The sequence below is a fragment of the Limnohabitans sp. genome, assembly GCF_040400975.1.
GTDB lineage: Bacteria > Pseudomonadota > Gammaproteobacteria > Burkholderiales > Burkholderiaceae_C > Limnohabitans_A.
This window is the reverse complement of record NZ_JBBAPF010000010.1, coordinates 56983-103090: the sequence shown is the minus strand read 5'-3', so window position 1 is coordinate 103090 and position 46108 is coordinate 56983. Positions and strand designations below refer to the sequence as shown.

Sequence of the window (46108 nt, the reverse complement as noted above, 5' to 3'; positions counted from 1 at the left end):
CCCCGATGGCCACTTCAAATTCCCCCACCCGTGGCCACCCCAAATTCCCCCAGGCAAGACGGCCGGATTATGACGGCTCTGGGCTAATGGCCAGGCGCGCTGCGGCCTCTTTGAGGCGGTAGCTCCTGCCCTCGAACTCGAGCATGGTGCAGCGGTGCATGAGCCGGTCGAGGATGGTGGTGGCCATGGTGGCATCGGCCAGGTATTTGCCCCAGTCCTGCACCACCCGGTTGGAGGTGATGACGATGGCACGGTGGCGCTTGTAGCGCTGATGGACGATGGCCTGCAAGACCTCGGCAGCTTCTGGGCTGATGCGCCGTGCCAGGAACAGGTCGTCGAGCACCAGCAAGTCGGGCTCGACCCAGCCCTTGAGCAGTTCGGCGCGCTCGGCGGCGCCAGCCAGCGCGTAGCGGGCAAACTGAGCATCGGCCTCCAGGTAGCGCACGTCATAGCCCTGGCAGACGCCCTGGTGGGCCAGAGCCTTGGCCACATGGCTCTTGCCGGTGCCTGGCTTGCCCACGATCAGCGCATTGGCGCCCTCGGCGATGAACTTGAGCGTGTGCAACTCAAAGCAGGCCGCTCTGGGCAGCTTGGGGTTAAAGCGCCAGTCCAGATCGGCCAGCGAGGCCTTCTCGTCCAGCCCGGAGCGCTTGTAGCGCCGCTCTATCAGGCGCGAGCGACGCCGGTCCAGCTCGTCTTGGACCATGGCCGCGAAGGTCTCCAGGAAGGGCTGCTGGGCGGCCTGGGCCTGCATGGCCCGGGTCGCCAGGGTCTGCGCCATGCCCGACAGGCGCAGCTCGCGCAAGGCGCGTTCCATCTCGGCCATGTTCATGACTGGCCTCCTTCGGCACTGGCCGTAGCTGCCGCAGCGGCCGTGGTGGCCAGATCAAACAGGTCGGCATACTCGTCGGCCTGGCGAATCAGGCTGTGCTGCTGGGTCAAGGCCGGCACATTGGGCGCAGCCGCTGAGGCGGGCGCACCCCCTTCTGGCGACCTTGCGGCCTGCATGGCGGTTGCTGCCTCCTCAAAGGCCCTCTTGGTCAACTCCTTGACATGCGTGTAGCTGTAGACCCCTTGCGCCAGCGCCTGGGCGCAGGCCGTCTCGACGCATTGGGCCGGGTAGTGCTTGGTCAAACCCACAATGCCCCAGAGCTTGCGCTGGCCGACCCGACCTTCGATGGCAAACATCAGCTTGCACAGGCGGCTGGCCTGCTCGCCGATGGCCTGGGCCTGGCGCAAGATATGGCGCGTCTCGCGCGAGGGGTTGAACACCCGCTCCTGCATGGGCAGCACCACCGTACCTGGCCGCTCGGCCTTGGCGTGGATGCGCAGCAAGGCGCCGCTGGCGAACTCACGAATCTCGATGCGGCTCGCGTAGATGCGCACCAGCACCTTCGAGCCAATGGCCGCCGGGCGGGCGGCGTAGCTGCTGTGCTCGATGCGCACGCAGCTGTCGTCGCAGACCGTGCGCTGCTCTTGCTTGAAGAACTGCATGCCCATCAGCGGCAGGGCCTTCAGATGAGGCCGTTCTTCCTCGAACATGGCCTGCACCTGGCGCCGCTCGGTGCCGTGAATGCGCTTGGCCGCCCAGTTGCGCTCCCAGTTGGCCAGGAATGTGTTCTGCGCTTCGATGGACTCAAAGCGCTTGCCCTTGAGCGCAGTGGCTTGGGTGTGGCCAATGGCGTTCTCCACCGTGCCCTTGCGGTTGGGGTCGCGCACCCGGGCCGGGTCGGCCACCACGCCGTAGTGCTTCAAGGTGGCGGCATACACCGGGTTGAGCTCAGGCTCGTAGAGGTCCGGTTTGAGCACGCCTTCCTTGAGGTTGTCCAAGACCACGTACTGGGGGCAGCCGCCAAAGTGGCGAAAGGCCCGCTCGTGCAACTCGGCCCAGACCTGCTGGCCGGACTTCCAGACCACGCAGCGAAAGCTTGCGCGCGAGTAGCGCAGCGTGGCCACAAACAGGCGCGGCTTACGGTACTTGTCGCTGCCGGGCACCAGGGTGGGCGCACCCTCGCCGTAGTCGACCTGCATCTCCTCGCCCGGCATGAAGCTGAGCCGGTCAAACTGCTCGGGCTCCTTGCGCCGCAGCTTGGCCACAAAGCGCTTGACCGAGTTGTACTGGCCGGCAAAGCCGTGTGTATCGACCAAGTCCTGGAAGATGGCCACGGCGTTGCGCTTGAGGCGCAACTGGGCTTCGATGAAGGCGCGGTGGGGTTCGCACAGGGAGGTGGCTGCCGCGGCGCCAACAGGCGTAGTAGCCGGTGGCCGGGGTGGGGGAGTTTGAGCGGCCACGGCCTCAGAGCCGGTGGCCACCCCGGGGGAATTTGCCGACCGGTCATCCCTGGCCAGCCAGCGGCGCTGGTAGCTCCTGACCGTCTTGCGGTCTATGCCGGTAATGCGGGCGATCTGGTGTTGGGTCGTGCCGCGCTCGAGCAGCGTGTACACCGTCGCTTGTTGGTTCGGTTTCAAGACATTCACTCCTTGGCCTTCCCTCGGGGAAGACCGGATCTCGTGTCCTGCCAACAGGTGCCGGCGGCGCCAGCGTTTACCCCCTGTCCCCGATCAACTCAGGTGGGGGAGTTTGACGTGGCCATAAGTGGGGGAGTTTGGGTGGCCATCGGGGGTTCCCAATGGCATCAACCACTCAGACAGGGGGCTGGAGGTGTCCAATTGGGCTTTGCCAAACAAAAAGCGTCCGGCATCATCCAAGGCGTCTCGAATGGGCCCCCAATTGGACTCTGGCGTTTGGGCTGCTTGCACCCCGCATTGGTAAACAGCATTGGCTTGGGCCGGTGGAATCCAAGACTCCACTGCACCTGCAGATGACGTGATGAGTCTGGTGTTCTTCGGCTCGCCCGTCATACCGCGCTGACTGTCTTTGAACCCCTCCTTGTAAAGCGCCTCCACATGCTTGGACAACACAATTTGGTATGGGCCTTGCAAATCAAAAATTGCCAAAGGGTCCATGCCCATTTCTGGTCGACCCGTCATGGCATCCCACAACTTTTTAGACGACAGCCCCAAAAAAGGCGGCAAAGGCGGTTGGACTGAATTTTGTTGCTGAATGGATGAAAGGGCTTGGCGAGTTTCTTTTTCAATGGCACTGACCCTATCAATCAAATAAATGATCAAAACCAAAATAACCAACAGGCCAATGGCCATCAATGCATTCAATATGGCATCCATAAAATCAGCGGCCAAGCGCGCTAGGATCTGAGGGCTCGTTGAGCGTTAGAGGCGCATTTTCGTCTGTCGCAGGCTGCATCTCTTGCTCCGCCAACTCATCCCTCAAGAAAGTCATCACCTGGATTGGCTCTTTCAACCGCAGGTCGTAGTAACTGATCTGATTGGCCAGCGCCTGCATGGCTTCAATGGCTTGGGGTGCCGTGATTTCCATTTTTTGATAACGGGTACCCAGTCCAAAAGCCTCAAGCACATACTCTTCAGGCATATAGGTATAAATATCGGCTTCGCCAGCGCGGATTTTTTGGAATTTTGAAGGCATTGGCATGTCGGGAGCAGGTTTTCCTTCCAACAATGCCAAATTGGCATGCTCTTGCCAAAGGGCGGTTTGCTCGGCGCCCGCAATGAAGGTTTTGTCCAAGTGCGCTCGACACAACATGCCCATTCGCATGCGCAAAATGCGTGCATCGTGCTTGTCGGACTTCAAACTTACGACTTTTTCATAAGCTGCTACAGCGCGCTTCATCTCATCTGCGGGACTGTTTTTGTTAAAAAAACCGAGCATATTGATTGATACTGTACAAATCTAATTGATTTGAAGATTTTGCCGTAATTTTTTAACAACCGCAGAAAGTATCTGACTTATCCGGGACTCACTGACCCCTAAAACCTCACCAATTTCCTTGAGGTTCAGCTCCTCAACATAATAAAGCGACATGACCAAGCGCTCACGCTCGGGCAATTCATCAATGGCCGCCACGACAGCCTCCATGAACTCCGCTTCTTCGACCATGACCTCTGGCTGCATGGCACTGTCTGCGGGCATGCTCATGACCTCATCGGTCACGACTTCCATGGAAAACGTCTCAAAACGCTTGGCTTGACCGCGTTCGCGGTGAAATTCTTCGATGTCCTTGCCCATGAACAAAGCCAGTTCGGCTTGGCTTGGGGCTCGGCCCAACTCAGCAGCCAAGACATGAACCGCCTCGTTTTCGCTTTTGTTGAACGCCACGGCAGATCGGGGCAAAAACGATTGCCGCCTGACCTCATCCAAAATCGCGCCACGGACCCTGCTCAGAGCAAAGTGCTCAAATTCAAAACCCTTGGTGGGGTCAAACGAGCGTGCCGCCTCAATCAGGCCGACCATGCCGACTTGAACCAATTCATCGAGCTCCATGAACGGTGGCAAACGGGCTTTGAGATGCACCGCCACCCGCTTGACCATGGCCATGTGGTCCAAAATCAGGGACTCATGGCGGTTTTCAGCCTGTTCGTAATGGGAAATGGTATGAGCCACAGTCACTTCCCTGGCTGATCAGCCCGTAACATGCGTTCAGAAAAAAACTGCATCCGCCCGGATGGTCCATCCGTGGAGGGCAAGTGGTCAATGGCTTCGGCCAAGCCCCGGAAATCACGTGAAGCTGCGCTGCCAGGCGCAAACTCCATCACGGAGGTGTATTTTCGGAGGGACTGCAAAACCATTTCATCGGCCTCGATCGATTGAAGAAATTTGACCGACACACCCAAAAACCGGTTACAGACGTCATTCAGGCGTCGATGCAACTGCCGCCCTTCCTGGACACCAGAGACCATGTTGGGTATCAAGTAAATCTCATCCAGTGATTGCTCGGTGGCCATCACCTTGATCAAACCATAGGCGTCGGCAATGGACGAAGGTTGGTTGCACACCACCACAAAACGGCGCTGGCATGCCGCCATGAATTCCAAAACAGCCGGCGCGATTCCAGCCGCCACGTCCACCACCAAATAATCAACCGGTTCTTCCAAGCTGTCAAAAGCACGGACCATGCTGGCTATTTGGAATGAATCCAAAGCGGCCATGTCGCGCAAACCTGAAGCCCCTGGAACCAAGCGAACACCTTGCTTGGTGGTCACAATGACCTCGTCTAAAGTCTTCTCACCGGTCAGAACGTGACTGATATTGAAGGGCGCGTGCGCGCCTAAAGCAATCTGCGCGTTGGCCATCCCCAAGTCACCATCCATCAACATGACCTTGTGACCTCGCATGCACAATGCCACGGCCAAATTGATGGCCACGGTGGTTTTTCCAGCACCGCCCTTGCCGCTGGCCACACCGATCACTTGAGGAAACTTCAGGTCCATGGGGTACTTATTATGCAGGGAGAGTTGAGTTGGATCGGTTTCTTTGTCGCACGGAAAGGCTCTTGCCCATCAAAGTAGGAATCTCAATCTCCTCGGAGACATTGGGTCTGATCGGCGGGGTCTTCAACTCAGGGGGGGGCGATGGGTTGGTTTTGCGGGAGGCCGAAACTGCTGTTTTTTTGGGCCTGACACTCCGTTTCGGGACATCAGCCAGAACCTGAACCTCAGTACGCGCTTGAACCGCGACATCTGCGCCCAACAAGTTGGCCATGGGCTTCAATGCCAATTGCACCAAGACCGCGGCATCGAAAGGCTGGGCCTGAACTGCAATCCGGCTGTCACCCGCCATCCATGAGACAGGCAAACTGTTCTCTGTCAAGCCTTTCACCAAAGCCCATGGATGCGCCGCCTCATCGACTTTGCTGAGCATCAAGGACGACCAGTCAGCGGTGGGATTTTGAAGAATTTTTTGCACGCTGGTCACTGTAGCATCAACAGGTAAAACCGCATGACGCAGAACCTGTGGACACTGCAGTTGCAAGATCTCTGCCTGCGCGATGAAGTCAGCCCCGCACGTGTCGATCCAGACTGTTCTGCCGTGCAGATCTTCCAGCAATGTGCCCAACATCGCAGCATCGGCCACACGGTAACAATCCACCCCCGATTGCGATGCCAACAACTGCATTTGAGCCCAAGCACCCGGGCGATGGTCAGCAAAACTCACCATCGCCTGTTTTTCTACACCTTCTTTTTGGGCTGCCGCTAGCGCCAAACGTCCCACCATGGATGTTTTACCCGCCCCAGAAGGGCCACACAAAGCGTGCGCAAGCCTGGGTTGCAAATCGCAAGCGGGTCGATACAAAGAGGTGGCCAACAAATGCTGCATCACGGCAAGTGCCTCGCCCATGCTGTCCAATGACTGAATACTGTCGGTCAAAAGCGCTCTCAAAGCGGCAGGAACACCCGCTTCGTTCATGGCTTGGAACAAGGGCTGAATGGCTGGCGAAAGCCTCAACCCATCTTGCCAAGGCTGCATTTGGCGCGACAAAGCGAATTCTTTGCGCAAAGACGCCATCTCTTGACGCAACATGTCCACGATCTCCAGGCTTCTTTGGCTCTCATGCACACGGCTCAAACTTTCTCCATCGGTCTCAGCTGATGAGCTTCGGGCCTTGGATGAACTCGGCCATTTTTCATGGCACTGTGTCTCCCCATCGTCCAAAACGTCCAGATCCTGACGCGTATTGACTTCGTCCAACATTTGCGAAAAAGGCACAAAAGGCTGATGCACCCTGGTCGGTGATGAGGCCCCAGCAGATGGCACAGGCGAATCGGCAGCAGGCGACACTCCAGGATCGACATCGGTGGCGACAATCAACTCGATTTGATTGTCCAAGCGTTGGCTCGAAATGATGAGGACGTCACTGCCGTACAACTGAATGGCTTTTTCGTTGGCCGAGCGGCTGTCACGAGCCAAAATGCGTTTGAGTTCCATGATCTATCAAGCCTTGGTCGCTGAGGGGTTGTTTCTGGGGTCGGCGTGCACGGTGTTGATCACCTTAACGGGCTGATCGTCCGGGATTTCGCTGTACGACAACACGGTCAAATCGGTGACCCGGTACCGAACGGCTTTGGACATCCAGGGTCGAATGGCCGGTGAGACCACCAACACGGCCGGGAGGCCTTGCTCCTCGGTCGTCCGAGTACTGTCGCGCAATGCGGCGAACAAGCTTTCGGCCAAAGCAGGTTCCAGCACCATGCCCGCCGAACCATTGTTCTGTTGCAGCACATTGTGCAAAAGCTGCTCCAACTGCGGGTCCAGCGTCAAAACCGACAAAGTATCGCGGCTCTCCAACAAACCCTGAACGATCATCCGACCCATCTTGGGGCGAATCAACTGAGCCAACTGGTCGGGGTCTTGGGTGCGACCGCTGACCTCGGTCAGGGCCTCCACCACACTGCGCATGTCACGAATCGGCACGGACTCTTGCAAAAGATTTTGAAGCGTTCGGGTCACCACACCCAAAGACAACTTGCCCGGCACCAACTCTTCCACCAATTTGGGGGATTTCACAGCCAACTTGTCCAGCAATTTTTGCGCTTCGTCGTGGCTGAGCAATTCGGATGCGTTTTCACGCAAAACTTTGTTCATGTGCGTGGCGATGGCCGTACTCGGGTCCACCACGGTGTAGCCCAATGCACGTGCCTGATCGCGCCAGGCCGGCTCAATCCATACAGCTTCCAAACCAAAAGCAGGCTCTTTGGTCGCCTGCCCCTCCAGCTTGCCGTAAACCTTACCGGGATTGATGGCCAGTTCGCGGCCCACTTTGACCTCACCCCGACCACGAACTACGCCGTTCAGGACAATATGATAGGCATCGGGCTCCAAATTCAGGGCATCTCGAATGCGCACAGGCTGCACCAAAAATCCCAACTCAGCAGACAGTTTTTTACGCACACCCTTGACGCGGGTCATCAATTGGCCGCCAGACTCCACGTTCACCAAAGGAATCAATCCATAACCAATTTCAAGGCCAATCAAATCAACCTGCTCCACATCGTCCCAATCGAGCTCTTTGGGAGCCTGGTTGAGCGCAACCGGCGGCGCATCAGCCCCCTGTTCCAGCAGCATTTGCTTGCGCATCACCATGAAACCCACGCCCGCAGTGGCGGCTGCCAAGGTCAAAAAGACCAAGTGAGGCATCCCAGGCACCAAACCCATGACCATCAAAATACCCGATGAGATGAACAAGGCAGGCACATTGGACAATTGGCTACTGGCCTGTTCGGTCATCGACTCGGAAGTCGTCACCCGCGTCACAATGATCGCTGTGGCCAAGGACATGAACAAAGCTGGAATTTGGGCCACCAGGCCGTCACCGATGGTCAACAAGACGTAAAGCCGGGTGGCTTCACCCACGGGCAGGTCATGCTGGCCGATTCCAATGGCCAAGCCACCCACAATGTTGATGATCAAAATCAACAAACCCGCCAAAGCATCACCGCTGACAAACTTGGAAGCACCATCCATTGAACCGAAGAAATCAGACTCCTGTGCCAATTCTTCCCTGCGTTTTTTAGCGGTTTCTTGGTCAATCACACCCGCGTTCAAGTCCGCATCGATCGACATTTGCTTGCCCGGCATCGCATCCAGGGTGAATCGGGCATTGACCTCTGACACACGACCGGCACCTTTGGTGACGACAAAAAAGTTGACAATCATCAAAATTACAAAAATGATGAAACCAACCACATAATTGCCGCCAATCACGAACTCACCAAACGCCGCAATCACCTTGCCGGCCGACTCTGGACCCTCATGACCGTTGACCAAAACCACCCGAGTCGAAGCCACGTTCAAAGCCAAACGCAGCATGGTGGCAAACAACAGCACAGAAGGGAAGGATGAAAATTCCAGTGGCTTGCGCGTGCCAATCGCCACCATGATGACGACCAAGCCAATCATGATGTTGAAGGTGAACAAAATGTCCAAGAGCAACGGTGGCAGGGGCACCACCAACATGGCCATGATCAAAAAGACCAAAGCCGGCAAGCCCAATCCCGCCAAATTAAAGCTGGAAAGGTTTTGCCGAATCGCTGACAGGGTCAATGTGTTCATGAAGGGGAGAAATCAAACAAGGCGATGGGGTGTGGGTTTTCCAACACCATGAAGCAAATCCCGTGCCACATCCATCAAGATGATCTTTCATTTTTTTGGATCCCCGCTGCAAAACTGGTGCGCAAATTGCTGTAACTCAGAAGAAGTTGATCGACGGCCATTTTTTGCCGCTGCTCTGCCACCGCCACCCAACCCAAAACACCCGCTGAAGCTTGAAGCCCATGAACCTGACACCCATTGACATTTCAACGCGCCCCACAAGCACCAGTGCTCTGGAAACCACGCCTACAGCCACAGAAAAAGCAGTCAAAAATACGGCGGCAGAGTTTGGCGCTGTCATGAACACTTTGCTGGCCGAACACAGCGGATCAGACCCATCGCCCGCCTTGTCCGAGGCCACCCAAGACCTATTGGCCCCCACGGAAGCTCTGACAGAAGAGGCACTGGCCGACATGCTGAACCTGACCCCGGGGCTGGTCACAGTCGGTGAGCCCCTGGTTTTGACGGCCGTTCACCTTGGACCGCACATGCAAGTCATCACCCCCCAAACCGCCGCACCTGAAGGTCAGAGCTTAGAGGTCTTTGCTCGCTCTCAGGGACTGGATGAAACGGCTTTACAGTGGTTGATGGGCAAGACAAGCGCGATCATCCCGAGCGGCACAGTCGCCACCCCCCCCCCAGGACCCACGTCAATCGGCCCCAAAGATCTGGCCAATCTTGGTTTGACCTGGCCCAACCCATCCGGTACTTTGTCACCCGCCGCAGTAACATCCGAGCTGAGCAAAACGCTCATGACCCCTGAACCGATCCGTCCTAATACGCCCGGTACGGTAAGCACCTCGGCCGCCCCCCTTGAAGGGGGCATGCAGAAAATCAACACGTTTTTGACCCAAGCATCCGAACCAGCCTCGGGACCACTGGAAATCACCGTCATGAAATTCCAACCCGCCACAGACCTGACGAAAAGCCCAGCCCCTTGGGCTGCAGCAAGCACCTCGGCATCAGAATGGCTGCAAGGCAACACCTTGGCCGCCCAGCTGATCAAACCTCATGTCAGCAGCAAATTGGAAACCACGCCAATCCACTTGGACTTGAGCGCTCTGATGACCGCCGACATGCAGGGCAGCTTGGAATCCATGGCCATGGACGGCTTCGCATCAGGTCAAGACTCCCCCTCACAGGGACAAGGCCACTTCAATGCCCAAGCAGACGCCAAACTTGTACAGCGCACCGAGGCAACATCCAATTCTTTGGCCATGACCGAGCAAGACAGCGCCCAAAGGCGTGAAAACATCAGCAACTTGGCTGAAAGAATGGGGCAAGCCGTCGGAGAGCGGATATTGTCAGAGCTCGAACGCGGGCAATGGCACCTCAAATTGTCCCTCAGGCCTGCCACTTTGGGATACATCGAGGTAGAAATGCGCATGCGCAGTGGCGAAATGGATGCCGTGTTCACCGCAGCACAAGCCTTGACACGCGAACTGCTGAACGAGGGCATGTCCAAACTCAAAGACACCCTGAATCAAATGGGCATGGATGTTGCTTCATTGAAGGTAGACGATGGGCAAAGCCGTCAACGTGGCGGAGAGTCGACACCTGAACGGCAAGCCCAACTCAAGGACAATGCACCCTCCGAATCGGCGGATGCGCCAGTGCCATCCAGCGTTACAGCCACCCAGAAAATGGGCGCCGATGGATGGGATGTGCTGGTCTAAGCAATATTTAAGAAGGAATCAACATGGCTGATGAAGAAATTGAAGTCGAAGGCAAAAAGAAATCTCCTCTCATCAAGATCATTGTGATTGCCTTGGTGGCCATCTTGTTGCTGGTCGGCACCGTGGTTGGCACTTTGTTTGTGACCGGTTTTTTTGACAAAAAAGACACCATTGCGGCCGAAGAAGCCCTGAAAAACCTGGAAAGCAGTGCGGCCAACAAGGCAGGCGCCAACCCTGCCGACGCAGCCCCTCAAAAAGTCGCCAAGGAATCCCCGGAATTGAAACGCTTTGAAAACAGCTACATGGAGCTGGAAAAGCCCTTGGTCTCTAACCTGACCAATACCCGCAAGGTGATTCAGCTGAATTTGGCCATCATGACCCACTACGACGAGCGGGTTTTCAAGAACGCAAAAAAACACGAGTTCGCACTGCGCTCGGTGGCCCTGGATGTCATGCGCCAGATGACCGAAGCCGACTTGGCCAAACCCGAATTTCGCAAAGATCTGGCGGCCAAAATTCGCGAAGAGATGAACGCTGTGCTTCAGAAGTACGAAGACTTCGGCGGCATTGAAGAAGTCTATTTCACCAGCTTTGTGGTTCAGTGAACACCTTGAAGTTATAGCAGTGCATTGACCATGTCCGATACCCAACCCCTGTTGTCTCCTGAAGAATTGGCCGCCTTGTCGGCGAGCCTCAGTGACGGCACACTGGACAGCCAACCCGGCTACAACCTGGACATCCAAGTTCGCAAACACGACTTGGCTGCCGAAGACAGCAGTTTGGGCGTGAACGTGGCCTCATTGGACATGATCAATGAGCGCTTCATCCGCATGTTCCGTTTGGGCATGCTGGAGGTGCTGCGCACCAGCCCCCGCATGAACCCCACCCGAACCCAAATGGTTCGCTTTGGGGACTATGTCAAAGAACTCAAAGCGCCCTTGTCGGTCAATATTGTGCGCATGAGCCCCTTCAGGGGTTACGCCATGGTGGTCATTGAGCCCACCGTGGTGTTCAGCTCGCTGGACAGTTTCTTTGGTGGTTTTGGGCGTGGTGTGGGGCAACTGCCAGCGGGGCGTCTTTTCACGCCAACAGAAAGCCGCATCATCAAAATCATCTTGCAGGTCTTCTTTCGCTCTTACAAAGAAGCTTGGGCACCACTGACACCCGTTGATTTCGAGCACGTCAGTTCTGAAATCAACCCGCAATTTGCGCAGATCGTCGATGAAAACGATTTGGTCATCCTGTGCCGTTTTGAGTCCGAAATCACATCGCAAGGCTCCGGCTTTGTCGACATGGTCATTCCCTATGTGGCCCTCAAACCTGTACGCGACCTGTTGCGCAGTCGGGTCCAAACTGGCGATGGCAATGAAGACTCTGACAAGGTCTGGCGTGAACAACTCACGGATGCCGTGCATGACGCCGATTTGGAAATTCAAATCTTGCTGGGCAAACTCAGTGTGTCACTCAGCCAGGTTCAGACCATGCAGCCGGGTGACATCCTGCCCTTCAAAAAGGCCGACTTTGCCCGCGCCATGATCGAAGACATGCCCGTCTACGACGTCGAAATCGGTGCCATGGGCAGCCAAGTGGCCGTCAAAATTGTCAACGCCGTCAGCCCCAATACACCGGCCTGATCTCCATTTCAAGGACCTCCCATGAGCGAAATTACCGGTCAAAACGAACCCCAAGTTGAATCCAGTGACAAGGGCCAGATCCACACCGATGTGTTGCAAAACATACCGGTCACCCTGTCCATTGAAGTGGGACGCGCCCAAATCAAGATACGCGACCTGATGCGGCTGACCCAAGGCAGCGTGGTCGAACTCGACCGCATCGCAGGAGAGCCCCTGGATTTGCTGGTCAACAACACCGTGGTCGCTCAAGGCGAAGTGGTGTTGGTCAACGACCGCTACGGCATTCGCCTGACACGGGTTGTTCCGGCCTCCGAGCGCCTGGACAACCTTTGATGCCCAAAGTCTGCAAACCATGAACACCGGATGGACATTCCTCGACTGGGTGCAGTACGCGTTCAGTTTTGCCTTGGTCATTGGTTTGCTGCTGGCGCTGTTGTGGACCCTGCGCAAAATGCAAAACGGCTCGACCCTGCTGCGCAAAAAAAACCAGCGCATGCACACGGTTGAAACCCTCTCCGTTGGACCTCGGCAAAAAATCTTGCTCATCCAAGTGGATGGACACGACGTCCTGGTGGGCGTGACCGCACACCAAATGACCGCCCTCTCGCCTTGGCCCCGCACAACGGCCATGCCAACCGACCTCTCCAAAGAAACCCCGCCATGAAGCGCCACCTCAGCCTTGGGCTGATCCTGACCCTGGTCTTTGGCCTCTTGCCCGTGCTGGCCCAGGCCGCACCCGAGTTGCCCGCCATCACCGCCACCAACACCGCTCGAGGCACGCAGTACAGCCTGACACTGCAGCTGTTGGCCTTGATGACGACCTTGTCGGTCTTGCCATCTTTGCTGCTGATGATGACCGCTTTTGTGCGCATCGTGATCGTCATGTCCCTGCTCCGCCAAGCCTTGGGTACCGGCCAAACCCCGCCCAACATGGTGATCGTGGGCTTGTCCCTGTTCTTGACCCTGTTTGTCATGACCCCCGTGTTGACCGAGGTCTACCAAACCGCTTTGCTGCCTTACATGAACCAAGGCCTGAGCTTTGACAAAGCACTGGCAGCCGCCGAAAAACCGATCCGCGCGTTCATGCTCCTGCAGACGCGCGAAGACGACATCGCCATGTTCATGGAGATCGCGCGCAACACCAATTTCACCAGCCCGCAAGATGTCCCTTTCACCACTTTGGTGCCGGCATTCCTGACCTCCGAACTCAAAAGCGCCTTCACCATCGGCTTTCTGATCTACATCCCCTTTGTGGTGATCGACCTGATCGTGGCCAGCGTGCTCATGTCCATGGGCATGATGATGTTATCCCCCATGATGATCTCCATGCCCTTCAAGCTGATGCTGTTTGTGCTGGTCGACGGCTGGAGCCTGATCATGGGATCGCTTGCTGGCAGCTTTGCCATGAACTGAAAGAAACCGCCATGGATACCACTACAGTCATCGATCTGAGCCGCCACGCCATGTGGACCATTGCCTTGGTCAGTGCCCCACTGCTGTTGGTGGCCTTGGTCGTGGGCTTGGTCATCGGCATCATCCAGGCCGCCACCTCCATCAACGAAATGACGCTGAGCTTCATCCCCAAACTCATTGCCGAAGCTTTGGCTTTGCTGTTGTTCGGCGGTTGGATGCTCAACACGCTGGTGGATTTCACGCGCAATATTTTTCAGCGCATCCCGACCCTGTTCCTTTGATCTGCGCACGGGTGTCGCCATGAACTTTTTAGCAGCCGACATCGTGGAAAGGTTCTACACCTTTTTATGGCCCATGCTGCGCATCTCGGCCCTCATGATCACGGCCCCAATTTTTTCTCTGAGCGCCTTCAACACCCGCTTGCGGATCCTGTTGGCTTTGGTCTTGACTTGGTTGGTCTATCCCCTGCACACCTGGCCAGTGGTCGACCCTACGTCGGCTCAGGGCTTGGTGGAAGTTTTCAACCAGATCATGATCGGCGCCACCATGGGCTTGATTTTGCAAGTGGTGGTGGGCGCCGTGGTGGTGGCGGGCCAAAGCATCGCTGCCGCCATGGGTTTGTCCATGGCCAACATGATCGACCCCAACATGGGCAACGTGCCCACCATTTCACAACTGATGATTGTGATGTCCACCCTGATTTTTGTGGGTTTTGGGGGCCACTCGATCATGCTCGGTTTGATTTTGGAGTCTTTCCACAGCCTGCCCATTGGCACCTCCATCATGAACCAGGCTGTCTATGGCCGAGTTTTGCAATGGAGTTCCATGGTCTTTTTGGGCGCTGTGCTCATGGCACTGCCCGTCATGGTGGCACTCTTGTTCATCAACGTGGGCTTGGGTGTGGTCACCCGCGCGGCGCCCAGTTTGAACATTTTTGCTCTCGGTTTTCCCGCCATGATCATGTCCGGCTTTGTGATCTTGATCATCTCCATGGACAGCATTGGTGGGCGCATCAACTGGCTTTGGGTGCAAGGGTTTTCGGTCGTGCGTGAAGTCCTAGGAGTTTCCCGTGTCTGATAGCGCCCAAGAAAAAACCGAAGAACCCACGGCGCACAAGCTCAACAAAGCGCGCCAAGACGGTGAGGTCCCTCGATCCATCGAGTTGCCAGCGGCAGTCATCGTCATCGGCGTGTTTTTGCTGCTCATGCTGACGGGCGGCTGGTTGGTCAAACGCTTGACCACCGTGTTTGCACAAGGCTTTGTGTTTGATCGGCAACTGATCGAAAAACCCATGCTGCTGCCCGCCCACTTTGGCGAACAGCTTTTGGCCGCCTTCGTGCTTTTGCTGCCCATCATCGCTTTCACGGTGGTGGCCGCCATCATCGCCTCGGTCATGACGGGCGGCTTAGTGTTTTCATTCAAAGCGGTCATGCCCAAAGGCTCCAAGATCGACCCAATTGGCGGCTTCAAGCGCATTTTCGGCACCCATGCGGTCGTCGAATTGTGCAAAGCCATCCTCAAGTTTCTTTTGGTGGCTGGCGTACTCTGGTGGTCTTTGCTGAACCACATGGACATGCTGGTTGAAATTGGTCGAATGGATTTGGAGCCCGCCCTGAGCGCAGCAGGTTTGATGATCATTGAGTCGGGCCTGTGGGTGGCCTTGAGCCTGGCGGTGATCGCCATGATCGATGTGCCTTATCAAAAATACGCCTTCACCAAGCGCATGAAGATGTCCATGCAAGAGATCAAGGACGAATTCAAGCAAATGGAGGGCAGTCCAGAAATCAAGGCGCAAATTCGCCGCCGACAGCGCGAAATGGCCAATGCCCGCATGATCGAACGCATCAAAGATGCTGACGTGGTGATCACCAACCCCGAACACTTCGCCGTGGCCCTGGAATACGACCCCACTGGCGAGGGTGCCCCCATCATGGTGGCCAAAGGTTCAGACCACATGGCCGCATTGATCCGCGCCGAAGCCACAGCGCATGGGGTCCATATTTTTGAAGCAGCGCCTTTGGCACGGGCCATCTACTTCACCACTGAAGTCGAACAACAAGTGCCCGAAGACCTTTACCACGCTGTGGCGCAGGTCATTGCCTACGTCTTCAGCCTGGAAGCCGCATCGCCGATGAACCCACCGCGCCCCAAGCCCACGGTCAAAGTACCCAGCAACATGGAATTCAGCCCTGAAGGCCTGCGTGCCAGCGCCGAGAAAGCCGCCGCATGAACATCCCCATCACACCCGCTGCCACGCCGTTGAACGATTTCGTTTTTCGATCGGCCGACCGCATGCGCATCGACGGTTGCACCAACGCCATCGCCAGAGAAGGCCTGAGCTTGGCCTTGCAATGCGAACACGAAGCCCTGATCGACCACTATATGGGGCTATTGCTGGCTCGGCTCAGGCAACAAGCGCCAGAGCACAGCATTGAGGTCTACTTTCCCACCAATGCAGACGCCCTGCTGGCGCGGTTCAACGACGCACTGGCACGCCAATCCTTGGCGCAAGCCACCCAGACCCCCGAAACCTCAAGTCAGGCGCAAATCTGGGTGGTCCATGACGCACAAGCACTGCCCGACACCGAAATCCAGCTTCTGGCTCGGCTCATCCAAAACTTTCCTGGCGCGAACATCCGAGCCATTTTGCTCATGACGGGTGCGCGCGGATCACACCACAGTCTGGCATCTTTTGGCCGAAAAATATTGCGTTGGGAAATTGAGGCTCCCAACCCAGAGCAAAGCCAAGCCGCACTCGAGTTGGCACGCGCCGAAGGTCGGATCACCCCCGTTCAACAGCTCCTGAGGCGCATCCAGTCAAGGGCATGGTCAGACGCCGCTTCGCCATCGGTCATGACACCCGACGATTTTGTCCCACCTGCACCCATCACCAAGGCGGCCAAGCCAACCCCATCGTCAAAGTCTGAAGCCCGTTCCCGTTTGGATGGCTTTTACCAACACGGACTGAGCGCCATCCAAACATGTCGACACGCCATGGGCTCACTGAGCCGCAGACACCTTCGAATGGCCTCGATTGTGGCCGCCATGTTGGCCGCTGCAGCCATGGTCATGCTCTGGATACAACCAGAGGCCTTTGGCATCGGCCCGCTCAAAACGACAAGCAATGCCAAGGCGTCAACGACTATACCCTCCCAGCCTTTATCCGCAGTTCCTTCGGCACCACCCGCCAATCCGGTTGACAACCCTGCCCCATCCGGCTCGCCCACACCGGCCACTCCCCGTTGACAAGGCCTTCGCACACCATGAAAAAGCAAACCCTCATTCGCAGCGATAAGCCTCACGCCGTCCAAGTGAGCGAAGGCTCGAGCGTTGCCCAAAGAAAATCCACGATCCCCAAAACCGCTACGCCTGAGACAGCAGAGCCGCTGATGAACACTCAACTGGCCCCTTTAGTCAAAGCGGCCAAACCTCGCAAAGCATCGGCAACCAAGGCCCTGACCACCTCTGAATCCACCTCGGCACCTGCCGCATCTCAAGCCAATGTGGCCGCGAATTCACCCAAAGCCAAACGCAAAGGCAAAACGGCGCTCAAAACAAGCGTCCGAAAACCTCGAAGTACAAGCCCTGACAAAACCCCTGCGCCGATGGAAGCCGAGTTGCCTGTGGCGCCCGTCCTGCCTGTTTGGGAACAAGACAACCCCGTCAAGGCCCGCATTGAAGAACTTCAAGCCCTCAACGCTCAGTTGTCAGAACAACTTCAGCGTCTTCCCACCACCCGAACCCTGCGAGGAGCCACGTCATGAGCGAAGCCAACTTCACCCCCACTGAGCCCGTTTTGATGGAACCCCCCATCACCGAAGCTGCGGAGCCTGTGGAGGCCGTGCCGCTGGACAAACCCGCCGCATCCGCGGCCAAAGCTGCGCCCATGGCAGAGGCGGCAACGGGTCCAACAGAAAAACCAGCCAGCGCTGTGGATGAACGGGCCTACCAGCAGTACCAAGCACTGGCTCAGGTGGTGCTCGACTCGGCCCACATCGCGACCAAGTCGGCCACCGCTGCTGCTGCGGCGAGCCGCGACATGCATGCCGCCACGGGTGAGTTCCGGGCATTGACCGAAACCGGTCACAAAAAAGCCTTGATTCTTTTGGGCGCAACGGGCGGCGTGCTGATCCTTTGCCTGATTTTCTTCTTGACCATGGGCGTTCGCATGAACAGCCGCATCAACCAACTCGACAGCATGATGCTGGCCGTCGGCAAGCGTGTGGTGGACCTCAATGCCGGTCTGGAGTCGCTCGATGTGATCAACAAAAGCATCGAGTCACTGAAAGCTCAACAAGTTGAGCAGGCCAAAACCCAGGGGCAATTGGAAACGCGCATCAACGAAGCCCTGAAAAAGTCTGAAACCATGGTTCAAGGTGTCCCCGGCGAAACCGCCAAACAAGTGGCGGCCACCAGCGACAACTTGCTCAAACAAGTGCAAGGCATCAACAACAAATTGCAAACCCAAGCCGGCGCCGTGCAAGCGCTGGGCACCGAGGTCAAAGCTTTGAAAGGTGCCGTGGGCAATGTCGACAAATTGAACCGCGAGGTCGAAGCCCTGGTGACATTGCAAAAAGAGCGCTACCTGGAGACTCTCCAGAAAAACAACAACACACAATCACGTGAAAAAGCGGTTCAGTTCCCCCGCGTTGTGCCCCCCAAGCCAGCCGACCCAGCCACTGCCGCAGGCCCTCAAAGCAACTCTACTGGGCCCCGATAAACCATGGAAAACAGGGTTGATGCTTCACTGGATGCACACGGCGATGTAAGTCAAAACAAAAACGCCGTCGGGTGGGATCTTTCGCCAATAACCCATTTCATTGACCGTGGTCACCACCTGGCCCGTCATCTTGGGGCCCGAATAGCTGGTCATTTGACCCACGCGGTGCATTTTGTATTCACAGTCGTATTCGTTCAGGTAGCGACGAGATCTGACCCCATCAGGATCTGCCGTTTTCAGATCTTGCATCTCCCACACTTTGCGAATTCGGTCGGCTTTTTCGATGCTGTTGCGGTTGACAAAAAGAGCCACCTCGGGGGTTTCACCAATCCGCGTCCAGGCCATGGCCACCTGTGGTCCCAAAGCCGACAAGGTCAGCAAGGCCATCCAAGCCATTCGAATGTGTGATCTTTTTGAAAAGCCCAACATGTTCATGTTCCATCTCAAAAAAAAGTTCCAGCAAGGGTCACCACATGTCCCCCCGCGCCCAATTTAAAACGCGAAATCCCGGGCAAGTCATGGGTATTGATACCGCCCAAATCCAATCGGCTGACGCCTTGAGCTTTGAGATAAGCCATGGCTTTCCACAACAGCGCATTGTGCGCATTCAAAGCACGGCCTTGGTCGTCGGCCCATCCCATATGGTAACTGGCCACCTGTCCATGGATCAAAAAAAGCATGCCCGCCACAGACTCTTTGCCCAGTTCGGCATACACCACCACAAAGGCTTGTTGGGGGCTGGTGCATTGGTCAATGTAAGCGGGCACGAAGTTGGTCGGCAGCCCATGGAATCGGCGCGCTTCCCGCTGGTCGGCCTCTTTGCCCAGCAGCCAAGTGCAACGCTTCAAACTCGGCACCGCATGGACCTGGAGTTTTTCGTGGGTCAAAACCTTGTTGAGCCGGTTACGCCACTTGCCGTCCAAGTTGGACTTCAACACCTCCAGCGGCAAGCTCAGATCGAGGTAGGCCGTGGCATAGCCGGTCATCACACGCGAGAAGCCTCTCAGGGTCTCGGGGGCCAACTGCGCAACCGTCTCATCAGGCGAGATCAGCATGACCCGAAAAGGGGCCAATGGCAAGGACCGCTTGAGCAACTGGTAAATCTGTGCGCGCTGCGCCGGTGTCACATCGGGATGCCACACCGGCCCACGCGTGCAAGAGGCCATGGACACATAACCCAAAAACCGTCGGCACATGAATTGGGCCATGCCCACCAGGCGTCCCTCATCCAAAAACACCGCGCGCTCGACCCGGATCCCCAAAGACATCAAGGCCTCGCCATAGGCCCAAGACTGCTGCAAAGAGCCCCGATGTTCATGGTGGAACGGGGTCCAAATGTCGGGAGACGCAAACTTCCAGTCAATGTTCATATTGTCATAATAGGCAAATTTTTTAAATCAACTCAAGAACGTTCGACTTTTGTCGATTTATACGTGTCGAATCGCCTTGAAGCACGATGATTTCCAAAGCCAATAACGCCATCCACGGACACGACATTCCGAAGTCCCGACTGACCCCCTCTGGTTGGGCTTGGTTGTCACTTTACTTGGGTCTTCCGGTCTTGGTGTTGGGTAATTTGCTGGATTTTTTCTTTCAATGGGCGTTGGGTTGGTGCATCGGTGTTTGGTGCATCGTCTAAAACAAAAGGGCCATCATGTTTTTCTTTATCGGTTTAGCCGTTGTTTTTGGAGCCGTCTTTGGAGGCTATGTGATTGCTGGCGGCAAGATGGCCCCCATCATCAAGGCTGCGCCTTTTGAGTTTTTGATCATTGGTGGTTCGGCCATTGGTGCCTCGCTGGTGGCCAACAGCTTTCCTGTTTTCAAAGCCGCCATGGCCGGTATCGGCACCTGCATCAAGGGACCCAAATGGCACCAAGCCGATTATTTGGCCCTGATGCTGTTGATCGGCAAACTGCAAGGGGTCATGAAAAAAGAGGGCATTGTGGCTTTGGAATCCCACGTGGAAAACCCAGACGCCAGCCCAATTTTTGGCGAATTCCCCAAGCTGGCCAAAGACCACTCCATTGTTCAAATGATTTGCGACCCTCTGCGCTTGATGGTCATCTCGCAAGGCAATTTGGATGCCGACGCATTGGACGATTTGATGAAAAAAGCCATCAAGGTCCACCACCACGAAGCCCTGTTGGCGCCTGGTGCGCTGGCCGGTATTGCGGGCGGCTTGCCTGCATTGGGTATTGTGGCTTGCGTGTTGGGTGTGGTGAAGACCATGGGATCGATCGACCAGCCGCCTCCAGTTTTGGGCGCCTTGATTGGTTCTGCGCTGGTGGGTACCTTGATGGGTGTGTTTTTGGCCTATGGCATGTTCGAGCCCTTCTCTGGCCGCCTGACACAAATCATCAACGAAGACGCCCAAGCCTACGATGTGATTCGCGAAATGATCGTGGGCAACCTCAAGGGCCACCCACAGCCTTTGGTCATCGAATCGGCCCGGGCCTGTTTGGCACACCACTGTCAACCCAGCTTCTCCGAAGTCTTTGACGGCATGCGAGGCAGTTGATGGCCGAGGAAAAACCCCCAGCCGACGCCAAGGTCGACGAAGCCGCCGCAGCGGCCGCCGCTGCCGAAGCGGCGGCTGCATCGGAGGCCATGCGGCCCATCATCCGCAAAATCATCGTCGAAGATGGCCATGCGGGTGCACACGGCGGCGCCTGGAAAATTGCTCTGGCCGACATGATGACGGCCATGATGGCCTTTTTCTTGTTGATGTGGCTGCTGGGCGCCAGCAACGAAGACAAACGCAAAAGCGTGGCCGACTACTTCCGGCCTGCGTCGCACAGCCAAATCGTGTTTGGCGAAATGGCCGGCTCCAACGGTTTGTTCGGCGGCAAGTCCATCATCGACACCGACGGCTTTCCATTCACCGCCAAACAAACAGCCATGCTCGAGCGCCTGACCCCGCAAGCGCAAGGCGGCCCAGCCGAGAGCTTTGGTTCGTCCAAAGAAGAAAACAACAAAGACGGCCCCTCCAACCAAGATCCGGGCCAACAAGGCGCTGGCACGCCCAGCCAAAAACAAGACAAAGAAAATTTCGACAAGTTGGAAAAGGACATCAAGCAAAAATTGTCCGAGAGCAAACAGTTTGACAACATCAAAGACCAGGTCAGCATCACCCGCGAAAAAGATGGCCTGCGCATCGAAGTCATCGACAAAGCAGATTTCACCATGTTCGCCTCGGGCACGTCCGACATGGGAGGCAAAGCGGCTGCGCTCATGTCCGAGGTCGCCAAATCGCTCAAACCTTTGCCCAACAAATTGGCGATTCGCGGCCACACCGACAGCCTCGGGTTTGCCCCTGACAGCATGCGCAACAACTGGACCTTGTCAACAGAGCGGGCCGATGCGACGCGTCAGTTCATGCAAAGCCAAGGCATCAGCGCCAACCGTTTCTCGCGCATTGAGGGGGTGGCCGACACCAACCCCAAGGTGCCTGGCAACCCGGCCGATCCCCGAAACCGCCGCGTCAGCATCACGGTGCTCAATCAATGATCCGGTGTTGGCTTGCGTCCAGTTCTTTCCTCATCGATTGGGGTACAGTGAACGCCATGCAGTTCAAGCGAAAGGTTAGTTCATGCTGAAATTCATCGCGATCGGAGCCAGTGTGGGCGCCTTGGCCATGGGCGGTGTTTGGGGTTTGGTCCATCTGATGGGCGAGCCCAGCGGTCCGTCCGCTGAGAGCAAAATGAGCACATTGACGCCGGGCGCCAACAAAGGCGTGATGGATTTGATCTGCGAGTTGGAGCTGGACCTGAATGGCCAACTCAAATTGGGCATCACCGACAAAGAGCCCTCGCGCATTGCCATGGCGCAAATTGACTTTGAGAAAAACTCGGGGTGGTACCAAGGCAAGATTGCCATTTCTGAGAGCCGTTCAGGCACGCTTCAGGTCATGGGCACAAGGCTCAAAGTCACACGCCCCGCCATGTTCCAGCGCTTTGGGGTCATGATCTCCGGGGAAGAGTTTGTGATAGACCGTAAAACAGGCCGTTTTGTCCAGACCTTGACCCTGTCAGATGGCCAGGTGGTCACACTCATCACAGGCACATGCGCTCAGGTGACCAAACCCCCGTTTTGATCAGCACGCCTGCACCCTGACGGGGTGCACGCCTTCAACCGACGCCGCGCAAATCGTATTTGTTGATCTTTTCGATCAAGGTGGTTCTTTGCAATTGGAGCAGCTTGGCGGTTTGTGACACATTGCCTTGAGTTCGCGTCAGTGCTTGTTCAATCAAACTGCGCTCGACTTCAATCAAATGCTGCTTCAAAGAAATGCCATCGGGTGGCAAGGTTTGAATCCCCTGCGCCAGCAAAATCACCTCTTCCACCTCATTCATTTCATCGTTGGAAGCCGACAAAGCTGCGGGCAAACTCCGGGCCATGGCCAAAGATTCGGACCCCTCATCGGCTGAGAACAGATGCGCCAAAGGATCCGTCTGGCTCCAAGGGCCAGAGGACACATCCGGTGAGGTGGTCTCCACATCGGGCAAAGTCACCGGGGTGTCCCCCCGCTCAACCAGCGGACCCAGCGCTGGACCTTGCAGAAAACCGCTTGGATTTTCAAGCGCCTTGACCGGCATTTGCGCCAAGCTTTGAGCTTGGAGTACCGCCAAACCCGAGGGCATCATGCAGGCGGGTACCGTCTGCACATGCAAGGCTTGCGATGGGAACAAAGTTGAAAAACGGTCCACCAGGTTGGACAACTCACGCACGTTGCCCGGCCAAGCGTAGGCCTGCAACATCTGCAACATGTCCGGGGCGAACTTAAGAGGACGCGAACCGGGCAATGCGTGTTTGTCGGCATAGAACTGCAACAAAGCCGCAATGTCCTCCGGGCGTTCACGCAAGGGCGTGGTGGTGATGGGCAGGACATTGATCCTGTAATAAAGATCTTCCCTGAAACGGCCCTCAGCCACTTCGTTTTCAAGATTTTTATGGGTCGCCGCAACCACACGCACGTCGATGCTGACCTCACGCGAGGCGCCCACCGGCAAAATACAACGCTCTTGCAAAACACGCAAAAGCTTGACTTGCATGTCCATGGGCAAGTCACCAATCTCATCCAAAAACAAGGTGCCGCCATGGGCCAACTCAAACCTGCCCAAACGATCAGACACAGCGCCCGTGAAAGTGCCCTTTCGGTGGCCGAACAACTCGCTCTCAATCAATTCCCGCGGAATGGCACCACAGTTGATCGGAACAAAAGGACTGGCGGCTCGGGGGCCTTGGGCATGCAAAGCCTGAGCCACCAACTCTTTGCCCGTGCCGCTCTCTCCGGTCACCAAGGCTGTCGATGAAGAAGCTGCCAAAGTTTTGATCAAGTCACGCAAAAATTGGGTGGCTTGACTGTGACCAATGATTTGGGTTTTGGCACTGACTTTCATCTGCTTCACAAATTGAAAACGTGGGCTGTGGATCGAATCATCGGGATGAACACTCAAGAAAAGGAACCCGAAGGTGCACAAATTTCAAAAATGCTAAAATTAAAAAATAGATATCTTTTTTGATAATATCAATTTTATTGAATTAAATCAATTTTTTGTGAAAAAAATACACCACTTCAAATGAAGCATTTAGAACGCTTACAACAAGCCGTGCAGCTCATTTTTAAGGGGGCCATCTCAAGTCGTTGGCCCAGCTGACGATACAAGAGGCGTACACATCAGATGCGCAGCAATTTTCCTGCGTTGTCATCAGCTTCCGGAGATTTGAAATGACCACCACAAAAACATTGACCGCAGCCTTGCTGACATCGTGGATGCTGACGGGCTGCGTTTCTGTTCCCTTAAAACTTGTTGGACAAGACACTACCCCGCCCCCACCCCCACCCCCATCTGCTCCCGCGTCCATGATCACGCCTTTGGTTGAAAAACGAGAGACGCTGGTGGCCACGGGTTACGCCGTGGTGAGCATTCAAAACCACAAAAATCCCGCACAGCAACGTTTGCTCGCCATCCGGGCATCCAAGCTTGACGCCTACCGCTCTTTGACCGAGCAGGTCTATGGCCAACAGTTGGATGCCACCACCACGGTGGCTGACATGACCATCATGAGTGACACCTTCAGAGCCAAAGTCGAGGGCGTGGTCTATGGCGCAGTGCTGGTCAGCATCACCCCAGTAGGCGATGACACCTACGAAACAACTTTGTCATTGGACCAGCACGTCGTGCGTGACCTGCGTACTTTGTATTTGGGGCAATTGGCCGCCAAACGCCGTTGAAAATGATTTGACCCCCAGGTCTGCAGGCACTCTCCATGATCAAGCAAACGCACCCACAAAGCCGAGCGCTGACACACAAGCCCTTTTCAGGGTCTGACGTGCGCGCTGGTCTGCGCGTCTTGCCCACCGTGTTGCTGGGATTTTTCAGCCTGTTGAGTTTGCCCGTTTGGGCGCAAAACCTGAGCCCCACCGAATTGGCGTCCAGGGCCATGTCAGCCCCGGCTGTTCGCGCTGCCATCACGGCGCAAGCCAGCGCCAGCACCGCCAACGCAGCCAAACCGGTGAACGAGCACGAGGCGCATTTGACCGCCATTCGCCAAGCCATCCTGAATGCCACCATCGAGCGGCCCACCCGAGTGATCAGCACCGCATGGGTCGATGAAAAAGGCGCCTTGCACGAATCGGCCCATTTCCACTCCGAGGCCAAAGTCAGTGGCGTCCGCGTTCTGTCCTATTTGCCCCAGGACGAGTCGCCCGCCCAGATCACCGCAGATGTTTTGCCATGGGGTTACCGCTCCAACAAGGCAGACAAAACCTGCAGCCCAGCGCCGCGAACCTGGCGATTGCCTTTGATGGCCCGAACACACATGGCAGAAGGTTTCAGTGGGCCACAACTTTTTGCCAGCCAAATGTTGTTGAACATGGCCAACCAGGCATGGCATCAAAGCATGCAGCAGTCCCAAAGGTGGCGTGTGCAATCGGCCTCTGTGCCGGTATCCAACAGCTATTTCAGGGCCTTGAGCGCCAGCGAAGAAGCCCGCAGCGCATGGGCCGCAGATCTGTCACTCAAACCTCATGGGTCAACCATTCCCAGCACCTGGGCTCAACGCATCAGCCAACCGGACAAACTCGCCCCTTGGCGCTGGACACTGACCCTCAGCTTGGGTCAAAGCACAGTACCAGGCGGACAAACGCAAGCGCTTTGGCAGGCAGAGCACACCTTCACCATCGACCCCAGCCTGATGGCCAACCGCCCCAGCCTTTGGCAGCAGCAGTTGCAAACTGAAATCAAAGCCCAAGTGCACCAATGGGTCACCCAACTGGAAAAGCGCACCGAATGCGAACCCGTCCAGTTTCAGGTGGTCCGCGAAGGCACCGAGAGTTTTCAGCTCCAGGCAGGCGCAGGCAGTGGCTTGCGACCAGGCGACAGGGTCTTGCTGATCGACCCAGTCCACATCCCCAGCCGAATGCTCGAAGCAGGCGTTGCCCAGCACTTGGCGCTGGCTCAAGTGGTCAAAGTGGGGAATCACCGCTCCGAACTGCTGCAACTGGCCGGTCCGCGTCTGCCGCAGCAAGGCGCATGGCTTGCCCTGCCCCTTTGACACGCACCCACATCACACCAAGGCATGCACATGGCCCAAACCAATAGCTTTCACTTCAGCCGTTTTCTGAAGGCCGTGGCGGTCCCCATGGTCCTGGTGCTGTATGCCCAAGTCGGATGGACCGCAGACCCCTCCACCGCAGCCTTGCGCGTTTTGCTCGGCTCTGGCGACCCTAGCCAGCAAGCCGCACCCACGGATGCGGCCAACGCCGCCAACCGCAGCCAACGCCGAACCATCACGGTGATGCGGGGTGAGACCCTGGACCGGGCCGTGCGGCGGGCCCTTCCCGGCCTGCCTCTGCACCCTGATTTTTTGCGCCAAGCCTTTGTCAGCGTGAACCTGCAGGTTTTCCCCAAAGGGGCCGCCCATGCCATGCGTACCGGCACCATCTTGCAGGTCCCCACAACCGATGAATTGCGCTTCATGCTGATGAGCCAGTACCCCGAAACGGTGGCTTTGTTTCAAGTGGTCGAAGCCACCCCCACAGCCGAGCAAGCGCCACATCAGTCCAAACGCCACTGGGTGCGCTTTCCATAAAGACGCGACGGGCATTGCCATGATCACCGGGGCTGAAACCGCTCACCTCACCCCCAAAATTCCGACCATTTACCTGGATGGAAAGCTCCCCTTGGTGGTCGAGCGCACGGCCGCCGATTTGGGCCTGAAAGATGGCCAAGTCATCCAAGCCATGGTGGAGTCCCGGCCGGAACGCATTCGCCTGAATCTGCAAGACTCGGCTTTTCTCGGCAAGCACATCGACCTGCCCAAAGAACTGCCTGCCGGCTTGCGCTTGGCGGCTGGCGACACCGCCTTGTTTCGCGTTCAATTGCAAAGCGATGGCTCCATCTTGTTGCGGCCTTTGCAAGCACAAGCCGCTCCATTGGCAGGCAACCCTCTTGCGCCTGCACAACTGCCCAGTCGCCTGCAGCAACTTCTTTTCAGGCCACCGGACATGAACGCCCTGGCCATGCTTTTGCGGCCCGGGGGCTTCGACAGTTTGTTGCGAAGCCTTAACCCAGCCAACCCCGAGTTCGTGAACTTGCAAAACTGGCAAAGGTCTCGGCCCAGCATGGCGTACCTGAGTCCGGAAAAACTCAGCCAGTGGATGTCGCGCAGCGGATGGTTCAACGAGAACTTGCTGTCCAAAGGCCAAAGCGAGGTTCCGGTCGACCTCAAAACCTCCCTGCGCCAACTCTTGCTCTTGTTGCAAAGCATGGACGCGCAAGAGGCCAGCAGCGTACAAGACGCGATCGATGACATCGAATCGAGGCAACTGACAGCGGCCGAGTCTTTGATGGGCCGCGAGGTGATGTTCTCCATGATGCTGCCCTTTGTCGACGCTGAACCCGTCGTGATGCGGTTTGTGCGACAACGCCGTCAACCCGGCGAAGAAAAAGCCCCCTTCATCATCCATCTGCACACCCGCAACCGGGACTTGGGCGAGGTTTGGCTTCAAACCCGCATCAGCAACGACACCGATGTCGACATGATCATGTGGGCCTTGCGTGAAGACGTGGTCAAAAGGGCCAAAGAACAGACGGTCAACCTGGAGTACGAACTTGACAGTGCCGGGCTGCACATGACCCGTCTGCTCATCGTCCACGGGCCAGGCCCGTCAGAGCCCATTCCCTGGCAAGCGCCACAACAGGGCAGCCTGGTGGACATCCAGACATGAGACACGCCATCAAAGAAGCCATTGCGCTTGAATACGGCAAAAACACCACCCCCGTGGTCACCGCCAAGGGCGACGCAGAACTGGCACAAAAAATCATCGAAGAAGCCCAAAGGCACGGGGTCTACGTGGCCGAAGACCCCCAGTTGCTGGCCCTCCTGAGCCGCATCGACATCGACAAAGAAATCCCACCGGAGCTTTTCACTGCGGTGGCTGTCATCTTGTCTTGGGTTTATTGGCTCAAAGGCATGCGTCCAGGCGATGAAAAGCAAAACAACTGATGCCGCTCCGTGTTTCAGTCCGGCCCACAAACAAAAAAGGCCTCACATCGGAGGCCCAACACGCAACAAATCAGATCCAGAGAATCAAGCCGCCAGGTAAGCCCCAACACCGTGACGGCGAGACACCTGACCCATCCGGTCATACAAATCCACAGAGACCGCAGTTTCACCCTGCAAGGCCTGCAAAGCCCCCTTGACCGCCTGCATCTGCCGCTGAAGCAACTGAATGTTGCGCAAATGGTCTTGTTTGCACTGGGTCAGACCGGGCAACAAAGCATTCCACCAAGCGGGCACCGGAACTTGGGCACTGACCCCATCGGCCACCTGTGCCAAACGGGTCAAGACTTCACCCCGCTCCAGTTGCAAAGCCTCAAAAGCCGGCAAATCACGTGATTTCAGGGCCTCAAACTCCAATTGCAACAAAGCCCCTAGGCGAGACGCATCCTCTTGGGCGGCATCGACCGATGCCTTCGACCATGAAGCGTCGCGGGTGGCGTTGAGGGAATCGTTCATCAGGGGCACCAAGGTATCAACCTTTGATCATCTTTTCGATGGCCACAAAATTCTCAGCGATGCGTCGGGAATCGACCGGATACAAGCCTTGTTGGATGGCGGATTTGATCGACTCGACCTTGGCACGATCGAATTGGGGTTCTTGCATGGCCTTTTGAGCCACTTCGCTCAGCTGGACTTCGTCCGTTCGCATGGGTGCTGGTTTGACAGCCGTTTCCGAAGACGAGTCCGTTGCGCGCTCAGACACCTTGGCCGCCGCAGGGCGACTGGGCGTGTCCATTTGGGCAATCCGGCGGAAACTGGATATGGGATCGGTCATGGTGATTCTCTTTTCTGGCCTCTGGGTAAAGAGCTGAGGCCTCGCTCGGAGATTGAATCGACAACAGATTCTAAAACTTGAGCCCCAAAATAAAAATAAATGAATTTGGCCTGAACGCGCATGGCTCAAAGACCTTCCACCAAATTAGGCCCTTTGACCTGACCCGTCAAAATGCGGCCAGATTCTTTGTTTTTTAGCTTGATTTGGTCACCAAAGCGTCCATCTTGCAAAGCCTCAACCCGGGCGGATATTTGAAAACCCTGGGCTTGACCCACCGAGATCAAAACCATTTGACCCCTTTTGACCAACACCATGGGGCGAATGTCCTGACTGCGCAGTGGCGCATCTGCTCGAACATCGCGGATCAATTCTGCATGCATGACCTGGGCCACACTCTCCAAGACCTGTCCATTCAATCCTTTGGATTCGACCTCAGCCAGCCGAACATGAGACTCGTTCAAAAACTGTCCTTTGTACAAAGGCATGCTGGCCACCAAAACCTGGCGTTTTTCTGGCACTGCCGAGGCTTTTGTCTCTGCCCCTGAGGCAGAAACTGTCGGGGTCGAGGGGCCAGGCGACGGCCCTTTGCTCGCATTCCGAGCTTGCACCGACACCCGCACATAAATCTGCCAAGTGGGCTGGGAACAGCGCACACGCAACTTTTCATAACTGCCAAAAGGCAAATCCATCGCCAGTGGTTTGTCGCAGGCCTTGACCTGCATGCGCGGGTCAAGAGGCGCCAAGATCACCGCATCGGGCGAAACCGCCTGTTCTTTGACCACCCATTCCACCACGGACTTTTGCAAAACCGCTTGGGGCGAAGGCCCGGGAGACGCCGCCAGCAATGACAGCGACAGCATGCCCAGCCAACACCCGATCCATGAACGCAAACCTCTGCCCGAACTGACTGTAGAGAGTCGGCACAGCATTTGCATAGTGGAGCACTCAAGTGTGGAAGTTTTGACAGTGTTCATGATGTCTACACACCAAGCAAAAAAGAGACCAGGTCAAAAAACAGCCCCAAAATTTGCCACCGCCCCACCGCCATGAGCACCTTCATCACCCCTTTGTCCAGCTTGGCCCCTTTGACCGTCTCCGACCCCATTGGGATCGGCGCTGGCCCGACATCGGGCAAAACGGGAGGTTTTCAACATGCCATGGCGCAGGCCACCCAGCACACCACGGTGCAGGCGCAAGAAGGCGACACCTTGATCGGTTTGGTCAAAACCCACTACAAAGCTGGCCCACAGCCCTTGTCCGATGCGCAAGCCCTGCGACTGGCGCAACAAGTGGCCGCGAGCAACGGCATCGACAACCCCGACCTGATTCTCGCAGGCCAAAACATCCACCTGCGTGACCTGAAAAGCACCCTCCATGCGCAAGCGCCCAGGGGTTCATTGGACTTGAATACTCGGGTCGCCCAGCAAATCTGGCAACTCAACCAGCCCTCACCCAGCGCCAGCATGGCTGCCAGCGCGCTGGCAGCCAGACCCGCCCAATGGCCAAGCAACAGCTCTGGCGCAGAACCTCATCCAGTGCTGGACCGCACCCTCAGCCGCGCAGTCGACAAAGGCTTCGTTCAGGCCAGCGAGGTGCCTGCGGTCAAAAGCAAAATATTGGCACTGGCCGATCGCTACAACTTCCAGCCCGATGACTTTGCACGCCTGACCCTGATGGAAAGCGGCGGCATGAACCCGCAAGCGAGCAACGGCAACTGCCACGGCATCATCCAATTTTGCGATGGCCCCAACCGAGGGGCCGCATCGGTCGGCTTCAAAGACAACCCGCGCGCCATATTGGGCATGGGCTTGCTGCAACAGCTTGATCTGGTCGACCGCTACTTTGGCCAAGCCGGCCTGCGCGTCAAAGGCCCACCCATTGGCCTCGATGACCTGTACTTGACAGTTTTGACCCCCGCCGCTCGGCAAGAGACCCGGCCTGACGCCCCCCTGGCGATTGCGGGGCCTCAGGCGCGCTACCTGCACACCGGCCAAGACACGCGCAACCCCATCACGCGCAACTCCATCTTGTCTGGCCTGCACCAGCTGACTCAAAACCTGCTGGGCCCGATGCCCCAGTTGACCCAAGGGCCCCACACGCCTGCCCCTCACAAAGTCCATTTGGCGCGCCTTTATGACGAAGTGGCGCAAACCCAGCCCAGCGCCCAGCGCTGAAGGGCGGCAATGCTTTGCCGCCCAGCGGCAAGCAGGGCGAAAGATGGCCGCTTTTCATGAACGGCTCCAATGGCGAAGCCTGCAAATCGCCACAAATCGGTTGGCACAACTTTTGCGTATATCGACTGAACCAAGCCTTTCTTGAGGGCTTGACGTCAAAAGATTGACGGCACGGTACCCCTCAACCCAGTCACCAGCACAGGAGTCGGTATGAACTTATTGAACAACGCACTCGGCGTGCACGAACGTGCATTGAGCGTCAAAAGCCGACGACTCGAGGTGCTGGCTCAAAACATTGCCAATGCCGACACCCCTCAGTACAAAGCGCGTGACATCGATTTCAAAGCCGTCATGTCCGCGACGCAACAAGACAACGCCATGAAGTCCACCGACCAAGGCCACTTTTCGCAGGGGCAAGGTCTGGACGCCGATGGCATGCGCTTCAGAACCCCCTTCAACAACTCGTTTGACGGCAACACCGTGGAAATGAGTGTGGAGCAAGCCCAATACGGTAAAGCCGCAGCCGATTACCAAGCCACCCTGAACTTTTTGGAAAGCCGGGTCAGCGGTCTGCGCAAAGCATTGAGAGGCGATTGATCATGAGCATGGACAAAATTTTTGGCATCGCCGGCACCGCCCTCAACGCGCAGTTGACGCGCATGAACTCGACCGCGTCCAACCTGGCCAATGCCGGCACCGTCTCCACCACCGAAAAAGATGCATTCCGGGCCAAACGTCCCGTGTTCAAAGCCTTGATGAGCGAGGAGATGACGCACAAAGGCGCTGCATACCAAGGCGGCGTGAAGGTCGACCGCATGGCGGACGACACCGCCCCACCGCGCCGCGTGTCTGACCCTAAAAACCCCTTGGCAGACGAAGAAGGCTATGTCTACCAATCGAACGTGAGCGAAGTCTCCGAGATGGTCGAAATGATGGCGGCTGCCCGCTCTTACCAAAACAACGTGGAAGTCATCAACACGGCACGTCAACTCATGATGCGCACGCTGGACATCTCCAAAGCCTGATCCGAAAGTACCTCATGGCCGAAACCGTCACTTCCTCCAGCCTGCTCAAGAACGTCTCTCGCTACGAGGACGTCAAAGAGGCCGCCAAAAAAACCAAGGAAGAAATGGGCAAACAGGAATTCCTGACCCTCTTCACGGCCCAACTGCAAAACCAAAACCCTCTGGAGCCTGTCAAGAACGAGGCTTTTGTCGCCCAACTGGCCCAATTCTCTCAACTGGAAGCCCTGACCAACATGCAGGGCTCGCTGGACAAATTCGTGACGTCTATGTCGGGCGAGCGCATGCTGGGCAGTGCCGCCTTGATCGGCAAAAAAGTGTCGGTCACCGATACGCCAACGCAGCTCAACACAGGTGGCGACATCACTGGCAACATCGACCTGCCCACGGGTGCCAGCGGTGTTCAGGTCAGCGTCTTTGATGCGCAAGGCCGCTTGGTGCGAGAACTGATCGCCGGGCCCCAAATGCCAGGCAGCATGGCCATTGTTTGGGATGGCAAAGACGCCGCCAACAAACCTGCCCCACCCGGCCTGTACCGCCTGAGCGCCACAGCCGTGGTCAATGGCCAAACCAGCAAAGTTCCCGTCAACACCTTCTCCACCGTTCGCGCCATCGCCACCAACCCGGCAGACGGCAGTGTGAGTGTCGAAGTTGACGGCGGCAAGACCGTGCTGCTCACCGACGTCAAACGGGTGGGCATCTGACCGCCCGCCCTCGACTGCAGCCCCGCACTTACCCATTTATCTGACACAACGCATCACAGGAGCCTTCCAGCATGTCGTTCTATACCTCGCTCACCGGACTGAACTCAGCCACCGCCCAGTTGGCCGTCACATCCAATAACATCGCCAACGTGGGCACCTCGGGCTTCAAACGCTCACGCGCCGACTTTGGTGACATCTTCTCGACATCACCCCTGCAAAAGTCCTCCAGCAACATTGGCCAGGGCGTTTCACTCAAGCAGGTGAGCCAGGAATTCAGCCAGGGCAACATCTCGACATCGGGCAACTCGCTCGACCTGGCCATCACGGGTGACGGTTTTTTCCCACTCAAAACGCCTGATGGCCTGCAAGACATTTACACCCGCAACGGCTCGTTCACCTTGAACGACCAAAACAACGTGGTCAACTCCACCGGCCAACGCCTGATGGCCGCCTCGGTGGACTCGTCCGGCAAAGCCGATTTGACCGACCTGAACGCCCTGACCATCCCCCCCAAGACCTCTGGCGAAGCGGTCGAAACCACCCAAATCCAGCTGGGCCTGAACTTGCCAGCCGACTCGGCCGTGATCACGGCCGACTTTGACCGCAGCAACCCCAGCACCTACAACAAAAGCACCGCCTTGACGGTGTACGACAGCGGCGGTAACGGCTACTTGGCCACGGTGTACTACGCCAAAACCCAAAACGCCAGCCAGGACCAAACGCCGCCCAGCTCCAAGTGGCAGACCTACTTTTTTGTGGGCGACACCCAGGTCAAGCCGGCTCTCCAGCAAGCCACCGACAAGGTGGGTGGTGCCTTGTTTGTCAACAAATATGGCGATGTGCTGCCCAAGAGCGATTCCCGCGTGGTCCCCAGCTCCGGCACCACCGAAATGTATTCTCTGGACCAACTCACTGACGTTCGCCGATCCACTCCGGCCACGGCGATTGGAACCGCACTGACAACGGCCGGTTTTGCCAACGGCTCGTTGGTCAACGCCGTGAGTGGCAACTTGAGTTTCAACATCAAAGTGGATGACGCCGCGACCGCGCAAACCATCACATACACCATGAAAGCCGGCGACCAAGATCCTGAGGTACTGGCCCGTAACGTTGAAATCGCCATCAACAACACGCTGGGCGCTTTGGCCGACACTCCGGACAACACAGCCACCACCGACGTGAACGAGTTCCGCAAAAATGCACGCTTCGGTATCACCGTGTCTTTTGACCCTGATACTGCCAGGTTCTCCATCGCCTCTGGCACCACGGGTGACAGTTCCAGCATTGAAGTCGTCACCACAGACAACAACGCCCAACGAGTCATGGGCTTGACCGGAACTGGTCTCAAGGTCGATGCATCGGCCAATGAAGCATTACGCGGCAAACCCAGCGAATCGGCTGTTCTGCGCGGCGAGACCATGACCATCAACACCACCAAGAGCATCAGCACCTCATCGGCCAACAAGGACTTTTTTGTTTCGGTCGATGGCTATGCTTTCAAAGTGGAACTGCCCTTCCCCACCACTTACACCAACATTGAGAGCTTTGCCAAGGCCCTGCAAGACAATATCAACGGCAAAACAGACCCCGCCACTGGCCGCAAAGTCTCTGGTGTAACGGTCAGTTTCGACCCCAAGGCCAAACAGTTTGTCTTCACCACCGGCACCGCCGGTGAGAACTCTGCCATCCAAGTCACTGGCTCTGCAGACTGGGGATTGGCCAACACCGAAATGCAATTTGGCTCTACCAGCGAGTGGAAAAAACTGACCCAGTTCACCGAAAACGGCGCATTGCAGTTTGTCAAAAACGGCGTTCAAACCGAAGATGCTTCTGGCCTCTCCACCCAAACCGAATGGTGGCCTGTGTACCTGGACCGCGGCGAACTGAGCTTTGACCTGACCGGTAAACCCATCTCACCTCTGACCGGCATGCCCTTTGAAACCGCCTTCCTGGCAGGCGGTAAGGGTGCCCTCACGATGTCAATCGACTTCACCAAGTCCACCCAATACTCCAGCGCATTCGCGGTGTTGTCGCAGTCGCAAGACGGTGCGCCCGAGGGCGAGTTGATGGGTCTGAACATCGGCGTGGACGGTCTGGTCAATGCCACTTACTCCAACGGCTCCCAGGTTTCATTGGGCAAGATCGTGCTGGCCAATTTCTCCAGCCCCTCCGGTCTGCGTCAGGTGGGTGATGCCAGCTACTTGGCCTCTGCCACATCGGGCATAGCCAAAATCGGCGAAGCCGGTTCTGCCGGTTTCGGCTCGATCCGTGCCGGTGCCACCGAGCGCGCCAACGTGGACTTGACGCAAGAGCTGGTGGACCTGATCACTGCTCAGCGGAACTTCCAGGCCAACGCCAAGGCCATCGAAACCAGCTCCACCATGACCAGCGCCATCATCAACATCCGTTCTTGATGCACTGAAACCCCTACAAGTCAACGCAAGACACACACGCCATGGACCGCCTTGTTTTCACCTCGAACGCCACCATCAAAGAGCATGCGCTTGCACGCCAGGTGCTGGTCAACGACCTGGCCAACGTCTCTACTGTGGGCTTCAAAAGCAGCTACGACGTGGCCTTGCAGTCGGTCAAAGTTCAAGGTCCGGGCTTTGACACCCGATACCAAGCCCAAACCATTTCCCGAGACCTGATCCGCATGGACGCAGGTCCGGTGATGGCCACCGGTCGCCCCATGGACATCGCGATGACCGATGCCGCAGTGCTGACGGTGCAAAGCCCCGATGGCGTTTTGGCTTTCACACGCCGTGGCGACCTCAAGGTCAACATGCAAGGCCAACTTGAAAACGGCTCAGGCCATTTGGTTTTGGGCGACAACGGCCCCATCACCATCCCACCAGGCCTGATGGTCCACGTGAACATAGATGGCGGTGTTTTCGCCCGCAACCCCGCCCAAGAAGGTGCAGCCGCCGATGTGCTGATCGATCGATTGCGCTTGCGCGACGCCTCGGGCGTCAGTTTGGCGCGTCGTCAAGACGGCTTGTTCAAGATCGCGGACAAGTCCGATGGCACCGACATCGAGGTCAGCGGTCTGGAGCTCAGGGTCATTCCCCAAGCCCTGGAAAGCAGCAACGTCAGCGCCATTGAAGCCATGACGCGCTTGATGGACCAAGCGCGCAGTTTCGAAACCCAAATCAAGATCATCAAGGAAACCAAGTCGCTCGACGAGTCCGGCTCCTCCATGATGAAACCCGCTTAAGCCTCAATAAGACAGGAACCTCCCCATGGATGCCTCAATGTGGATTGCCAAAACCGGCCTGGACGCGCAACAAACGCGCATGTCGGTGATCTCCAACAACTTGGCCAACGTGAACACCACGGGCTTCAAGCGCGACCGGGCCAGCTTCGAAGACATGCTGTACCAAAACCTGCGCCAGCCCGGCTCACAAGCCGGCGCCGAAACCCAAGTGCCCACGGGCCTGATGCTGGGTACCGGTGTGCGCATCGTGTCCACCGAAAAAACCCACACCCAGGGCAGCATGGTGAGCACCAAGAATGCGCTCGACATGGCGGTACAAGGCGCAGGATTTTTTCAAATCACCCAGACCGACGGCACCATCGCCTACACCCGTGATGGCAGCTTCAAGCTTTCTGCCACAGGTCAATTGGTCACGGCCAACGGCTCGCTGCTGCAGCCGGGCATCACCATTCCCGCCAACGTGGCCAGCATTTCGATTGGCCAAGACGGTACGGTGTCGGTAGAGACCGCGGCCGGTGGCGGTGCCGAGGTGATCGGACAAATCCAGATCGCACGCTTTCCTAACCCTGCAGGCCTGCAGTCCATCGGCCAAAACCTGCTCAAACAAACCGCAGCCAGTGGCGCACCGGTGGTTGGCCAGCCAGGCCTCGAGGGTGCAGGCCAGTTGATGCAAGGGGCACTGGAGGCTTCCAACGTCAACGTGGTGGAGGAAATGGTCAACATGATCGAGACCCAACGCGCCTACGAGATCAACTCCAAAGCCATCTCGGCCGTAGACGGCATGCTGCGCTTCTTGAACAACAACATGTGAGCTTGATCATGACCCACACACCGATTCACCCCCTTCTACGGCTGCTCATGGTCAGCATGGTGTTGGGCTTGAGCGCTTGCGCCACAGCCCCCGTCGCGCTGAAGCACTCGCCAGAATTTGCCCCAGTTTTGCCCGTCGTGGCCGAACGCCCCCGCGAAACCACCGGTTCCATTTACAACAACCGCCAAAACGACAATTTTTTTGGCCGCAGCCGCAATTACCGTGTGGGTGACCTGATCACCGTCCTGCTCAACGAATCCACGCAAGCCAACCGCCAGCAGCGCGGCAACGTCACCCGCGAATCTTCCAACGACATGATCCCCGGTGGCTTGACATCCAAGGTCCTGCGCATCCCTGAGAAAGTTTTGGGCTCCAACGGCACTGGGGCACTGGACGGTCTGAACCTCAACTCGGCCAAAATCGACAGCATCGGCTTGGGAGAAGCCAACCAACTGGCCACCCTGAACGGCGCGGTCTCGGTCACGGTGGTCGAAGTGCTGGCCAATGGCAACCTGATGGTGCGCGGCGAAAAACAACTCGCTTTGACCGAAGGCTCCGAAATCATCCAAGTCAGCGGCATCTTGCGCCCCAACGATGTCTCGCCCAACAACATGGTCCAGTCGCGCCGTCTGGCCAATGCACAAATTTCTTACCGTGGCACGGGCGACATGGCCAACGCCTCCAAAGTCGGCTGGGGCACCAGCGCCTTGCTCAAACTGTGGCCGTTTTAAGTTTCAAAGCACACAACATGACATCCCGCCTTTTTTCATTTTTGATGTTGCTGAGCCTGTGTGGCTCCGCCTGGGCTGACCGCGTCAAAGACTTGGCCTCTGTGGCCGCAGGCCGCAGCAACCAACTGATCGGATACGGCTTGGTGGTGGGCTTGCAAGGCACGGGCGATGGCGCCACCGTGTCCTTCACCACCCAAAGCATGAAATCCATGCTCAGCCGATTGGGCGTCAACATCGACGGCCCCTTGTCGGACTTTGAGCAAGGCGGCACCAGTGGCCGTCTGGACATTCGAAACGCCGCCGCCGTCATGATCACCGCCGAATTGCCTGGCTTTGCCAAACCCGGCCAAAAAATCGACATCAACGTGTCGGCCATTGGTCGCGCCACCAGCCTGCGCGGGGGCAACTTGCTGATGACCAGCCTGCGGGGTGTGGACGGAGAGGTCTATGGCATGGCCCAGGGTGCCCTGAACACCACCGACATCGACAGCAGTGCAGCAGGCTCGAAAGTCAGCATCGGCGTGCCCACCTCAGGTCGTATTCCTAACGGTGGCACTGTCGAGCGCATCGTCGACAACCCCTTCGAGACCTCTGAATACGTGGTCATGAATGTGCGAGAGGCCGACTTCACCACCACCACGGCCATCGTCAACGCCATCAACAAAAACTTTGGTGACGCCACAGCGCGAGCCATCGACGGCATGTCACTGGCCATTCGGGCACCGACCAATGTGTCACAACGCGTGGCCTTCATGAGCATGGTCGAAAACCTTGATGTGGTGCCCGGCGAGCCGCCTGCCCGCGTGGTGGTCAACTCCCGCACCGGCACAGTCGTGATCAGCCGCAATGTGCGGGTCACCGCCTCAGCCGTCGCCCACGGCACCATCTCGGTGGCCATTGCCGCCACCAACGAAGTCTCACAGCCCAACCCCCTCAGCCAGGGCCAAACAGCGGCCGTTCAAAACGCCAACATTGCGGTGACCGAGCCCAAGAACCCGATGTTCTTGTTCCAGCCCGGCGTGGATTTGCGTCAGGTGGTCGACGCCGTCAACCAAGTGGGGGCTACCCCTTCTGCCCTGATCGCGATCCTCGAAGCCCTCAAAAGCACAGGCAGCCTGCGGGCCGAACTGATCATCATCTGATCGCCCTTGAGCCAAGACCATGAACGACATCACCTCCACCAACTCCAGCACCTATCTGGACTTCAGTGCCTTGGCACAGTTGAAGGGTGATGCCGCACGCGATCCGAGCAAAGCCATCCGCAAGACGGCTGAACAGTTCGAGGCTTATTTCATCCAGCAGATGATGAAAACCATGCGCGAATCCATCGAAAAAAGCGATTTGGTCGATGGCGGCAACATGGAGATGTACCAAGACCTGATGGACAAAGAAGTGTCCCTCAGCATGGCCAAACGGGGTGGCATGGGCATGGCCGACATGCTCGAGCGCCAAATGCACCAAGCCCAGGCGCTCAGCACACAAGACGCCCTGCAGATGCGCCAGCCGACAGTGGCGCCACACCTCCCGCTCAACCCAACACGCCACCCGATGTCGCTCAAGCCCGCGGCCATTGAGGCCTACCAGCTTGAACGCCCTAACGGCTTTAAGCTCAAAGGTCAGCCATGAGTGACTTGCTCAGCATTGGCAGCTCGGGTGTCACGGCCTACCAGCGGGCCTTGGCCACGGTGTCCAACAACATCGCCAACGTCAACACCGATGGCTACACCCGCCAAGATGTTTCGCTCACGGCCAACCAGCCACGCCAAATCGGTAACAGCTATTTGGGCACAGGCGCTCGTTTTGACAGAGTGCAACGCCAATACGATGCTTTTGTTGAATCGAATTTGCGCAACAGCAACAGCGATCTGGAAAGCCAAAAACCCCTTCTCTCTTATGTGAACCGCCTGATCGACGTGATGGGCGACGAGAGCATTGGCCTGACCACGGCCATGAACCTGTTTTTTGAATCTGCACGCGATCTGGCCACCGACCCGGCCTCAGTCGTCTCGCGCAGCATCTTTTTGCGCGACGCCGATGGCCTGGCCGCCCGATTCCGCCAACTGGCCGGTCAGTTCGACCTGCTGGACAAAGAAACCCGCCAATCGGTAGAGACCGACGTGGGCCAAATCAATGCCTTGACTGCGCAGCTGGCCCAGATGAACAAACAACTGTCCAAAAACAGCTCAGAGGCCAGCCAGCCCTCCGAGTTGCTGGACCAGCGCGACTTGCTGTTGCGAGAGTTGTCGAGCCTGGTGGCCATCAAGACCCGTTTTGAGACCAACGGCGCCGTCATCGTCAGCGTGGGCGACACCCTGGACCAGGGCATTTTGGTCAACCAAAACATCTCGCGCGAAATCAACGTTCTGCAATCGAACATCGAAACAGGCCGACTCGAATTTGTCATTGACGCCTATGGCAAGCCCGAAACCATGCCCGGCATTGCCAGCGGCAAAATTGGCGGGGTGATGAGTTTTCGCGACCAAGTGCTCAACCCGGCCAGCGACTCTCTGGACAACTTGGCCACCGCGATGGTGCGCGAAGTCAACTTGGTCCACCGGGATGGGGTTGACGCCGAAGGCCAACTCGGCGGAGACCTGTTTGGCTTTGCCACAGAAAAATCCGGCCAAGCCTCGGGCATGAACCTGGTGGTTCAAGACGCCAACCGAGTAGCCGCTGCGGGACAGTTCAGGGTCATTGATAACCCCCTCAACAGCGGTTCTGCACAAGCCCGAGTGGCTTACACGCCGCAGCAGTTTTCGGGGCCCACACAATTGCGTGGCGACCTCGCGTTGGCCAAAGCACCCCAAATTGCCACCCTGCCCAGCGTCACCATTGAAGCCAGCCAAGGCTTCACCAGCCTGGGTCTGATCCCGATCGGGACAAAAAATCTGGCCTTGACTCTGCAAACACCCGGACCAGGCCAAACCCTGCAAGTGCTGACTCGGGATGGCCGCCACCTGATCGGCAGCGCCCTGAATGACACGCAGCAGGGTCTGATGCTCAAAACCAGCAGTGGCATGGAGGTAGGGGCCACTTACAGCACCCAAACCCTGAACCGCACAGCGCCTGCTACTTATTTGGGCATGGACATCTTCATGGGTGCCAAAGCCAGCGTCAGCCTGATGCAGCAATTCAATGCCACCACAGGTGAAGCCCAGGCGCCGCTGGCAGTGGCCGCCAAGCTGACGGGCAACACCTTCGTCGGCTCCGCAGACCCGATCGCCGCCAACACCTTTCAGTTGAATGGTCAAAACTTACCCGCATTGAGCGGACCATTGACGTTGGCCTCCGTCGTCAACTGGTTGAACACCGCCACCGCGAATGACCCGGTGGCCAGCCGCATCACCGCATCCATCCAAGATGGCAAACTGGTGCTCAGCCGCCCGACCAGCAACACCACGCAAGACATCCGTTTGGGGCTGGGAGCCAATGGCACCCCCGCAGACTTGAAGCGCCTGGGCTTTGACACCACGCTCAGCATCGAAGGCACGACGCCTGACGACCTGTTGGTCTTTGTCACCGACACCGCCATCCCCGCCAATGCCACCAGCAGCGTCAGCGTGCAGGCCCAGTTCACCGACATTGCGGGCGACATGAAGCAAGCCCTGCGGGCCTCTGAGCTCAAGGTCAGCTTCACCAGTGACAGCCGCTACCAAATCATCGACACCCGCACCCAGTCGGTCTTGGCAGAAAGAAACTTGGTGCCCGACCCCCTGTCGGCCACGCCCAGCTTGAGCTACCGGGGCCTGAAATTAGAGTTTTCAACTGCGCCCAAAAAAGGGGACGAGTTCACCATCGACAACAACCGCGATGGCATCGGCAACAACGAAACCATGCTGGCTCTGGTGGCTTTGGAAAGTGAACGCATCATGCCCGGTGGCCTGACCATCACCGAGGCCTACATCGAACGGGTCAACCAAGTTGGCAACGTGGCGCGCCAAGCCGCCATCGCGGAACAAGCCCTTCAAGTGGTCTACCAACAGGCCCAAGAAGCACGCGACGGCATCAGCGGCGTGAGCCTGGACGAAGAAGCCTCGGCCCTGGTGCGCTTCCAACAGGCCTACCAGGCCAACGCCAAAGTCATGCAAACGGCCATGGCGCTGTTTGACAGCATCCTGCAAATTCGCTGAGGGACGGTCTCATGAAAATTTCCACCTCGTTCTTGTTTGACCGCGCCACCGAGCGCATGAGCACCATCCAGAACAAACTGGCAACCACCCAAGCCCAAATGGCCGTGGGAAAACAAATTTTGTCGCCCAGTGCAGCCCCAGACCAAGCCGCCGCCATTCAGCGGCTCAAGGGGGAAGTTGAGCGGCAAGACAGCCACATCCGCACGCTGGACGTGGCCATGCGCCGCTACACCGCCGAAGAAACCGCCCTGTCGGCCTCCAATGACATTTTGATTCGTCTCAAAGAGCTGGGCTTGCAAGCAGCGAACGACACCCTGGGCCCCGACGACCGCAAAGCCATTGTGGTCGAAATGAAAGCCCTGCGCGATCAACTTCTCAGCTTGGGCAACAGCCGCGACGACAGCGGCAACTATTTGTTTTCGGGCACACGGGTCAACACCCCTGCCTTTGCTGAAAACGGCTCTGGCAAAGTGGAATACAAAGGCGACCAAACCCAAACCCGCATCCCTGCGGGTGTGGAGCGCACAGTGCAATTCACCCGAGCAGGCACCGATGTGTTCAACCGCGTGGTGCGCAGCGACGGGCCACCGGTGGGCTTTTTCGATGCGCTGGACCAAATGATCCATGCCACCCAAAACAGCCAAAACAATGGCATTCAGCGCGGCATTGCCGATGTGACTCAAATGCACAACACTTTGACGCTGTCTCAAGCACAAAACGGTTCAGACCAGCAGGTGTTGATGGCCCAAAAAGACGTGCTCGAAGAAACCCAGCTGCGCATCAAATCCACCCTGTCTGAAATTGAAGACCTGGACTACACCGAGGCCGTGACCCGCATGAACAAAGAGATCATGGGGCTCGAAGCGGCCATGGGCAGCTTTTCCAAGATCTCGGGATTGACACTTTTTGATTACCTCCGTGGCTGAATTTGCTTGCTGTCTCAAGCCTTGAGGCTTTGGGCCGATACCTTAGACAAGCCAAACCACTTCTTCCTCCGCAAAGCACACCTTTATGGCCACCAGCAGCATTGTCAACACCCTCGGCGCCGGCTCCGGCATCGACGTCAAAGCGCTGGCCCAAAGTCTGGTGGACGCCGAAAAAACGCCAAAAAAAGAGCGCATCGACGAGAAGATTGCAAAATCAGAGGCCCGTATCTCTGGCTACGGCTTCGTTAAATCCGAGCTTCTGGCGCTCCAACAAGCCTTTAGCATGCTCAACGACGCCAGCGACTTCAGCTCCATCCAGCCCAGCAATACCCAGCCTGCCGCCTTTGGCATCACCGCCAGCAGCACAGCAGAAGCGGGCAATTACAGTATTGAAGTGCTGCAAACCGCACTAGCCCAGCGCACTGCCAGCATCACTTTCGCCGGTGAAAATACTACGCTCAACGAAGGTGCACCTTTTAACCTGAATTTGACCGTGGGCAACTCACCCTTGTTCCCCATAGCGGTCAAAACCACCACTCCGGCTGGCATTGTCAGCGCCATCAACGGCGCAAAACAGGGCGTGACGGCACAACTGATCAACACCGGTAGCGTGCACCAAATCGTGCTGACCGGGGAAACCGGCGCCGCAAAAAATTTCAGCATGTCCACTGCCCCGAACATGCTAACAAACGTCAAAGTACCGACCAACAACAATCATGAAGTTCGTATTTCAGATGCGCCCTCGGCTACGTCGGTTACCTTAAGCTTCAAGCGTTCAGGCACTCAAGAAATTGTTGAATTGCAGAAAGTTGACGACATTTGGAAATTGCCGCCAAATACTTCATTAGAAGGTGTGACGGACCTCAATGCAGAGGCTACAGTCCCGGTTTTTTATCAACCGCTCCAAACCGCGACCGACGCCAGTTTCAAAGTCAATGGCCTGACCGTCACCCGAAGCAGCAACACCGTCAACGACGTCATTAAAGGCGTCACGCTCGACCTTTTCACCAACACCACAGGCGCAGCCCGCCTGGACCTTAACCGCAACACCGCCGGCATCAAAGACAACATCAAAGGTCTGGTGACCGCTTACAACGACTTTGAAAAAACCCTGAAAATTTTGGGCGACAGAGCCAACGAAGTCGAAGAATTTGGTGGCATCCTGGCAGGCGAAAGCTTGCTGCAAAGTGTGCGCAGCCAAGTGCGCGCCATGATCACCAGCACCTCGACCACCCCCGGCACCACCATCAAGGCAGCGCGCGATGTCGGTCTGAGCATCGATCGGTTTGGAAAACTCACCTTGGACGAAGCCAAACTCGACACGGCCTTACAAAACCACTTTGGCGAAGTGTCCACCATGTTCAGCGGCGGCACCAATAACCAAAGCATTTACAACCCCTCCCCAAGAGGCTTGGCACCCGGCGCCGTCAACAGCATCGAAAAAATGCTGTTGTCAACGGGCCTGATCGAGACCCAGAGCAAAAACGCCACCACCCAAATAAGCAAATACAAAGAAGAACTGACCGCACTCAACGAGCGCATGGAAAAACTCATGGCCCGCTACATGAGCCAGTTCAGTGTGATGGAAAGCATTGTGGGCAACAGCAACAGCATGCGTGAGGGCCTCAAAGGCACCTTTGAAGGCATGATGAAGGCCTACGGCAACTGATGTCGCTGACACCAGCCAGGATTCATCAGCAAACCTAGGCTGAACAATAAAATATCTCCAGATATACAATATTAAATTATTGAATATCTACGCGAGATACAAATGCTGGACGTCAACGATGCAATTATCTTGAGCTGTGCGCCCCAAGGCGGCACCATGGCCACCGCAGCGACCGAGCAAACGGGTTTGACGCGGGTGGCGGTTTCGCGGCGTATCAAAAAGCTGGCCGATGCGGGCTATTTGCAGCGCCATGGCACGGGCACCCGGCAAACCTACAGCTTGGGCGACAAACGGTTTTGGTTACGGGTGGAACCCCTTGCCGAAATCGTTCGGCGCGGCGGCGAGATGGTGGTGTGGGAACAGCATTTGGCGGCTTTGCTGGCGGACCAGCAGGGCAACGTCAAAAACCTGGCTTACACCGCGTTCACCGAAATGCTGAACAACGCCCTCGACCATTCCAACGGGCAGCAGGTGGTGATGGGCATGCATGTGCAAGACGGGCATCTGCAAATGTTGGTGGCCGATGACGGCGAGGGCATTTTCCGAAAGATCGCCAAAGCCGCCGATTTGTTTGACCCGCGCTTGGCCATTTTGGAGCTGGCCAAGGGCAAGTACACCACCGCGCCTTTGGGCCATTCGGGCATGGGTATTTTTGTGTCGTCGCGCATGATGGACGGCTTTGCCATTGAGTCGTTCGGCTTGCGTTTTGACCCGAATGAGGCCAGTGCTCCTCTGCCCCGTTTTGACTGGATCGATGCCAGCGCGCAGCTCAAACCCGCCCAAGCGCAAACGGTGGTGCGCATGGCCATTGCGCTTGACAGCACCCGCACGGGCAATGATGTGTATTTCAAATATTTTGAGTCCAGCAATGTGGGCGATGCCGAACCCGGCGAGGCCTTTCACACCACAGAAATCCCGGTTCGCTTGGCACAGCTGAGCAGTGAGCTGGTGTCGCGTTCGCAAGCCAAATGGGTGATGAACCGCGCCACCCAGTTCAAGACCGTGATCCTCGACTTTGAAGGCGTGGTCCATGTGGGCCAGGCTTTTGTGGACGAGGTATTCCGTGTCTTTGCCACAGCCCACCCGCACATACGACTCAAAACCATGGGCATGAGCCTCGAGGTGGCCAAGTTGGTCAACCTGTTTGGTGGCCACAAGGCATAACCGGCAAATAATTGCCGATTTTTTCAAAAAACCCCTCAAGTTCCCGGCTGAGCGGCCGAGTCATGGTGACGAAACCCCCAAATTGGTGGGCTGCATGCGCAGCTTGCCACATGTCAGCACTGTCAGCGGGGGCCAGACAAAGGACCTAGCCATGAGCAACGACATCCAACCCAGCGCACCACGCGCACCTGCACTTGCAGCAGCTGCTGCTGCCATGCCCGCTGCACGCGCGGCCGAGGTAAAGCCTGCGCCGCCAGGCCCAGCAGAGGTCAAACCTGCGGTCGATAACAAACCCGATCCGCAAGAAACCCGTCGCACCCTGCAAGAAACCAGCGAAAAGCTGAACCAACAAATGGCGAAAAATGGACGCGACCTGAGCTTCAGTGTGGACGACGTGGCCAACAAGGTGGTGCTGACGGTGAAAAACCGCGAGGGCGAAGTGGTGCGCCAGATCCCAAGCGAAACCGCCTTACGTCTCGCCCACAACCTGGACGACATGAAGGGCTTGCTGCAAGACGATAAGTCTTGAAGTTTGCAAAAAAACGCAAAAAGTCCTCAAGCTTTTTCAGCAGCCTCCGAATCACTCATTAACAGGGATTCACTTCAGAGTCTCTGTAACAAACAGGCAGGTCCTACTCCCTTCGGGTTCCTGCCAACCTTTTGAAATAAACCTCTTCAAGGAGTAAGACCATGTCAGTGATCAACACCAACGTGAAATCGATCGTTGCTCAAAATGCAATGACCGTCAACAACCGTTCCATGAACAAAGCCATGGAGCAACTGTCCACTGGCAGCCGAATCAACAGCGCT

General features: G+C 57.0%; 51 protein-coding genes (1 of these 51 cut by a window edge). 37 read left to right on the top strand and 14 right to left on the bottom strand.

Annotated features, from left to right (window positions below; genetic code table 11):
• Positions 1–67: 67 nt before the first annotated feature.
• From istB to flhA, 8 genes are all read right to left on the bottom strand, one after another.
• On the bottom strand, positions 68–832 hold the full coding sequence (gene istB, locus ABWQ00_RS08245; protein ID WP_353238190.1) for an IS21-like element helper ATPase IstB: 765 nt from the start codon (positions 830–832) through the stop codon (positions 68–70).
• Positions 829–2478, bottom strand: coding sequence for an IS21 family transposase (gene istA, locus ABWQ00_RS08240; protein WP_353238189.1), 1650 nt, complete (start codon positions 2476–2478; stop codon positions 829–831). Before istA ends, istB begins: the two co-directional genes overlap by 4 nt.
• 84 nt (positions 2479–2562) lie before the next feature.
• Entirely contained in the window at positions 2563–3201 is a 639-nt protein-coding gene (locus ABWQ00_RS08235) for a hypothetical protein (RefSeq protein WP_353238188.1), read from the bottom strand.
• Complete coding sequence (locus ABWQ00_RS08230) at positions 3191–3748, bottom strand: hypothetical protein (RefSeq protein ID WP_353238187.1); 558 nt, start codon at positions 3746–3748, stop codon at positions 3191–3193. Before ABWQ00_RS08230 ends, ABWQ00_RS08235 begins: the two co-directional genes overlap by 11 nt.
• A gap of 21 nt (positions 3749–3769) precedes the next feature.
• The gene (gene fliA, locus ABWQ00_RS08225) at positions 3770–4480 is read right to left on the bottom strand and encodes an RNA polymerase sigma factor FliA (RefSeq protein WP_353238186.1); all 711 of its coding nucleotides are present in this window, start codon (positions 4478–4480) and stop codon (positions 3770–3772) included.
• A 2-nt stretch (positions 4481–4482) separates the two neighbouring features.
• Positions 4483–5307 carry a MinD/ParA family protein gene (locus tag ABWQ00_RS08220; RefSeq protein ID WP_353238185.1) on the bottom strand — a complete coding sequence of 275 codons (825 nt, stop codon included), beginning with the start codon at positions 5305–5307 and terminating at the stop codon, positions 4483–4485.
• 10 nt (positions 5308–5317) lie between these two features.
• Complete coding sequence (locus tag ABWQ00_RS08215; RefSeq protein ID WP_353238184.1) at positions 5318–6802, bottom strand: hypothetical protein; 1485 nt, start codon at positions 6800–6802, stop codon at positions 5318–5320.
• A gap of 6 nt (positions 6803–6808) precedes the next feature.
• Complete coding sequence (gene flhA, locus ABWQ00_RS08210) at positions 6809–8926, bottom strand: flagellar biosynthesis protein FlhA (protein WP_353238183.1); 2118 nt, start codon at positions 8924–8926, stop codon at positions 6809–6811.
• Between the two features lie 221 nt (positions 8927–9147).
• Between flhA and ABWQ00_RS08205 the strand changes: the two genes are divergently transcribed.
• The 12 genes from ABWQ00_RS08205 to ABWQ00_RS08150 are packed head-to-tail and all read left to right on the top strand — an operon-like array spanning position 9148 to position 18408.
• Positions 9148–10641, top strand: a complete 1494-nt coding sequence (locus ABWQ00_RS08205; RefSeq protein ID WP_353238182.1) for a flagellar hook-length control protein FliK — start codon at positions 9148–9150, stop codon at positions 10639–10641.
• A 23-nt stretch (positions 10642–10664) separates the two neighbouring features.
• Entirely contained in the window at positions 10665–11246 is a 582-nt protein-coding gene (locus ABWQ00_RS08200; RefSeq protein ID WP_353238181.1) for a flagellar basal body-associated FliL family protein, read from the top strand.
• 30 nt (positions 11247–11276) lie between these two features.
• Positions 11277–12275, top strand: a complete 999-nt coding sequence (fliM, locus tag ABWQ00_RS08195) for a flagellar motor switch protein FliM (RefSeq protein ID WP_353238180.1) — start codon at positions 11277–11279, stop codon at positions 12273–12275.
• Between the two features lie 21 nt (positions 12276–12296).
• Positions 12297–12608 (top strand): flagellar motor switch protein FliN, encoded by a 312-nt coding sequence (gene fliN / locus ABWQ00_RS08190; protein ID WP_353238179.1) that lies wholly within the window; start codon positions 12297–12299, stop codon positions 12606–12608.
• A 19-nt stretch (positions 12609–12627) separates the two neighbouring features.
• Positions 12628–12939 (top strand): flagellar biosynthetic protein FliO, encoded by a 312-nt coding sequence (gene fliO, locus ABWQ00_RS08185; protein ID WP_353238178.1) that lies wholly within the window; start codon positions 12628–12630, stop codon positions 12937–12939.
• Complete coding sequence (fliP, locus tag ABWQ00_RS08180) at positions 12936–13688, top strand: flagellar type III secretion system pore protein FliP (protein WP_353238177.1); 753 nt, start codon at positions 12936–12938, stop codon at positions 13686–13688. Before fliO ends, fliP begins: the two co-directional genes overlap by 4 nt.
• Positions 13689–13699: 11 nt before the next feature.
• Positions 13700–13969, top strand: coding sequence for a flagellar biosynthesis protein FliQ (gene fliQ / locus ABWQ00_RS08175; RefSeq protein ID WP_353238176.1), 270 nt, complete (start codon positions 13700–13702; stop codon positions 13967–13969).
• A 19-nt stretch (positions 13970–13988) separates the two neighbouring features.
• A complete protein-coding gene (fliR, locus tag ABWQ00_RS08170; protein ID WP_353238175.1) occupies positions 13989–14765 on the top strand; it encodes a flagellar biosynthetic protein FliR in 777 nt (258 codons plus the stop codon).
• Complete coding sequence (flhB, locus tag ABWQ00_RS08165; RefSeq protein WP_353238174.1) at positions 14758–15918, top strand: flagellar biosynthesis protein FlhB; 1161 nt, start codon at positions 14758–14760, stop codon at positions 15916–15918. The genes fliR and flhB overlap by 8 nt, the downstream gene beginning before the upstream one ends.
• On the top strand, positions 15915–16934 hold the full coding sequence (locus ABWQ00_RS08160; protein WP_353238173.1) for a hypothetical protein: 1020 nt from the start codon (positions 15915–15917) through the stop codon (positions 16932–16934). Before flhB ends, ABWQ00_RS08160 begins: the two co-directional genes overlap by 4 nt.
• Positions 16935–16951: 17 nt before the next feature.
• Positions 16952–17452: a hypothetical protein gene (locus ABWQ00_RS08155; RefSeq protein WP_353238172.1), complete on the top strand. Its 501-nt coding sequence runs from the start codon at positions 16952–16954 to the stop codon at positions 17450–17452.
• Positions 17449–18408, top strand: a complete 960-nt coding sequence (locus ABWQ00_RS08150) for a hypothetical protein (protein ID WP_353238171.1) — start codon at positions 17449–17451, stop codon at positions 18406–18408. Before ABWQ00_RS08155 ends, ABWQ00_RS08150 begins: the two co-directional genes overlap by 4 nt.
• Positions 18409–18432: 24 nt before the next feature.
• Here the strand turns inward: ABWQ00_RS08150 and ABWQ00_RS08145 are convergent, their stop codons facing one another.
• Positions 18433–18837, bottom strand: coding sequence for a surface-adhesin E family protein (locus tag ABWQ00_RS08145; protein WP_353238170.1), 405 nt, complete (start codon positions 18835–18837; stop codon positions 18433–18435).
• Positions 18838–18851: 14 nt separating this feature from the next.
• Positions 18852–19778 (bottom strand): lipid II:glycine glycyltransferase FemX, encoded by a 927-nt coding sequence (locus ABWQ00_RS08140; protein WP_353238169.1) that lies wholly within the window; start codon positions 19776–19778, stop codon positions 18852–18854.
• Positions 19779–19864: 86 nt separating this feature from the next.
• On the opposite strand from ABWQ00_RS08140, the gene ABWQ00_RS08135 reads away from it, so the two are divergent.
• The 4 genes from ABWQ00_RS08135 (at position 19865) to ABWQ00_RS08120 (ending at position 22501) form a co-directional block, all read left to right on the top strand.
• Positions 19865–20047 (top strand): hypothetical protein, encoded by a 183-nt coding sequence (locus ABWQ00_RS08135; RefSeq protein WP_353238168.1) that lies wholly within the window; start codon positions 19865–19867, stop codon positions 20045–20047.
• A 15-nt stretch (positions 20048–20062) separates the two neighbouring features.
• Complete coding sequence (gene motA, locus ABWQ00_RS08130) at positions 20063–20926, top strand: flagellar motor stator protein MotA (RefSeq protein WP_019428380.1); 864 nt, start codon at positions 20063–20065, stop codon at positions 20924–20926.
• Complete coding sequence (locus ABWQ00_RS08125) at positions 20926–21915, top strand: flagellar motor protein MotB (RefSeq protein ID WP_353238167.1); 990 nt, start codon at positions 20926–20928, stop codon at positions 21913–21915. The genes motA and ABWQ00_RS08125 overlap by 1 nt, the downstream gene beginning before the upstream one ends.
• Positions 21916–21997: 82 nt before the next feature.
• The gene (locus ABWQ00_RS08120; protein ID WP_353238166.1) at positions 21998–22501 is read left to right on the top strand and encodes a hypothetical protein; all 504 of its coding nucleotides are present in this window, start codon (positions 21998–22000) and stop codon (positions 22499–22501) included.
• Positions 22502–22535: 34 nt separating this feature from the next.
• On the opposite strand, the gene ABWQ00_RS08115 is transcribed toward ABWQ00_RS08120, so the two are convergent.
• On the bottom strand, positions 22536–23807 hold the full coding sequence (locus tag ABWQ00_RS08115; protein WP_353238165.1) for a sigma-54 interaction domain-containing protein: 1272 nt from the start codon (positions 23805–23807) through the stop codon (positions 22536–22538).
• Positions 23808–24271: 464 nt separating this feature from the next.
• Here ABWQ00_RS08115 and ABWQ00_RS08110 point away from each other — a divergent pair, with 464 nt between their 5' ends.
• From ABWQ00_RS08110 to ABWQ00_RS08090, 5 genes are read left to right on the top strand one after another with little or no spacing between them, the layout of a single operon-like run.
• On the top strand, positions 24272–24643 hold the full coding sequence (locus tag ABWQ00_RS08110; protein WP_353238164.1) for an LPP20 family lipoprotein: 372 nt from the start codon (positions 24272–24274) through the stop codon (positions 24641–24643).
• 35 nt (positions 24644–24678) lie between these two features.
• Positions 24679–25965, top strand: coding sequence for a hypothetical protein (locus ABWQ00_RS08105; protein WP_353238163.1), 1287 nt, complete (start codon positions 24679–24681; stop codon positions 25963–25965).
• A 30-nt stretch (positions 25966–25995) separates the two neighbouring features.
• A complete protein-coding gene (locus ABWQ00_RS08100; RefSeq protein WP_353238162.1) occupies positions 25996–26502 on the top strand; it encodes a hypothetical protein in 507 nt (168 codons plus the stop codon).
• 19 nt (positions 26503–26521) lie between these two features.
• The gene (locus ABWQ00_RS08095; protein ID WP_353238161.1) at positions 26522–27640 is read left to right on the top strand and encodes a hypothetical protein; all 1119 of its coding nucleotides are present in this window, start codon (positions 26522–26524) and stop codon (positions 27638–27640) included.
• Positions 27637–27918 (top strand): EscU/YscU/HrcU family type III secretion system export apparatus switch protein, encoded by a 282-nt coding sequence (locus ABWQ00_RS08090; RefSeq protein WP_353238160.1) that lies wholly within the window; start codon positions 27637–27639, stop codon positions 27916–27918. Before ABWQ00_RS08095 ends, ABWQ00_RS08090 begins: the two co-directional genes overlap by 4 nt.
• Positions 27919–28002: 84 nt before the next feature.
• Here the strand turns inward: ABWQ00_RS08090 and ABWQ00_RS08085 are convergent, their stop codons facing one another.
• The 3 genes from ABWQ00_RS08085 to flgA all read right to left on the bottom strand — a co-directional run bounded on the left by ABWQ00_RS08085 (position 28003) and on the right by flgA (position 29610).
• Positions 28003–28431: a flagellar protein FlgN gene (locus ABWQ00_RS08085; protein ID WP_353238159.1), complete on the bottom strand. Its 429-nt coding sequence runs from the start codon at positions 28429–28431 to the stop codon at positions 28003–28005.
• 16 nt (positions 28432–28447) lie between these two features.
• On the bottom strand, positions 28448–28750 hold the full coding sequence (flgM, locus tag ABWQ00_RS08080) for a flagellar biosynthesis anti-sigma factor FlgM (protein WP_353238158.1): 303 nt from the start codon (positions 28748–28750) through the stop codon (positions 28448–28450).
• 125 nt (positions 28751–28875) lie between these two features.
• Positions 28876–29610, bottom strand: coding sequence for a flagellar basal body P-ring formation chaperone FlgA (gene flgA, locus ABWQ00_RS08075; protein ID WP_353238157.1), 735 nt, complete (start codon positions 29608–29610; stop codon positions 28876–28878).
• Between the two features lie 186 nt (positions 29611–29796).
• On the opposite strand from flgA, the gene ABWQ00_RS08070 reads away from it, so the two are divergent.
• The 16 genes from ABWQ00_RS08070 to ABWQ00_RS07995 all read left to right on the top strand — a co-directional run.
• Entirely contained in the window at positions 29797–30924 is a 1128-nt protein-coding gene (locus ABWQ00_RS08070) for a hypothetical protein (protein WP_353238156.1), read from the top strand.
• Between the two features lie 210 nt (positions 30925–31134).
• Positions 31135–31521 (top strand): flagellar basal body rod protein FlgB, encoded by a 387-nt coding sequence (gene flgB, locus ABWQ00_RS08065; RefSeq protein ID WP_353238155.1) that lies wholly within the window; start codon positions 31135–31137, stop codon positions 31519–31521.
• Between the two features lie 2 nt (positions 31522–31523).
• Complete coding sequence (gene flgC / locus ABWQ00_RS08060) at positions 31524–31949, top strand: flagellar basal body rod protein FlgC (protein ID WP_353238154.1); 426 nt, start codon at positions 31524–31526, stop codon at positions 31947–31949.
• Between the two features lie 14 nt (positions 31950–31963).
• Positions 31964–32650, top strand: coding sequence for a flagellar hook assembly protein FlgD (locus ABWQ00_RS08055; protein WP_353238153.1), 687 nt, complete (start codon positions 31964–31966; stop codon positions 32648–32650).
• 71 nt (positions 32651–32721) lie between these two features.
• On the top strand, positions 32722–35064 hold the full coding sequence (locus ABWQ00_RS08050) for a flagellar hook-basal body complex protein (RefSeq protein WP_353238152.1): 2343 nt from the start codon (positions 32722–32724) through the stop codon (positions 35062–35064).
• A 41-nt stretch (positions 35065–35105) separates the two neighbouring features.
• Positions 35106–35867: a flagellar basal body rod protein FlgF gene (locus ABWQ00_RS08045; protein WP_353238151.1), complete on the top strand. Its 762-nt coding sequence runs from the start codon at positions 35106–35108 to the stop codon at positions 35865–35867.
• Between the two features lie 25 nt (positions 35868–35892).
• Positions 35893–36678: a flagellar basal-body rod protein FlgG gene (gene flgG / locus ABWQ00_RS08040; RefSeq protein ID WP_353238150.1), complete on the top strand. Its 786-nt coding sequence runs from the start codon at positions 35893–35895 to the stop codon at positions 36676–36678.
• A gap of 8 nt (positions 36679–36686) precedes the next feature.
• A complete protein-coding gene (locus ABWQ00_RS08035; RefSeq protein WP_353238149.1) occupies positions 36687–37409 on the top strand; it encodes a flagellar basal body L-ring protein FlgH in 723 nt (240 codons plus the stop codon).
• 17 nt (positions 37410–37426) lie between these two features.
• Entirely contained in the window at positions 37427–38551 is a 1125-nt protein-coding gene (locus tag ABWQ00_RS08030; protein WP_353238148.1) for a flagellar basal body P-ring protein FlgI, read from the top strand.
• Positions 38552–38570: 19 nt separating this feature from the next.
• The gene (locus ABWQ00_RS08025; RefSeq protein ID WP_353238147.1) at positions 38571–39035 is read left to right on the top strand and encodes a rod-binding protein; all 465 of its coding nucleotides are present in this window, start codon (positions 38571–38573) and stop codon (positions 39033–39035) included.
• Positions 39032–41539 carry a flagellar hook-associated protein FlgK gene (gene flgK / locus ABWQ00_RS08020; RefSeq protein ID WP_353238146.1) on the top strand — a complete coding sequence of 836 codons (2508 nt, stop codon included), beginning with the start codon at positions 39032–39034 and terminating at the stop codon, positions 41537–41539. Before ABWQ00_RS08025 ends, flgK begins: the two co-directional genes overlap by 4 nt.
• Positions 41540–41550: 11 nt before the next feature.
• Entirely contained in the window at positions 41551–42465 is a 915-nt protein-coding gene (flgL, locus tag ABWQ00_RS08015; RefSeq protein WP_353238145.1) for a flagellar hook-associated protein FlgL, read from the top strand.
• An 85-nt stretch (positions 42466–42550) separates the two neighbouring features.
• Entirely contained in the window at positions 42551–44134 is a 1584-nt protein-coding gene (gene fliD / locus ABWQ00_RS08010; RefSeq protein WP_353238144.1) for a flagellar filament capping protein FliD, read from the top strand.
• A 102-nt stretch (positions 44135–44236) separates the two neighbouring features.
• Positions 44237–45298, top strand: coding sequence for an STAS-like domain-containing protein (locus ABWQ00_RS08005; protein WP_353238143.1), 1062 nt, complete (start codon positions 44237–44239; stop codon positions 45296–45298).
• 151 nt (positions 45299–45449) lie between these two features.
• Positions 45450–45827: a flagellar protein FlaG gene (locus tag ABWQ00_RS08000; RefSeq protein ID WP_353238142.1), complete on the top strand. Its 378-nt coding sequence runs from the start codon at positions 45450–45452 to the stop codon at positions 45825–45827.
• 161 nt (positions 45828–45988) lie between these two features.
• Positions 45989–46108: the start of a flagellin N-terminal helical domain-containing protein gene (locus ABWQ00_RS07995; RefSeq protein ID WP_353238141.1), read on the top strand. Its footprint extends 690 nt past the window's final position; 120 of the gene's 810 nt are visible here — the first part of the coding sequence; its start codon is at positions 45989–45991; the stop codon falls past the right edge of the window.

Excerpts from the sequence above, each read along its gene's own strand:
- istB (WP_353238190.1), bottom strand. The coding sequence starts at position 832 with ATGAACATGGCCGAGATGGAACGCGCCTTGCGCGAGCTGCGCCTGTCG.
- ABWQ00_RS08230 (WP_353238187.1), bottom strand. The coding sequence starts at position 3,748 with ATGCTCGGTTTTTTTAACAAAAACAGTCCCGCAGATGAGATGAAGCGC.
- ABWQ00_RS08220 (WP_353238185.1), bottom strand. The coding sequence starts at position 5,307 with ATGGACCTGAAGTTTCCTCAAGTGATCGGTGTGGCCAGCGGCAAGGGC.
- ABWQ00_RS08215 (WP_353238184.1), bottom strand. The coding sequence starts at position 6,802 with ATGGAACTCAAACGCATTTTGGCTCGTGACAGCCGCTCGGCCAACGAA.
- flhA (WP_353238183.1), bottom strand. The coding sequence starts at position 8,926 with ATGAACACATTGACCCTGTCAGCGATTCGGCAAAACCTTTCCAGCTTT.
- ABWQ00_RS08205 (WP_353238182.1), top strand. The coding sequence starts at position 9,148 with ATGAACCTGACACCCATTGACATTTCAACGCGCCCCACAAGCACCAGT.
- ABWQ00_RS08200 (WP_353238181.1), top strand. The coding sequence starts at position 10,665 with ATGGCTGATGAAGAAATTGAAGTCGAAGGCAAAAAGAAATCTCCTCTC.
- fliM (WP_353238180.1), top strand. The coding sequence starts at position 11,277 with ATGTCCGATACCCAACCCCTGTTGTCTCCTGAAGAATTGGCCGCCTTG.
- fliN (WP_353238179.1), top strand. The coding sequence starts at position 12,297 with ATGAGCGAAATTACCGGTCAAAACGAACCCCAAGTTGAATCCAGTGAC.
- fliO (WP_353238178.1), top strand. The coding sequence starts at position 12,628 with ATGAACACCGGATGGACATTCCTCGACTGGGTGCAGTACGCGTTCAGT.
- fliP (WP_353238177.1), top strand. The coding sequence starts at position 12,936 with ATGAAGCGCCACCTCAGCCTTGGGCTGATCCTGACCCTGGTCTTTGGC.
- fliQ (WP_353238176.1), top strand. The coding sequence starts at position 13,700 with ATGGATACCACTACAGTCATCGATCTGAGCCGCCACGCCATGTGGACC.
- fliR (WP_353238175.1), top strand. The coding sequence starts at position 13,989 with ATGAACTTTTTAGCAGCCGACATCGTGGAAAGGTTCTACACCTTTTTA.
- ABWQ00_RS08160 (WP_353238173.1), top strand. The coding sequence starts at position 15,915 with ATGAACATCCCCATCACACCCGCTGCCACGCCGTTGAACGATTTCGTT.
- ABWQ00_RS08155 (WP_353238172.1), top strand. The coding sequence starts at position 16,952 with ATGAAAAAGCAAACCCTCATTCGCAGCGATAAGCCTCACGCCGTCCAA.
- ABWQ00_RS08150 (WP_353238171.1), top strand. The coding sequence starts at position 17,449 with ATGAGCGAAGCCAACTTCACCCCCACTGAGCCCGTTTTGATGGAACCC.
- ABWQ00_RS08145 (WP_353238170.1), bottom strand. The coding sequence starts at position 18,837 with ATGTTGGGCTTTTCAAAAAGATCACACATTCGAATGGCTTGGATGGCC.
- ABWQ00_RS08140 (WP_353238169.1), bottom strand. The coding sequence starts at position 19,778 with ATGAACATTGACTGGAAGTTTGCGTCTCCCGACATTTGGACCCCGTTC.
- ABWQ00_RS08135 (WP_353238168.1), top strand. The coding sequence starts at position 19,865 with ATGATTTCCAAAGCCAATAACGCCATCCACGGACACGACATTCCGAAG.
- motA (WP_019428380.1), top strand. The coding sequence starts at position 20,063 with ATGTTTTTCTTTATCGGTTTAGCCGTTGTTTTTGGAGCCGTCTTTGGA.
- ABWQ00_RS08125 (WP_353238167.1), top strand. The coding sequence starts at position 20,926 with ATGGCCGAGGAAAAACCCCCAGCCGACGCCAAGGTCGACGAAGCCGCC.
- ABWQ00_RS08120 (WP_353238166.1), top strand. The coding sequence starts at position 21,998 with ATGCTGAAATTCATCGCGATCGGAGCCAGTGTGGGCGCCTTGGCCATG.
- ABWQ00_RS08115 (WP_353238165.1), bottom strand. The coding sequence starts at position 23,807 with ATGAAAGTCAGTGCCAAAACCCAAATCATTGGTCACAGTCAAGCCACC.
- ABWQ00_RS08110 (WP_353238164.1), top strand. The coding sequence starts at position 24,272 with ATGATCACGCCTTTGGTTGAAAAACGAGAGACGCTGGTGGCCACGGGT.
- ABWQ00_RS08105 (WP_353238163.1), top strand. The coding sequence starts at position 24,679 with ATGATCAAGCAAACGCACCCACAAAGCCGAGCGCTGACACACAAGCCC.
- ABWQ00_RS08100 (WP_353238162.1), top strand. The coding sequence starts at position 25,996 with ATGGCCCAAACCAATAGCTTTCACTTCAGCCGTTTTCTGAAGGCCGTG.
- ABWQ00_RS08095 (WP_353238161.1), top strand. The coding sequence starts at position 26,522 with ATGATCACCGGGGCTGAAACCGCTCACCTCACCCCCAAAATTCCGACC.
- ABWQ00_RS08090 (WP_353238160.1), top strand. The coding sequence starts at position 27,637 with ATGAGACACGCCATCAAAGAAGCCATTGCGCTTGAATACGGCAAAAAC.
- ABWQ00_RS08085 (WP_353238159.1), bottom strand. The coding sequence starts at position 28,431 with ATGAACGATTCCCTCAACGCCACCCGCGACGCTTCATGGTCGAAGGCA.
- flgM (WP_353238158.1), bottom strand. The coding sequence starts at position 28,750 with ATGACCGATCCCATATCCAGTTTCCGCCGGATTGCCCAAATGGACACG.
- flgA (WP_353238157.1), bottom strand. The coding sequence starts at position 29,610 with ATGCTGTCGCTGTCATTGCTGGCGGCGTCTCCCGGGCCTTCGCCCCAA.
- ABWQ00_RS08070 (WP_353238156.1), top strand. The coding sequence starts at position 29,797 with ATGAGCACCTTCATCACCCCTTTGTCCAGCTTGGCCCCTTTGACCGTC.
- flgB (WP_353238155.1), top strand. The coding sequence starts at position 31,135 with ATGAACTTATTGAACAACGCACTCGGCGTGCACGAACGTGCATTGAGC.
- flgC (WP_353238154.1), top strand. The coding sequence starts at position 31,524 with ATGAGCATGGACAAAATTTTTGGCATCGCCGGCACCGCCCTCAACGCG.
- ABWQ00_RS08055 (WP_353238153.1), top strand. The coding sequence starts at position 31,964 with ATGGCCGAAACCGTCACTTCCTCCAGCCTGCTCAAGAACGTCTCTCGC.
- ABWQ00_RS08050 (WP_353238152.1), top strand. The coding sequence starts at position 32,722 with ATGTCGTTCTATACCTCGCTCACCGGACTGAACTCAGCCACCGCCCAG.
- ABWQ00_RS08045 (WP_353238151.1), top strand. The coding sequence starts at position 35,106 with ATGGACCGCCTTGTTTTCACCTCGAACGCCACCATCAAAGAGCATGCG.
- flgG (WP_353238150.1), top strand. The coding sequence starts at position 35,893 with ATGGATGCCTCAATGTGGATTGCCAAAACCGGCCTGGACGCGCAACAA.
- ABWQ00_RS08035 (WP_353238149.1), top strand. The coding sequence starts at position 36,687 with ATGACCCACACACCGATTCACCCCCTTCTACGGCTGCTCATGGTCAGC.
- ABWQ00_RS08030 (WP_353238148.1), top strand. The coding sequence starts at position 37,427 with ATGACATCCCGCCTTTTTTCATTTTTGATGTTGCTGAGCCTGTGTGGC.
- ABWQ00_RS08025 (WP_353238147.1), top strand. The coding sequence starts at position 38,571 with ATGAACGACATCACCTCCACCAACTCCAGCACCTATCTGGACTTCAGT.
- flgK (WP_353238146.1), top strand. The coding sequence starts at position 39,032 with ATGAGTGACTTGCTCAGCATTGGCAGCTCGGGTGTCACGGCCTACCAG.
- flgL (WP_353238145.1), top strand. The coding sequence starts at position 41,551 with ATGAAAATTTCCACCTCGTTCTTGTTTGACCGCGCCACCGAGCGCATG.
- fliD (WP_353238144.1), top strand. The coding sequence starts at position 42,551 with ATGGCCACCAGCAGCATTGTCAACACCCTCGGCGCCGGCTCCGGCATC.
- ABWQ00_RS08005 (WP_353238143.1), top strand. The coding sequence starts at position 44,237 with ATGCTGGACGTCAACGATGCAATTATCTTGAGCTGTGCGCCCCAAGGC.
- ABWQ00_RS08000 (WP_353238142.1), top strand. The coding sequence starts at position 45,450 with ATGAGCAACGACATCCAACCCAGCGCACCACGCGCACCTGCACTTGCA.